Source organism: Nocardioides sp. Z43_10, assembly GCF_059766615.1.
In genome coordinates, this window is the sequence record NZ_JCBAJY010000006.1 from 167,367 (window position 1) to 223,933 (window position 56,567).

General features: G+C 73.0%; 52 protein-coding genes, 1 pseudogene and 1 riboswitch (2 of these 54 cut by a window edge). Of the genes and pseudogenes, 39 read left to right on the forward strand and 14 right to left on the reverse strand.

What is annotated here, in order from left to right; genetic code table 11:
- Window positions 1-190, forward strand: the final stretch of a protein-coding gene (locus AC6EI4_RS12790) for a type 1 glutamine amidotransferase domain-containing protein (protein WP_498451692.1). 347 nt of this gene lie to the left of the window's left edge; the window shows 190 of its 537 coding nt (coding positions 348-537); its start codon lies off the left edge, out of view; the stop codon is at window positions 188-190.
- A gap of 435 nt (window positions 191-625) precedes the next feature.
- Window positions 626-2,185, forward strand: a complete 1,560-nt coding sequence (locus tag AC6EI4_RS12795) for an HNH endonuclease signature motif containing protein (protein ID WP_498451693.1) — start codon at window positions 626-628, stop codon at window positions 2,183-2,185.
- A 118-nt stretch (window positions 2,186-2,303) separates the two neighbouring features.
- Here the strand turns inward: AC6EI4_RS12795 and AC6EI4_RS12800 are convergent, their stop codons facing one another.
- Entirely contained in the window at window positions 2,304-2,945 is a 642-nt protein-coding gene (locus tag AC6EI4_RS12800) for an alpha/beta hydrolase (RefSeq protein ID WP_498451694.1), read from the reverse strand.
- Window positions 2,946-3,008: 63 nt separating this feature from the next.
- Between AC6EI4_RS12800 and ligA the strand changes: the two genes are divergently transcribed.
- Window positions 3,009-5,141, forward strand: coding sequence for an NAD-dependent DNA ligase LigA (ligA, locus tag AC6EI4_RS12805; protein ID WP_498451761.1), 2,133 nt, complete (start codon window positions 3,009-3,011; stop codon window positions 5,139-5,141).
- A gap of 27 nt (window positions 5,142-5,168) precedes the next feature.
- On the opposite strand, the gene AC6EI4_RS12810 is transcribed toward ligA, so the two are convergent.
- Together AC6EI4_RS12810 and AC6EI4_RS12815 are read right to left on the reverse strand one after the other, a co-directional pair.
- On the reverse strand, window positions 5,169-6,182 hold the full coding sequence (locus AC6EI4_RS12810) for a cobalamin B12-binding domain-containing protein (protein WP_498451695.1): 1,014 nt from the start codon (window positions 6,180-6,182) through the stop codon (window positions 5,169-5,171).
- A complete protein-coding gene (locus AC6EI4_RS12815) occupies window positions 6,179-7,549 on the reverse strand; it encodes a PP2C family protein-serine/threonine phosphatase (RefSeq protein ID WP_498451696.1) in 1,371 nt (456 codons plus the stop codon). The genes AC6EI4_RS12810 and AC6EI4_RS12815 overlap by 4 nt, the downstream gene beginning before the upstream one ends.
- Window positions 7,550-7,710: 161 nt before the next feature.
- Between AC6EI4_RS12815 and gatC the strand changes: the two genes are divergently transcribed.
- The 9 genes and pseudogenes from gatC to AC6EI4_RS12860 all read left to right on the forward strand — a co-directional run bounded on the left by gatC (window position 7,711) and on the right by AC6EI4_RS12860 (window position 17,105).
- The gene (gatC, locus tag AC6EI4_RS12820) at window positions 7,711-8,010 is read left to right on the forward strand and encodes an Asp-tRNA(Asn)/Glu-tRNA(Gln) amidotransferase subunit GatC (protein WP_498422182.1); all 300 of its coding nucleotides are present in this window, start codon (window positions 7,711-7,713) and stop codon (window positions 8,008-8,010) included.
- Window positions 8,010-9,533 carry an Asp-tRNA(Asn)/Glu-tRNA(Gln) amidotransferase subunit GatA gene (gene gatA / locus AC6EI4_RS12825; RefSeq protein ID WP_498451697.1) on the forward strand — a complete coding sequence of 508 codons (1,524 nt, stop codon included), beginning with the start codon at window positions 8,010-8,012 and terminating at the stop codon, window positions 9,531-9,533. The genes gatC and gatA overlap by 1 nt, the downstream gene beginning before the upstream one ends.
- Window positions 9,530-11,038, forward strand: a complete 1,509-nt coding sequence (gene gatB, locus AC6EI4_RS12830; protein ID WP_498422178.1) for an Asp-tRNA(Asn)/Glu-tRNA(Gln) amidotransferase subunit GatB — start codon at window positions 9,530-9,532, stop codon at window positions 11,036-11,038. Before gatA ends, gatB begins: the two co-directional genes overlap by 4 nt.
- Window positions 11,039-11,129: 91 nt before the next feature.
- Window positions 11,130-12,362 carry a prenyltransferase/squalene oxidase repeat-containing protein gene (locus AC6EI4_RS12835; RefSeq protein ID WP_498451698.1) on the forward strand — a complete coding sequence of 411 codons (1,233 nt, stop codon included), beginning with the start codon at window positions 11,130-11,132 and terminating at the stop codon, window positions 12,360-12,362.
- Between the two features lie 73 nt (window positions 12,363-12,435).
- A riboswitch (cobalamin riboswitch) is annotated at window positions 12,436-12,506 on the forward strand.
- A gap of 96 nt (window positions 12,507-12,602) precedes the next feature.
- On the forward strand, window positions 12,603-13,385 hold the full coding sequence (locus tag AC6EI4_RS12840; RefSeq protein WP_498451699.1) for a hypothetical protein: 783 nt from the start codon (window positions 12,603-12,605) through the stop codon (window positions 13,383-13,385).
- Window positions 13,382-14,590, forward strand: coding sequence for an energy-coupling factor transporter transmembrane component T (locus AC6EI4_RS12845; protein ID WP_498422171.1), 1,209 nt, complete (start codon window positions 13,382-13,384; stop codon window positions 14,588-14,590). The genes AC6EI4_RS12840 and AC6EI4_RS12845 overlap by 4 nt, the downstream gene beginning before the upstream one ends.
- Window positions 14,591-14,646: 56 nt before the next feature.
- Window positions 14,647-15,036, forward strand: a pseudogene (locus AC6EI4_RS12850) (ABC transporter ATP-binding protein); the annotation flags it as partial.
- Window positions 15,037-15,219: 183 nt separating this feature from the next.
- The gene (locus AC6EI4_RS12855) at window positions 15,220-16,206 is read left to right on the forward strand and encodes an ATP-binding cassette domain-containing protein (RefSeq protein WP_498451762.1); all 987 of its coding nucleotides are present in this window, start codon (window positions 15,220-15,222) and stop codon (window positions 16,204-16,206) included.
- 158 nt (window positions 16,207-16,364) lie between these two features.
- A complete protein-coding gene (locus AC6EI4_RS12860) occupies window positions 16,365-17,105 on the forward strand; it encodes an ECF transporter S component (RefSeq protein WP_498422166.1) in 741 nt (246 codons plus the stop codon).
- A 23-nt stretch (window positions 17,106-17,128) separates the two neighbouring features.
- Here AC6EI4_RS12860 and AC6EI4_RS12865 read toward each other — a convergent pair whose 3' ends face one another.
- From AC6EI4_RS12865 to AC6EI4_RS12880, 4 genes are all read right to left on the reverse strand, one after another.
- A complete protein-coding gene (locus AC6EI4_RS12865; RefSeq protein WP_498451700.1) occupies window positions 17,129-18,259 on the reverse strand; it encodes a PQQ-dependent sugar dehydrogenase in 1,131 nt (376 codons plus the stop codon).
- The gene (locus AC6EI4_RS12870; protein WP_498451701.1) at window positions 18,256-19,197 is read right to left on the reverse strand and encodes an alpha/beta fold hydrolase; all 942 of its coding nucleotides are present in this window, start codon (window positions 19,195-19,197) and stop codon (window positions 18,256-18,258) included. Before AC6EI4_RS12870 ends, AC6EI4_RS12865 begins: the two co-directional genes overlap by 4 nt.
- Window positions 19,198-19,278: 81 nt before the next feature.
- The gene (locus tag AC6EI4_RS12875; protein WP_498422160.1) at window positions 19,279-19,524 is read right to left on the reverse strand and encodes a hypothetical protein; all 246 of its coding nucleotides are present in this window, start codon (window positions 19,522-19,524) and stop codon (window positions 19,279-19,281) included.
- 123 nt (window positions 19,525-19,647) lie between these two features.
- Window positions 19,648-20,499 carry an EamA family transporter gene (locus tag AC6EI4_RS12880; RefSeq protein ID WP_498451702.1) on the reverse strand — a complete coding sequence of 284 codons (852 nt, stop codon included), beginning with the start codon at window positions 20,497-20,499 and terminating at the stop codon, window positions 19,648-19,650.
- 213 nt (window positions 20,500-20,712) lie between these two features.
- On the opposite strand from AC6EI4_RS12880, the gene AC6EI4_RS12885 reads away from it, so the two are divergent.
- Complete coding sequence (locus AC6EI4_RS12885; RefSeq protein ID WP_498451703.1) at window positions 20,713-21,789, forward strand: WD40/YVTN/BNR-like repeat-containing protein; 1,077 nt, start codon at window positions 20,713-20,715, stop codon at window positions 21,787-21,789.
- Window positions 21,790-21,802: 13 nt separating this feature from the next.
- Here the strand turns inward: AC6EI4_RS12885 and AC6EI4_RS12890 are convergent, their stop codons facing one another.
- Window positions 21,803-24,346 carry a glycoside hydrolase family 65 protein gene (locus tag AC6EI4_RS12890; RefSeq protein WP_498451704.1) on the reverse strand — a complete coding sequence of 848 codons (2,544 nt, stop codon included), beginning with the start codon at window positions 24,344-24,346 and terminating at the stop codon, window positions 21,803-21,805.
- A complete protein-coding gene (locus tag AC6EI4_RS12895) occupies window positions 24,343-25,071 on the reverse strand; it encodes an HAD family hydrolase (RefSeq protein WP_498422153.1) in 729 nt (242 codons plus the stop codon). The genes AC6EI4_RS12890 and AC6EI4_RS12895 overlap by 4 nt, the downstream gene beginning before the upstream one ends.
- A gap of 55 nt (window positions 25,072-25,126) precedes the next feature.
- On the opposite strand from AC6EI4_RS12895, the gene ilvD reads away from it, so the two are divergent.
- The 16 genes from ilvD (at window position 25,127) to AC6EI4_RS12975 (ending at window position 41,836) form a co-directional block, all read left to right on the forward strand.
- Window positions 25,127-26,818: a dihydroxy-acid dehydratase gene (gene ilvD, locus AC6EI4_RS12900; protein WP_498422151.1), complete on the forward strand. Its 1,692-nt coding sequence runs from the start codon at window positions 25,127-25,129 to the stop codon at window positions 26,816-26,818.
- A gap of 3 nt (window positions 26,819-26,821) precedes the next feature.
- Window positions 26,822-28,063: a kynureninase gene (locus AC6EI4_RS12905; protein WP_498451705.1), complete on the forward strand. Its 1,242-nt coding sequence runs from the start codon at window positions 26,822-26,824 to the stop codon at window positions 28,061-28,063.
- A gap of 221 nt (window positions 28,064-28,284) precedes the next feature.
- Window positions 28,285-29,304, forward strand: a complete 1,020-nt coding sequence (locus AC6EI4_RS12910) for a S66 family peptidase (protein ID WP_498451706.1) — start codon at window positions 28,285-28,287, stop codon at window positions 29,302-29,304.
- A gap of 10 nt (window positions 29,305-29,314) precedes the next feature.
- Complete coding sequence (locus AC6EI4_RS12915; protein WP_498451707.1) at window positions 29,315-29,731, forward strand: VOC family protein; 417 nt, start codon at window positions 29,315-29,317, stop codon at window positions 29,729-29,731.
- Window positions 29,728-30,414 carry a 4a-hydroxytetrahydrobiopterin dehydratase gene (locus AC6EI4_RS12920; RefSeq protein ID WP_498422145.1) on the forward strand — a complete coding sequence of 229 codons (687 nt, stop codon included), beginning with the start codon at window positions 29,728-29,730 and terminating at the stop codon, window positions 30,412-30,414. Before AC6EI4_RS12915 ends, AC6EI4_RS12920 begins: the two co-directional genes overlap by 4 nt.
- A gap of 278 nt (window positions 30,415-30,692) precedes the next feature.
- A complete protein-coding gene (locus AC6EI4_RS12925) occupies window positions 30,693-32,471 on the forward strand; it encodes an acetolactate synthase large subunit (RefSeq protein ID WP_498422142.1) in 1,779 nt (592 codons plus the stop codon).
- An 11-nt stretch (window positions 32,472-32,482) separates the two neighbouring features.
- Window positions 32,483-33,040, forward strand: coding sequence for an acetolactate synthase small subunit (gene ilvN, locus AC6EI4_RS12930; RefSeq protein WP_498451708.1), 558 nt, complete (start codon window positions 32,483-32,485; stop codon window positions 33,038-33,040).
- A 149-nt stretch (window positions 33,041-33,189) separates the two neighbouring features.
- Window positions 33,190-34,218: a ketol-acid reductoisomerase gene (ilvC, locus tag AC6EI4_RS12935; RefSeq protein WP_498422140.1), complete on the forward strand. Its 1,029-nt coding sequence runs from the start codon at window positions 33,190-33,192 to the stop codon at window positions 34,216-34,218.
- 162 nt (window positions 34,219-34,380) lie between these two features.
- Window positions 34,381-35,274 carry an iron uptake transporter permease EfeU gene (gene efeU / locus AC6EI4_RS12940; RefSeq protein ID WP_498422138.1) on the forward strand — a complete coding sequence of 298 codons (894 nt, stop codon included), beginning with the start codon at window positions 34,381-34,383 and terminating at the stop codon, window positions 35,272-35,274.
- 59 nt (window positions 35,275-35,333) lie between these two features.
- Window positions 35,334-36,476, forward strand: coding sequence for an iron uptake system protein EfeO (gene efeO / locus AC6EI4_RS12945; RefSeq protein ID WP_498451709.1), 1,143 nt, complete (start codon window positions 35,334-35,336; stop codon window positions 36,474-36,476).
- A complete protein-coding gene (gene efeB, locus AC6EI4_RS12950; RefSeq protein ID WP_498451763.1) occupies window positions 36,473-37,792 on the forward strand; it encodes an iron uptake transporter deferrochelatase/peroxidase subunit in 1,320 nt (439 codons plus the stop codon). Before efeO ends, efeB begins: the two co-directional genes overlap by 4 nt.
- Window positions 37,793-37,838: 46 nt before the next feature.
- On the forward strand, window positions 37,839-38,546 hold the full coding sequence (locus tag AC6EI4_RS12955) for a DsbA family oxidoreductase (RefSeq protein ID WP_498451710.1): 708 nt from the start codon (window positions 37,839-37,841) through the stop codon (window positions 38,544-38,546).
- Window positions 38,547-38,609: 63 nt separating this feature from the next.
- Window positions 38,610-40,043 (forward strand): argininosuccinate synthase, encoded by a 1,434-nt coding sequence (gene argG, locus AC6EI4_RS12960; RefSeq protein ID WP_498451711.1) that lies wholly within the window; start codon window positions 38,610-38,612, stop codon window positions 40,041-40,043.
- Window positions 40,044-40,170: 127 nt separating this feature from the next.
- Window positions 40,171-40,623, forward strand: a complete 453-nt coding sequence (locus AC6EI4_RS12965; RefSeq protein ID WP_498451712.1) for a YbaB/EbfC family nucleoid-associated protein — start codon at window positions 40,171-40,173, stop codon at window positions 40,621-40,623.
- Window positions 40,620-40,964 carry a type VII secretion target gene (locus AC6EI4_RS12970; RefSeq protein ID WP_498451713.1) on the forward strand — a complete coding sequence of 115 codons (345 nt, stop codon included), beginning with the start codon at window positions 40,620-40,622 and terminating at the stop codon, window positions 40,962-40,964. Before AC6EI4_RS12965 ends, AC6EI4_RS12970 begins: the two co-directional genes overlap by 4 nt.
- Complete coding sequence (locus tag AC6EI4_RS12975; protein ID WP_498451714.1) at window positions 40,961-41,836, forward strand: hypothetical protein; 876 nt, start codon at window positions 40,961-40,963, stop codon at window positions 41,834-41,836. Before AC6EI4_RS12970 ends, AC6EI4_RS12975 begins: the two co-directional genes overlap by 4 nt.
- On the opposite strand, the gene AC6EI4_RS12980 is transcribed toward AC6EI4_RS12975, so the two are convergent.
- Entirely contained in the window at window positions 41,833-41,970 is a 138-nt protein-coding gene (locus AC6EI4_RS12980; RefSeq protein ID WP_498422125.1) for a hypothetical protein, read from the reverse strand. The two genes, AC6EI4_RS12975 and AC6EI4_RS12980, sit on opposite strands and share 4 nt — an antisense overlap.
- Before the next feature lie 287 nt (window positions 41,971-42,257).
- On the opposite strand from AC6EI4_RS12980, the gene serA reads away from it, so the two are divergent.
- Window positions 42,258-43,844, forward strand: a complete 1,587-nt coding sequence (gene serA, locus AC6EI4_RS12985) for a phosphoglycerate dehydrogenase (RefSeq protein ID WP_498422124.1) — start codon at window positions 42,258-42,260, stop codon at window positions 43,842-43,844.
- Between the two features lie 38 nt (window positions 43,845-43,882).
- On the opposite strand, the gene AC6EI4_RS12990 is transcribed toward serA, so the two are convergent.
- The gene (locus AC6EI4_RS12990) at window positions 43,883-45,151 is read right to left on the reverse strand and encodes a TerC family protein (RefSeq protein ID WP_498451715.1); all 1,269 of its coding nucleotides are present in this window, start codon (window positions 45,149-45,151) and stop codon (window positions 43,883-43,885) included.
- A gap of 120 nt (window positions 45,152-45,271) precedes the next feature.
- Here AC6EI4_RS12990 and yczE point away from each other — a divergent pair, with 120 nt between their 5' ends.
- Window positions 45,272-45,988, forward strand: coding sequence for a membrane protein YczE (yczE, locus tag AC6EI4_RS12995; RefSeq protein WP_498451716.1), 717 nt, complete (start codon window positions 45,272-45,274; stop codon window positions 45,986-45,988).
- Here the strand turns inward: yczE and AC6EI4_RS13000 are convergent.
- Window positions 45,969-46,535: an O-methyltransferase gene (locus tag AC6EI4_RS13000; RefSeq protein ID WP_498451717.1), complete on the reverse strand. Its 567-nt coding sequence runs from the start codon at window positions 46,533-46,535 to the stop codon at window positions 45,969-45,971. The two genes, yczE and AC6EI4_RS13000, sit on opposite strands and share 20 nt — an antisense overlap.
- A gap of 370 nt (window positions 46,536-46,905) precedes the next feature.
- On the opposite strand from AC6EI4_RS13000, the gene AC6EI4_RS13005 reads away from it, so the two are divergent.
- From AC6EI4_RS13005 to AC6EI4_RS13025, 5 genes are all read left to right on the forward strand, one after another.
- Window positions 46,906-47,031, forward strand: a complete 126-nt coding sequence (locus tag AC6EI4_RS13005; protein WP_498422118.1) for a hypothetical protein — start codon at window positions 46,906-46,908, stop codon at window positions 47,029-47,031.
- A 10-nt stretch (window positions 47,032-47,041) separates the two neighbouring features.
- Complete coding sequence (locus tag AC6EI4_RS13010; protein WP_498422116.1) at window positions 47,042-48,142, forward strand: 3-isopropylmalate dehydrogenase; 1,101 nt, start codon at window positions 47,042-47,044, stop codon at window positions 48,140-48,142.
- An 84-nt stretch (window positions 48,143-48,226) separates the two neighbouring features.
- Window positions 48,227-49,303, forward strand: coding sequence for a branched-chain amino acid aminotransferase (locus AC6EI4_RS13015; protein WP_498451718.1), 1,077 nt, complete (start codon window positions 48,227-48,229; stop codon window positions 49,301-49,303).
- A 13-nt stretch (window positions 49,304-49,316) separates the two neighbouring features.
- Window positions 49,317-49,718, forward strand: a complete 402-nt coding sequence (locus tag AC6EI4_RS13020) for an MmcQ/YjbR family DNA-binding protein (protein ID WP_498451719.1) — start codon at window positions 49,317-49,319, stop codon at window positions 49,716-49,718.
- A gap of 51 nt (window positions 49,719-49,769) precedes the next feature.
- On the forward strand, window positions 49,770-51,482 hold the full coding sequence (locus AC6EI4_RS13025; RefSeq protein WP_498451720.1) for a serine/threonine-protein kinase: 1,713 nt from the start codon (window positions 49,770-49,772) through the stop codon (window positions 51,480-51,482).
- A 30-nt stretch (window positions 51,483-51,512) separates the two neighbouring features.
- Here the strand turns inward: AC6EI4_RS13025 and AC6EI4_RS13030 are convergent, their stop codons facing one another.
- Window positions 51,513-52,178: a PaaI family thioesterase gene (locus AC6EI4_RS13030; protein ID WP_498422109.1), complete on the reverse strand. Its 666-nt coding sequence runs from the start codon at window positions 52,176-52,178 to the stop codon at window positions 51,513-51,515.
- A gap of 240 nt (window positions 52,179-52,418) precedes the next feature.
- On the opposite strand from AC6EI4_RS13030, the gene cimA reads away from it, so the two are divergent.
- Window positions 52,419-53,999 (forward strand): citramalate synthase, encoded by a 1,581-nt coding sequence (gene cimA / locus AC6EI4_RS13035; RefSeq protein WP_498451721.1) that lies wholly within the window; start codon window positions 52,419-52,421, stop codon window positions 53,997-53,999.
- Window positions 54,000-54,008: 9 nt separating this feature from the next.
- Here cimA and AC6EI4_RS13040 read toward each other — a convergent pair whose 3' ends face one another.
- A complete protein-coding gene (locus AC6EI4_RS13040; RefSeq protein WP_498422104.1) occupies window positions 54,009-54,605 on the reverse strand; it encodes a TetR/AcrR family transcriptional regulator in 597 nt (198 codons plus the stop codon).
- Between the two features lie 96 nt (window positions 54,606-54,701).
- Between AC6EI4_RS13040 and AC6EI4_RS13045 the strand changes: the two genes are divergently transcribed.
- Both AC6EI4_RS13045 and AC6EI4_RS13050 read left to right on the forward strand, forming a co-directional pair.
- Window positions 54,702-55,247, forward strand: coding sequence for an NADPH-dependent FMN reductase (locus AC6EI4_RS13045; protein WP_498422103.1), 546 nt, complete (start codon window positions 54,702-54,704; stop codon window positions 55,245-55,247).
- A gap of 48 nt (window positions 55,248-55,295) precedes the next feature.
- A protein-coding gene (locus AC6EI4_RS13050; protein WP_498451722.1) for an amidase crosses the window boundary here: on the forward strand, window positions 55,296-56,567 show its 5' portion. Its footprint extends 135 nt past the window's final position; 1,272 of the gene's 1,407 nt are visible here — the first part of the coding sequence; its start codon is at window positions 55,296-55,298; its stop codon lies off the right edge, out of view.

The window sequence follows — 56,567 nt, forward strand, 5'->3', positions numbered from 1 at the left end:
GCTGCTGGTCTCCGCCGGCCTGGCCTCGGGCCGGCGGCTGACCAGCTTCCCCAGCCTCGCCGACGACATCCGCAACGCCGGCGGCACCTGGGTGGATGAGGAGGTGGTGGTGGACGGCAACCTCATCACCAGCCGCAACCCCCGCGACCTGCCCGCGTTCATCAAGGCGCTGGAGGACGCGCTGGGCTGAGCTTTGCGGCCGGGCCTGCCGTGAGTCGGGCAGGCTGTGGACGTTTTCGAGGGCCATCCCGGGTGCCGGGGTGGCCCTCGCCCCTGTCGGCGGGGCGTGGGCAGGGATGCGGGCCTGATGTCTGGGCGTCCTCTGAGGCGCGAGTCTTTGAGGTGCCGGAGCGGGCGGAGTCGATCGGCTGTGACGTCTGTACGGCGGCGCCGGCGTTGGTCGAGCGGCTGAGGAGGGACGGCCCTCGAGGACGAAGAGCGGCTCGAGGTTGCTCGCCGCCGCCTGCGCTGAGGGGCCGCCCGAGTCCCGCGACCGCGACGGATCTGCTCTCGGCAGCCAGTGGCGGGGAGACAAAGGTAAAACTTTCGGTTGTTGTCCACAGAGGCGTGTCCGTGCAGGCCAGCGGAGGCGGGAGTGTCGGTGGTCGCTGATTGAGTGAGTGTCATGGAGATCACACTCGGCCCCGACGGCACCGGTGACGGTGGCGCTGGTGGTGCGGTCGCGGTGGTCTCTCGGGCCGAGGAGGTACTCGCTGGGTTGGACTCGGTGCTGTGGGCGGCGCGGTCCTCTGAGGAGCTGTTGGACGGGGTCGGTGCCCTGGAGGGTTTGCGGGCGCACCTGGCGGCGGTCGAGGTCGAGATGCTGGCCGAGATCCACGCCCGCGCCGCCGCGAAGACCGAACGTGCGTGGGCCTCTACCGGAGATTGGCTGACCCACCTGGGTGGCCTGCGTCGGGCTCAGGGCAAGCGGGCGGTGGACCATGCGGGGCTGCTGTCCGGTGAGCGGCGGGCGACGTTGGCGGCCCTGCGGTCGGGCCGGGTCTCTCCCGAGCAGGCTGGGGTGATCGTGGATGCGATCGAACAACTCCCCAGCAACCCGCGCCTGCGTGCGGAGGCCGAGGCGCTGCTGCTGGGCGAGGCCGGGCGTCTCGACGCCTCGGACCTGGCGAAGGCGGCCCGGCACCTGATCCATGTCGTCGACCCCGAGCGGACCGAGCGGGATCTGGAGAAGGCTCTGGACCGCGCCGAACGGGCCGCGCACCTGGACCGGTTCCTGTCCCTGGTCGACGACGGCGCCGGCGGGGTCCGGCTCAAGGGGCGCGGGTCGGTCGAGGACGCCGCGGTCCTCAAGGCCGCGCTGCTACCGCTGACCAAGCCGCAGCCCGCGTTGAGCGACGACCTCGACCAGGGGTGTGCCGGGGAGGTTCTCGACCCGCGTGATCATGGTGCACGGTTGTGGGACGCGTTGATCCAGACCGCACAGCACGCCCTGGACACTGACCAGGCACCGGAGTCGCACGGCGCTCGACCGCGGGTGACTGTGACACTCGGCTACGGGGCGCTGACCCGGTGCCTGGACCGATGGGCCTCCACGAACGGTCACACCAACACCAACACCAACACCAACACCAACACCAACGCCGGTGCTGGTGCTGGCGCTGGTGACGTCATCGACTGGTCGCTACTCGGGACCGCGTTGCCCGATGACCTGGCCGCTGGCCTCGGAGTCACCGACGAGGGCCTCACCCTGTCCGCGGCCACCGCACGCCGACTGGCCTGCGACGCCGACCTGATCCCGGTCGCGCTCGGCGGACCGAGCGAACAGCTCGACGTGGGCCGCGCGCATCGCCTGGTCACCCCCGCACTGTGGCGGGCACTGGTCGTCCGCGACCGGCACTGCGCCTTCCCGGCCTGCACCAGGCCCCCGGTGATGTGTCACGCCCACCACCTCGTCCACTGGGCCGACGGCGGTCCCACCGCTCTGGACAATCTCGTCCTGGTCTGTGGGCACCACCACCGCGCCCTGCACCACACGCCGTGGCAGGTGCGGCTCAACCCCCACGACCGGCTACCCGAGTTCCAGCCACCCCCGGCTCGCAGGAAGGCGGGTCACCACGGTCAGCACCGCGGCGTGCAGGAGCACGACGCCCGGGACCCCGTCTGCCCGGACCCGGCGGACCTGGCACCACCGGAGTGGACCCGCCACCGACCACGCCGCGAATAGCCCGACGCCCACGGCGTGCCCGCGACGCCCACGGCGACAGTCACGGGAAAGCCCTTCGCCCTGCCACGCGCGGGAAGCTCTCAGCGGTGCCACACGCGATGACCGTGCGGCTCCTGCTTCAGCGGGCTAGGAGATCCAGTGACTGGGTCACCGCAAGCTGGTTCCACGCCCGGACGCCCTTGAACAGGTAGTGCCCCACCGGGCCCATGTCGTGGAACTGCACCGAGGCGGCCACGCCACCGGCCCGCTCCAGGTAGGCGCGGGTCGCAAGCGGCGAGGTGATCTCGTCGACGGTGCCGTGGGCACCCACCAGGTGCCGTCCGGCCAGGGCCCGCACGCTCTCCCCGGGTGGCCACCAGGGAGCCAGCCCCACCACCCCGACGACCGAGGGGTCGTCGGCTACGTGCACTGCTGTGCGACCGCCCATCGAGTGCCCCAGCAGCACGACGGGTACGGCGCCGTGCGCGCGCCGTACCTGCTCCAGCGCCCAGCGGGCGTCGGGGACCGGGTCGCCGGCGTTCCACCCGCGGACCCGGTGCCGCAGCAGCCAGGTGCTCACCCCGGCCGCGCGGACCCGCGACGCGATCGCCCGTTGCATAGCCGCCGTACGCAGGAACGAGGCGCTGCGCAGGTCGACCGGGAGCTCGGAGCGCTCCAGCCCGCCGTGGAGCATCAGCACCAGCCCACGCGGGACATCGGACACGTCGTTGCGCACCAGCGCGGGGGAGAGGCCTGAGGCAGGCAGCGCGAAACGAGCCACGGGGGACAGGATGCCGCATCGCCCCGAGCCTGGGCGTGAGGAGTGTCGGTGCGACACGGCAAGATGGTCCCCATGACTTCACCCGGGGTGTCGGAGGCTTCCGACCAGGCGCGCGACCGGCACAAGGAGCTCAGCGAGCAGGTCGAGGAGGCGCGCTGGCGCTACTACGTCCTGGACACGCCCACCCTCTCCGACGCCGACTTCGACGCCCGGATGCGCGAGCTCGAGGAGCTCGAGGAGCAGTTCCCCGAGCTGCGGACCCCCGACTCGCCCACGCAGAAGGTCGGTGGAGCGGTCTCCACCGAGTTCACCCCGGTGGACCACCTCCAGCGGATGGAGAGCCTGGACAACGCCTTCTCGCTCGAGGAGCTCGCCGAGTGGCACGCGCGGCTGGCCCGCGACGGAGTCGAGGCGCCCGCGCTGCTGTGTGAGCTCAAGGTGGACGGGCTCGCGATCAACCTGCTCTACGAGAACGGGCGGCTGGTCCGTGCGCTCACCCGAGGGGACGGCCGCACCGGTGAGGATGTGACGCCCAACGTCAAGACGATCGACTCCATCCCGCACCGGCTGATCGGGACCGCCGAGCTCCCGGTCCCGGAGCTCCTCGAGGTCCGCGGCGAGGTGTTCCTGCCCGTGGAGGCGTTCGAGCGGCTCAACGTGGCGATGACCGACGCCGGCAAGCCGGTCTTCGCCAACCCGCGCAACGCGGCCGCCGGCTCGCTGCGACAGAAGGACCCGCGCGTCACCGCCACCCGCGCGCTGGGGATGGTCTGCCACGGCATCGGCGCGCGCACCGGCTTCGAGCCGGTCTCGCAGTCCACGGCCTACGACGCGCTCGCCGCCTGGGGGCTGCCGGTCTCCGACCGGGTCCGGGTGCTGCCCGACCTCGAGAGCGTGCGGGAGTTCATCGAGTACTACGGCGAGCACCGCCACGACGTCGAGCACGAGATCGACGGCGTCGTGGTGAAGGTCGACGACGTGCGGCTCCAGCGTCGGTTGGGCTCGACCAGCCGGGCGCCGCGCTGGGCGATCGCCTTCAAGTACCCGCCCGAGGAGGTCAACGCCAAGCTCCTCGCGATCGAGGTCAACACCGGGCGCACCGGCCGCGTCACGCCGTACGGCGTGATGGAGCCGACCCGCGTCGCCGGCTCGACGGTGGAGATGGCGACCCTCCACAACGCCCACGAGGTACGGCGCAAGGACGTGCGCCCCGGTGACACGGTGATCCTGCGCAAGGCCGGCGACGTGATCCCGGAGATCGTCGGGCCGGTCCTCGCGCTGCGGCCCGAGGGGCTCGCCGAGTGGGTGATGCCGACCGAGTGCCCGGCCTGCGGCACGCCGCTGGCCCAGCAGAAGGAGGGCGACAAGGACCTGCGCTGCCCCAACCACCAGAAGTGCCCGGCGCAGGTGCGCGAGCGGGTCTTCCACGTCGCGGGTCGCGGCGCCTTCGACATCGAGGGGCTGGGCTCCGAGGCCGCGACGGCGCTGCTGGAGGCGGGGGTGATCACCGACGAGGGCGACGTGTTCTTCCTCGACGAGGACAAGCTCTCGCGCACCGAGCTGTTCACCCGGGCGGCCAAGAAGTCCGAGGGCGAGGGACGGGTGCTCTCGGCCAACGGCCGGCGGCTGCTCGACAACCTCGACCAGGCCAAGCAGGTGCCGCTGTGGCGGGTGCTGGTCGCGCTGTCGATCCGCCACGTCGGACCGACCGCGGCGCGCGCGCTGGCCCAGGAGTTCGGCTCGATGGACGCCATCCGTGCGGCCACCCTCGACGAGCTCGCGGCCGCCGAGGGAGTCGGCCCCACCATCGCCGAGTCCGTGGTGCGCTGGTTCGAGGTGGACTGGCACGCCGGGATCGTCGACAAGTGGCAGCGCGCCGGCGTGGCGATGGCCGACGAGCGTGACGAGTCGGTCCCGCGCACCCTGGAGGGGCTGAGCATCGTGGTGACCGGCTCCCTGGAGCGGTTCAGCCGCGACCAGGCCAAGGAGGCGATCCTCGCCCGCGGTGGCAAGCCGGCCTCCTCGGTGTCGAAGAAGACCGCCTTCGTGGTGATCGGCGACTCTCCGGGGTCCAAGGCAGACAAGGCCGAGCAGCTCGGGGTGCCGATCCTCGACGAGGACGGGTTCGAGACCCTGCTGGCCCAGGGGCCCGCGGCCGTCGCTGCCGAGGACGGCCAGGAGGGTGAGGGCTCCTAGCCCGCGGCGGGCACGGCGGCGCTGGCGTCAGGCCTCGGTCCCCAGCAGACGCACCGCCTGCGGGTACTCCGGGAGCCGGGCCAGCAGCTGGCTCCAGAGCACGTCGACCGCTCCCTGGGGTGCGCCGCGCCGGCGCATCACCTCCTCGAGCCACCGGCGGGCACCGTCGGGCACCGTGGGGTCCTCGGTGAGCAGGCCGCCCGCGACGCAGTCGACGAGGTGGGGGACGTAGTTGCTCAGGACGGCGCGCCAGTCGTCGGGGGCCACGATCTCCCCGGGTGCGCCGACGAGGCCCAGCACGCCGTCGACCGCGTCGAGGACGTCGCGGACCAGCACATCGGCTCCGGCATGCAGCGTCTGCGCCTCGACCGCGCCGGCGTGGTGGAGCGCCGGCGCGGCCGTGACGTGGCGGGGGATCGTGGCGAGCAGGTCCCGGGCGGCGGCCGGTGAGGTGGCGTACGCCGTGGCGCCCAGGCGGGCGGCCCGCACACCGGCTGGGTCGAACGCCTGGCCGCCGACGACGACCGGGGTCCCGGTGCCGCGCACCGCCTCGATCTGGCGGCGTACCCGGGGGAGCGAACTGGCCATCGAGGCGCTCAGCAGCACGGCGCGCGGCCCGGCGTCGATGATCCTGCCGACGAGTCCTCCCGAGGAGGCGTCGGCGCCGACGAAGACGGCGTCGTGACCCCACGAGCGCAGCGACTCCACGACCACCCGGGCCGCCAGCGCGTGCCACTCGAGCTCGGCACAGCCCACCAGCACGCTGGCCTCGGAGCGGGGCTGGGGAAGGTCCGCGCCGAGGTGGCGCACCACGTACTCGCTCACCGCGGTCGCCGCATGCTCGTCGGAGACCGTCCAATCGTTGACGGCCCAGCGTTCCCCGACGCGCCGCTGGGCGCCCAGGACCACGTGGCGCAGGACGTCGGCCACCGACACCCCGCGCTCGCGCACCGCGACGGCCACGGCGAGGGCTCGCTGCGGGTCGCGGGCCTCGACGGCCGCCCAGTAGTCCGTGAGGTCTCCGGCGACGAGGCCGCTCACCGCGGCCCTGGGCGGTACTGCACGGCGATCAGGGCGATGTCATCGTGCTCGTGGTCGCGGATGTGGGTGCTGACCGCCATCGCGACACCCTCCACGAGGGCCGAGGAGGAGCCGCCCGAGAGCTGGCGCAGCAGCTGGTGCAGCCGGTGGTCGCCGTACATGTCCAGGGAGCCGCGCGCCTCGGTGACCCCGTCGGTGTGCAGGATCAGCGTCTCCTGCGGCGCGAGCACGACCGTGGTCACCTCGAAGGACATGCCGTCGCCGAGTCCGAGCGCCGGACCGAGCGAGGCGACCTGCTCGAGCGCGCCGTCGGCGCGCAGCACGAGCGCGGCCGGGTGGCCGGCGCCGGCCAGGTCGATCACCAGGCGCCCGGGGTCGCCGTCCGTGGGCCCCGCGTCGGCGCGACAGTTGCGCAGCCGGGCGCAGACGGCGGTCGCGAGCGTCTCGGAGTACTCCGTCGACTCCGAGATGAGCACCCGGTTGACGAGCCCCAGGATCCAGTCCGGGGAGCGCTCGACGTGGGAGGCGGTCCGGACGGCGTTGCGGATCCGCTTGGCGGCCACGGCGGCCTCGACGCCCTTGCCGGCGACGTCACCGAGCAGGAGGGTCAGGTCGTCGACGGGGCCGTGTACGTCGAAGAAGTCGCCGCCGACCGCCTCGTGCTCGTGGGCCACCCGGTAGAAGGTGGCGATGTCGAGGTCGGCGATCTCGGGGATGCGCGGCGGGGTGAGCGACTCGCGCAGCACCGAGGCGACGTGGCGGCTCTCCGCGACCACCAGGGTGGCGTCCAGGACCACCGAGATCCGCTGGGCGAGGTCGTCGAGGAAGCCCAGCGAGCCCTCGTCGAAGCCGAACCCGGGCGCCCGTCCGATGCTCAGCACCCCGAACGTGCGTCCGCGCGAGGTCAGCGGCAGCAGCACCAGGATCTCGGTGCCGGCTCGGTCGAGGTCCTCGGCGACCGATGGGTCGGCGACCAGGGAGTCGATCACGACGCGGCGCGCGGGCTGGCGGGTGGACAGGACGATCTGCTCGGTGATGCCCTGGCGGGCCGCCTCGTCGAGGGCCGGCGTGGCGTGATCGGCCCGGTAGCCGTGCATCGAGCGGGTGGTGGAGCCGTGCACGGCGCCGCTGGTGAGCTGGCGGGTGCCGGACCACAGGGTCACCTGCGCGAAGCTCGCCATCTCCTCGACCAGCAGCGAGACCATCGCCTCGGCGGCCCGGCCCGGGTGCTGGACGGCGGAGACGGTGCGCGAGAGCCGGAGCAGGAACTCCGCGCGCGAGGAGGCCTGGGCCAGCCGGGCGCGGGGCTCGGAGGCGCGCGAGTCGGCGAGGAGGCGGGCCTGACGTTCACGGACTGGTGTGGCCACCGCGTCCCCCTTGCTGGTCCGAGAGGGCCGTTGGCAGCGGCCCAGCCGATGGCCGGAGGCCGATGGGTTGTGGGCGATTCTAGCGACGGCAGCCAGCGCGGTGCCACCGCGCCCACGTCCCCGACTTCGGGCCGGTAGGAGCGGGGCCTAGGATTCTCCCTATGCCTGAAATCACCCGAGACGAGGTCGCCCACCTGGCCGACCTTGCCCGGATCGACCTGTCCGACGCCGAGCTCGACCATCTCGCCCCGCAGCTGAGCGTGATCCTCGAGTCGGTCGCCTCGATCAACGGAGTCGCCGGTGACGACGTCCCGCCGACGTCGCACGCCCTGCCGCTGACCAACGTCTTCCGTGAGGACGTGGTGGTGCCGGGCCTGAGCGCCGAGCAGGCGCTGGCGGGCGCTCCCGAGGCGGAGCAGCAGCGCTTCAGCGTGCCGCGGATCCTGGGGGAGGAGGCGTGATGAGCGAGCTGACCCGCAAGACCGCCGCCGAGCTGGCCGACATGCTGGCCTCGGGCGAGACGACCTCGGTCGCGCTCACCCAGGCCCACCTCGACCGCATCGCCGAGGTCGACGGCCCGGTCCACGCCTTCCTGCACGTCGACGCCGAGGGTGCGCTCGCCCAGGCTGCGGCCTCGGACGCGCGTCGCGCCGCCGGCACGCCGGCCGGCCCGCTCGACGGCGTGCCGATCGCGGTCAAGGACGTGCTGACCACGATCGGGCTCCCCACGACCTGCGGCTCGCGGATCCTCGAGGGCTGGGTCCCGCCGTACGACGCCACGGTGGTGGCCCGCCTCAAGGCCGGTGGCCTGCCGATCCTCGGCAAGACCAACATGGACGAGTTCGCGATGGGCTCCTCCACCGAGCACTCGGCGTACGGGCCCACCCGCAACCCGTGGGACCTCGACCGGATCCCCGGCGGGTCCGGCGGCGGCTCCGCCGCGGCCGTGGCCGCCTTCGAGGCGCCGCTGGCACTGGGCACCGACACCGGCGGATCGATCCGCCAGCCGGGCGCCGTCACCGGCACCGTCGGCGTGAAGCCGACCTACGGCGGGATCTCGCGCTACGGGCTGGTCGCGATGGCCAACTCGCTGGACCAGGTCGGCCCGGTCACCCGCACGGTGCTCGACGCGGCGCTGCTGCACGAGGTGATCGGCGGGCACGACCCGCTCGACTCCACCAGCATCGACCAGCCGCTGCCCGCGCTCGTCGAGGCCGCACGCAGCGGGGCCGCCGGCGACATGACCGGCGTGAAGGTCGGGGTGATCACCGAGCTCGGTGGCGAGGGCTACCAGGCCGGTGTCCGTGCCCGCTTCCAGGAGTCGCTCGACCTGCTCGTCGAGGCCGGCGCCGAGGTCGTCGAGGTGTCCTGCCCGAGCTTCGTGCACGCGCTCGCGACGTACTACCTGATCATGCCGTGCGAGGCGTCCAGCAACCTCGCCAAGTTCGACGCGATGCGCTACGGGCTGCGGGTGCTGCCCGAGGGCGTCGACGCCCCCTCGGCGGAGGAGGTGATGCGCGCCTCGCGCGACGCCGGCTTCGGCGACGAGGTGAAGCGCCGGATCATCCTCGGCACCTACGCGCTGTCCAGCGGCTACTACGACGCCTACTACGGGCAGGCGCAGAAGGTCCGCACGCTGATCAAGCGCGACTTCGACGCGGCGTTCGAGAAGGTCGACGTGCTGGTCTCGCCGACCGCGCCGACCACGGCGTTCAAGATCGGCGAGAAGGTCGACGACCCGCTGGCGATGTACCTCAACGACCTCGCCACGATCCCGGCCAACCTCGCCGGCGTGCCCGGCATCTCGGTGCCCGCCGGGCTGGCCGAGGAGGACGGCCTGCCGGTCGGCTTCCAGATCCTCGCCCCCGCGCTCGCCGACGACCGGCTCTACCGCGTCGGTGCCGCGCTGGAGACCCTGTTGGAGAAGTCCTGGGGCGGCCCGCTGCTCGCCCAGGCGCCCGCCCTGGAAGGAGCGGCTCGATGACCACGTCCGTGACCGGCGAGACCCTGCTCTCCTTCGAGGAGGCGCTGGAGAAGTTCGACCCGGCGATGGGCCTGGAGGTCCACGTCGAGCTGAACACGAACTCCAAGATGTTCTGCGGCTGCCCCACCGAGTTCGGCGCCGAGCCCAACACCCAGGTGTGCCCGACCTGCCTGGGCCTGCCCGGCGCGATGCCGGTGGTCAACGCCAAGGCCGTGGAGTCCGCGATCCGGATCGGCCTGGCGCTGAACTGCGAGATCGCCGAGTGGTGCCGCTTCGCGCGGAAGAACTACTTCTACCCGGACATGCCGAAGAACTTCCAGACCTCGCAGTACGACGAGCCGATCGCGTTCGAGGGCTGGACCGACGTCGAGGTCGACGGCGAGACCTTCCGCGTGGAGATCGAGCGCGCGCACATGGAGGAGGACACCGGCAAGACGCTGCACGTCGGCGGCTCCACCGGCCGCATCCACGGCGCCGACTACTCGCTGGTCGACTACAACCGCGCCGGCATCCCCCTGATCGAGATCGTCACCAAGCCGATCATGGGCAGCCGGGAGAAGGCGCCGCTGATCGCCAAGGCGTACGTCGCGCACCTGCGCGAGATGATCCTGGCGCTCGGTGTCTCCGACGCCCGGATGGACCAGGGCTCGATGCGCTGCGACGTGAACCTTTCGCTCTCGCCGAAGGACGACGGCAAGCTCGGCACCCGCACCGAGACCAAGAACGTCAACTCGCTGCGCTCGGTGGAGCGCGCGGTGCGCTACGAGATGCAGCGGCACGCGGCGATCCTCGACGCCGGTGGCTCGATCCTGCAGGAGACCCGGCACTGGCACGAGGACACCGGGGTGACCACGAGCGGGCGCGAGAAGTCCGACGCCGAGGACTACCGGTACTTCCCCGAGCCCGACCTGGTGCCGGTGGCTCCCTCTCGCGAGTGGGTCGAGGAGCTGCGCGCCTCGCTGCCCGAGCCGCCCCGGGAGCGTCGTACCCGGCTGCAGGCCGAGTGGGGCTTCACCGACCTGGAGATGCGCGACACCGTCGGCGCCGGGGCGCTCGCCCTGGTGGAGGCCACGATCGCGGCCGGCGCGACGCCGCAGGCGGCCCGCAAGTGGTGGCTCTCCGACCTGGCCCGGCGGGCCAACGACTCGGGCACCGACATCGCCGCGCTGGGCGTCAGCCCGGCCGAGGTCGCCCGCGTCCAGGCGCTCGTCGACGAGGGCCGGATCAACGACAAGCTCGCCCGGCAGGTCTTCGAGGGCCTGGTCGCCGGGGAGGGCACCCCCGACGAGATCGTCGCCGCCCGCGGGCTCGCCATCGTCTCCGACGACGGCGCGCTCGGCGCGGCCGTCGACAACGCCATCGCCGCCAACCCGGACGTGGCGCAGAAGATCCGCGACGGCAAGGTGGCTGCGGCCGGTGCGCTGATCGGGGCCGTGATGAAGGAGATGCGGGGTCAGGCCGACGCCGCCCGAGTCAGGGAGCTCATCATCGAGAAGCTCACCTGACCCGCCGACCCGTCACCCCCTCGACCAGACACGGCGTGTTTTGCCGAGGCAGTGACGGGTCGCCAGGGGTTTGTTGAGGAAGGGGCTAGCCATGCAGCGCAACGACGAGGATCTGAGGGGCAGCTGGGGACGCGGTCGGCGCCGCCGGCGCTCTCGGCGGACACGGGTGCTCGCGGGGCCCGCGCTGGTCCTGGCCCTGACGGCCGCGCTGGCGGGCTGCGGCGACGACGGTGACGACTCCTCCGGCGACGCGTCCAGCGAGCCGAGCAGCTCCACGGAGCCCAGCGGCGACGCCGCCCCCACCTCGGCCCGCTCGCAGGCCGCGGCCGAGTGGCTGCTCGACCAGCTCGAGGACGACGTGATGGTCGGCGAGTACGGCCCCGACTACGGGATGACCGTGGACACCGCCCTGTCGCTGGCGGCGTTGGAGGGGTACGACGACGAGGTCGGCGAGATCGCCGACACCATGACGCAGCACGTGGCCAGTTACACCACCGGCGTCGACGCCGGCTCGGCCGACGACGTCTACGCCGGGGCGCTCGCCAAGACGACGGTGCTGGCCCAGGTCGCCGGAGCCGATCCGAGCGACTTCGGGGGCGTGGACCTCATCGACCGGCTCGAGCAGCAGGTGGGCGACCAGAACCCCGTGGGCAGGCTCGGCGACAAGGTGACCGACCCGAAGGGCACCGACTACGCCAACGTGATCGGCCAGGCGTACGCCGTGCGCGCGCTCGCCGCGGCCGACTCCCCGGAGGCCGACGCGGCCACCGAGTACCTGCTCGAGCAGCAGTGCGAGGGCGGCTACTTCCGCCTCTACTTCGCCGCCCCCGACGCGGCCGAGCAGGGCTGCGTCGCCGGTGATGCCGAGGCGAGCCCGCCCGACGTCGACGTCACCGCGATCGCGGTGCTCGCGCTCGCCGGACAGGAGAAGGACCCGGTGGTGGGCGCCGCCCTCGACGACGCCACCGCCTGGCTGGGCGAGCAGCAGCGTGAGGACGGCAGCTTCGGCGGGGCCACCTCCACCGAGGCCCCCAACGCGAACAGCACCGGGCTCGCCGGCTGGGCGCTGGGCGGTCGCGGCGAGGAGGGGGCCGCCGCGGACGCGGCCACCTGGCTGTCCTCGCTGCAGATCATCGAGCAGGCCTGCACGGTGCCCGCCCTGGTGGAGGAGGTCGGCGCGGTCGGCTACGACGAGGCCGCGCTCAAGGCCGCCGACAAGGGCCTGAGCAAGGCCTCCCTCACCCAGTGGCGGGCAGCGACCATCCAGGCGACGCCGGCGCTGGGCTGGCTCGAGCCCGACGAGCCGGGCACGCCGAACTGCTGAGGACGACTGCTACATTGCGTGGGCTGGGGCCGCACCGGTCGCAGCACTCACAAGTTCATCACGCCCGTCGCTGGGGGAAGCCGGTCCAAGTCCGGCGCTGACCCGCAACCGTAGGCCCCTCGCGAGGGGCGAGCCGGAGCACCCACGCCGAAGCGTCCTGACGTCACACGCTGTCGAGGAAAGCAGCGGGTGGTGCCCAGCCTGGGTGCTGTCCGCTGCCGCAGCGGAAAGGGCACCCCTATGAAGCTCCACTCGCGAGGCCCCGCCGGGCATCGTCTCGCCCTGCTGGGCGCCTCACTCGGCCTGCTCGTGGGCGGCCTGGTCTCGGTGGCCACGGCGCCCGCCGCCTCCGCGGCCGGCTGCTCGAGCACCGGCGGCGTCACGGTGGTCGTCGACTTCGGCGACCTCGGCGGCGGCGTGCGGCAGGGCTGCGCGCCCTCCGGCGGCGGCCGCCCGGCCAGCGAGGTCGTGCGCGAGGCAGGATTCACCCTGGACCACGTGCAGCGCCAGCCGGGCTTCGTCTGCCGGGTCCAGGGCGCACCCTCGGCGGACCCGTGCGTGAACACCCCGCCGGCGGACGCCTACTGGGCGCTGTACTGGTCCGACGGGGAGTCCGGCACGTGGTCGTACGCGACCGCCGGGGTCGATGCCTTCGAGGTCGCCGACGGTGGCTACGTCGCCCTCGCCTGGCAGGACAGCCTGGCCGAAAGCCTTCCCGGTCTCCGGCCGGCTCCGCGCACGCAGGCCACGGGCGGCTCCGAGGCCGCGCCCTCGCCCAGCGCGTCCGCGGACGCCCCGGCCGCTGAGCAGACCGGTGACGTCCCGAGCGCCCAGAACGGCGATCCCGTCGGCGATCCTGCTGGCGATCCCGTTGGCGATGAGGGCGGCGAGGCGGCCTCGGCGGACGACGCGCCGAGCGGCGGCGTACCCGGCTGGGTCACGCTGACGGTGCTGGCCGTGCTGGTCGTGGCCGCCGCGATCGCGAGCGTCGTACGACGACGGCGGGGGAGCACCTCACCGTGAGCCGTCCACCCCGCGTCACCCGGCTGCCACGCGACCTCCACCCGGTCGCGTGGTGGCTGTGGGCGATCGGCCTGGCCGTGGCCGCGTCGTGCACGACCAACCCGCTGGCCCTGGCGCTCGTCGTCGGGGTCGCGGTGGTGGTCGTCGCGGCGCGGCGCTCGGACCAGCCGTGGGCGCGGGCGTTCCGGCTGTACCTGCTGATCGGCCTGGTGATCGTCGTGCTCCGGGTGCTGTTCCGGATCCTGCTGGGCGGTGGGGACGGGCAGACGGTGCTCTTCACCCTGCCCGAGATCCCGCTGCCCGACTGGGTCCTGGGGATCCGGCTGCTCGGCCCGGTTACCCGCGAGTCCCTGCTCTTCGGGCTCTACGACGGGATGCGGCTGGCCGCGATCGTGATCAGCCTCGGTGCCGCCAACGCGCTGGCCAACCCCAAGCGGCTGCTGCGGTCCGTGCCGGCCGCGCTCTACGAGGTCGGCAGCTCGCTGGTGGTCGCGGTCAGCGTGCTGCCGCAGCTGGCCGACAGCGTGCGCCGGGTCCGGGCGGCCCAGCAGCTGCGTGGGGGACCCAAGGGCCGGATCAAGAGTCTGCGGCGGCTGCTGGTGCCGGTGCTCGAGGACGCGCTGGAGCGGTCGCTGAGCCTGGCCGCCGGGATGGACACCCGCGGGTACGGACGCAGCGGCGGTCTCTCGCCTCGTCGGCGGGCCGGGACCGGCGCGCTGATGCTGCTGGGGCTGGGCGGGCTGTGCGTGGGCGCCTACGCCGTGCTCGACCAGACCGCGCCGCGCTGGCTGGTGGTGGTGATGCTCGGCCTCGGCGTCGCCTGCGCCGCGCTGGGTCTGCTCAGCGCCGGCGGACGGGTGGTGCGCAGCCGCTACCGCCCCGACACCTGGCGCGCCGCCGAGCTGGTGACGGTCGCCTCCGGGGCCGTCGCGGCCGGCGCGCTGTGGTGGGTGGCGCGCGACGACCCGGTGGCGGCGCACCCGGGGGTGACCGCGTGGCCGGTGCTGAGCGTGGTGGCGCTCCTGGGACTGCTCCTCGCCCTCGTCCCGGCGCTCGCCACGCCACCGCCGCGCCTGTCCCCGGGCCGCACTGGGCCCGCTCCGACCCGGCGAGGCCAGCCGGCGAGCACCGCGCCCGGCCCCGGCCCGACCGCGACCTCGAGCCCCACCACGACCAGACCCGACAGCAAGGAGCCGGCGGCATGATCGAGCTGCGCCAGATCACCTTCCGCTACGCCGCCGAGGCGCCGCTGGTGCTGGACGCCGTCGACCTCACCCTCGAGGAGGGCGAGCTGGTGCTGGTCTCCGGGCGCACCGGCGTCGGCAAGTCGACGCTGCTGGGCGTCCTCACCGGGCTGGTGCCCCGCTTCAGCGGCGGCGTGCTCAGCGGCGACGTCCTCCTCGACGGCACAAGCATCATCGACCTCCCCCCACGCGAGCGGGCGCACGCCATCGGGTACGTCGGGCAGGACCCCGCGTCGGGCTTCGTCACCGACACCGTCGAGGAGGAGCTCGCCTACGGCATGGAGCAGCTCGGCCTGGCTCCGGAGACCATGCGCCGTCGCGTCGAGGAGACGCTCGACCTGCTCGGCATCGCCGAGCTGCGCGACCGTGACCTGCGCACCCTCTCCGGTGGGCAGCAGCAGCGCGTCGCGATCGGGTCGGTGCTCACCATGCACCCGCGGATCCTGGTCCTCGACGAGCCCACTTCCGCGCTCGACCCGACCGCCGCCGAGGACGTGCTGGCGATCCTCACCCGGCTGGTGCACGACCTCGGGCTGACCGTGCTGCTGGCCGAGCACCGCCTGGAGCGGGTGGTGCCGTTCGCGGACCGGATGGCGCTCTTCGCCGGCGCCGGGCGGGTGGAGGTGGGGGAGCCCGCGGAGCTGCTGCGCACCTCGCCGGTGGTCCCCCCGATCGTCGAGCTCGGCCGGCTCGCCGAGTGGGAGCCGCTGCCGCTCAGCGTGCGTGACGCGCGGCGCCGGGCCCGCGGGCTGCGCGAGAGGCTCACCACGGCGGGGCAGCCCGCGCCCCCCGAGCCGGTCGCGGGCGAGCGCCGCCCGCTGCTGCGCGCCCGGGGGGTCACCGTGACGCACGGGGCGGACGTCGCCGTGCGCGGGGTGGACCTGGACCTCGACAGCGGACGGGTGACCGCCCTGATGGGGCGCAACGGGTCGGGCAAGTCCTCGCTGATCTGGGCGCTCCAGGGGACCGGGCGCAGGCGTGCCGGCACGGTGAGCGTCCTCGGCGACGACCCGGCCGGTCTCGCGCCGGCGGCGCGCCGCGAACGGGTCGGCCTGGTCCCGCAGACGGCGGCCGACCTGCTCTACCTCGAGACCGTCGAGGAGGAGTGCGCCGCGGCCGACGACTCAGCCGGGTCCGCCGGGGCGCAGCCGGGGACCTGCCGGGGGCTGCTGGACCGCCTGGTGCCGCGGATCCCGGGCGGCGCCCACCCCCGCGACCTCTCCGAGGGACAGCGGCTGGCGCTGGTGCTGGCGATCGTGCTCACCGCGCGCCCCGCCGTACTGCTCCTCGACGAGCCCACCCGCGGCCTGGACTACGCGGCCAAGCGGGTCCTCGGCCGGATCCTCACCGACCTCGCCCAGGAGGGCCGCGCCGTGCTGGTGGCCACCCACGACGTCGAGTTCGTCGCCCAGGTGGCCGACGACGTGGTGGTGCTGGCCGAGGGGGAGGTGGTCTCCTGCGGCCCGGCGGCGCGGGTGATGGCCGAGTCCCCGTCGTTCGCCCCGCAGGTCACCAAGATCCTCGGCCCGCCGTGGTTCTCCGTCGGCCAGGTGGCCCGGTGCCTGGAGGCGGTGTGAGGGGGGCTGGGTGGGCGGCTCGGGGCCGCCGTTGGGGACCAAACGGCGACGAAAAGCCGCCCCGGGACGCCGTCTCTGCCCAATCGGCGACCTCCGCCGTCCCCCTGGGCACCCGGTCGGCGGCCGTGCTCGGAGTGGCCTCGCTGGCGGGACTGGTGATGATCCTGTGGCCCCTGCTGGTCCGGGTGGACGGGGGCCAGCGCGTCGACCCGCCGTTCCTGTTCCTGATGCTGCTGCCGGTGGTCCTGGCCGTCGTACTCGCCGAGCTCAGCGAGGGTGGGATGGACTCCCGGGTGCTGGCGGTGCTGGGCGTGCTCACCGCGGTCAATGCGGTGCTGCGCGGCATCAGCGCGGGTACGGCGGGCGTCGAGCTGGTCTTCTTCCTGCTGATCCTGGCCGGACGGGTGTTCGGTCCGGGCTTCGGGTTCGTGCTCGGCTGCACGTCCCTGTTCGCCTCCGCGTTCGTCACCGCCGGCATGGGGCCGTGGCTGCCGTTCCAGATGCTGGTCGCCGCGTGGGTCGGGATGGGCGCGGGTCTGCTGCCCCGGCGGCTGGGAGCGCGCGCGCTGACCGGGCGCGCCGAGATCGCGCTGCTGGTGGTCTACGGCATCGCCGCCGCCTACCTCTACGGCCTGCTGCTCAACCTGCAGGGCTGGCCCTACGTCCTGGGCATCGCGGTGCCCGGCCACGAGGGCGGGCTCTCCTACGTCCCGGGGGCGCCGCTGCTGGAGAACCTCGAGCGGTTCGGCGTCTACACGCTGCTCACCTCCACCGGCAGCTTCGACACCGGCCGCGCCCTCACCACCGCCCTGGCCATCGTCATCCTGGGCCCGGCCGTGCTGACCACCCTGCGCCGTGCCTCGCGGCGCGTGGTCGTGCACCGCACCACGGCGACCTGAGCCCGCTCCGTCGGCGGACCGGCTCAGGGGCGGACCACCAGGATCCGGTCGTCGGCGGCGGCCGGGTCGCCACGGCCGTCCCGGTTGGACGTGGTGACCCACAGCCGGCCGTCGGGGGCGGAGACGACGGTGCGCAGCCGGCCGTACTCGCCGACGAAGAAGTCCTGCGCGGTGCCGGCGCGGCCACCCTCGACGTCTACGCGCCACAGCCGCTGGCCCATCAGGGCCGCCAGGTAGAGGTGGCCCTCGAGGTAGGCCAGGCCCGAGGGCGACGCCTCCCCGGTCGACCACACCACCTGCGGGTTGGTGAGCCCGCCGCGCTCACCGCGCCCCTCGACCTCGGGCCAGCCGTAGTTGCTGCCCGCCTCGATCAGGTTGAGCTCGTCGAAGCTGGAGTCGCCGAACTCCGAGGCCCACAGCCGACCCTCGTCGTCGAAGGCCAGCCCCTGGACGTTGCGGTGGCCCAGCGACCAGATGGGGGAGTCGGGCACCGGGTTGCCGGGGGCCGGGTCGCCCTCGGGGGTGATCCGCAGGATCTTGCCGGCCAGCGAGTCCGGGTCCTGGGCCAGCTCGCGCTCGCCGGTCTCGCCGGTGGAGACGTAGAGGTGTCCGTCCGGTCCGAACGCCAGCCGGCCGCCGTCGTGGATGAACCCCGCGGGGATGGCGTCGAGCACGACCTCGCTCTCGCCGAGCCGCGTGCCGTCGTACGTCGCGCGCACGACGCGGTTGTCCGAGGCCGTGGTGAGGTAGAAGAACAGGGTCCGGTCCTGGGCGAAGTCCGGGGAGACGGCGACGCCGAGCAGCCCGGCCTCGCCCTGCGGCGCGGCGGCCTCCATCACCCCGATCGGCCGGGCCCGCCCCCCGCGTACGGCGAGGACCCGGCGCGAGTCGCGCTCGGTGACGATCGCGGTGCCGTCGGGCAGGAAGTCCACGCCCCACGGCGTGGCCAGCCCGGTCACGACGGTGTCCACCACGGCAGGGCGCCCCGCAGCGGCGGACGCGGCTCCGCTGGAGGCGGCCCCCGAGGGACTCCGGGTGGGGCTGGACCCGGCCGTCACGGTCGGCGGGTCGAGCTCCGCGTCCTCGCCGCACGCGGCCAGGGACCCGGCGAGCAGCAGCCCGGCCAGCCCGACGGCGGTGTGGCGGCGGTTCACGGCTCCAGCCTCCCCAGGAACTCCAGCAGCAGCTCGTGGATCACCTCCGGCTGCTCGAGCCCGAGGAAGTGGCTGCCGGCCAGCTCGACGTACGTCGCGTCGTCGAGGCGCTCGGCGGCGCTGCGCATGTCCGGGGCGCCGGCCATCAGGTCGTAGCGTCCGGCGACCAGGAAGACCGGCACCTGCACCTGGCTCAACGAGACCCGGTCGTGGCGGTGGGTGTGCAGGGCGAGGTGGCCGTACCAGTCCAGCGGCGTGGTGAAGAACTCGCGGACCGCCCGCGCGGTCAGCTCGGGGTCGGTGACCGGCAGCATGAACCCGGAGTGGGAGAGCACCGCGACGGTGCGCGGGCCGATCGGCAGTCGACGCGCGATCGGGCTGAGGGCCGGACCGGCATAGCGCAGCACCCGGGCCACCGAGACCGCGACCGCGCGGCGTACCGGGCGGGGCAGGTGCAGGGGGCGCAGCATCGTGGAGAACGTCTCGCCGGGCACGCCGGCGACGGCGAAGAGGCCGGTGACGCGCTCGGGGTGGAGGGTCGCCAGCTCGAACATCGTGTTCACGCCGATCGACCAGCCCATCAGCGGAGCCCGGTCGATCCCGGCGTGGTCCATCACCGTCAACGCGTCCTCGACCAGGTGCTCCACGCCCACCCGCCGCGGGTCCAGAGGGCGCTCGGAGCCGCCGGTGCCGCGGTGGAACCACGACACCACCCGCACGCCGCAGTCCGGCCCGAGCAGCGAGGGCCAGACCCAGGGATTGGTGCCCAGGCCGTTGCAGAGCACGACGGTGGGGCCGTCGATGCGCCCGTCCGGGTCGTTGGTCCAGGCCCGCAGCACGGTGCCGTCGGGGCTCTCGACGTCATAGACGTGCACCTCGCGGAGAGGATCGCTCGGCACGAGACCGGAGGCCGACTCGGCGGCGGGGAGTGCGCTCACAGTCGCGATTGTGCCTCACCGGCGGCGCCGGGGTGTGGAAAGGGATCGAGCCCGCCGGCCGGGGGAGGCCGGCCGGCGGGCTCAACCGTGGGCAGCTCGCGCTGCGTCCTCCGGCGAGGTGAGGAGCTGGGAGGTCCCGGCCAGGGTGGCGAGGAACTCCTCGACCTCGTTCTGCTCCGCACGACGTTGGGCGAGAGCGGTGGAGGCGATCATGGCGTTGCGTCGCGATCCCTGCTGGGACTCTGCCGCCCAGGCCGCGGCGCGGTCGTGCGCGAGGCGCAGGGCCGTGCGGGGGATCGCCGTCAACGAGCGGTTCAGAAGGATCATCGTGGGCCCCGATCGCTTGCTGTCCGAGTACGAACCTCGCGGATTCGATGTGATCGAGCCTAGGGGGCCGCTCTTGTCGCGCGCGTCACCGTCAGGTGACATCTGGGTGAACGCGTCCCGTGATCAGTCCGGGACCGGCTCGGTGTGGGTCGGGGCTCCCGCCGAGCGGGTGGCTCCCGCGCTCGCGGCCACCACGCAGGCCAGCGCCAGCCACTGCAGCGGACTGAGGAACTCGTGCAGCAGCACCGCCGCGGCCAGCGCGGCCACCGCCGGCTCGATGCTCATCAGGATGCCGAAGAGCGCCGGGGGCAGGGTCCGCAGCGCCACCAGCTCGCAGCTGTAGGGCAGCACCGAGCTGAGCAGCCCGACCAGGGCGCCGAGCAGCAGCACCCGGGGGTCGAGCAGCGCGCTGCCCTCGCTGGAGAGGACGGCGGGGGTGAGCAGCGCGGTGGCGACGATGCTGGCCACGGCCAGCCCGCTGAAGCCGGGCCAGCGGGCCCCGGTGCTCGCGCTCAACAGGATGTACGACGCCCAGCCGGCGCCGGCGAGCAGGGCGAAGGCGACCCCGACCCAGTCCAGGTCGGCGGGCTGCAGGCCGAGCAGCAGCACGCCCACGGCGGCCAGCGCGACCCAGAGCAGGTCGCGGGCCCGCCGTGAGCCCAGCACCGCCAGGCTCAGCGGCCCGACGAACTCGATGGTGACCGCGATGCCCAGCGGGATCCGGGCGAAGGACTGGTAGATCGACCAGTTCATCAGCGCCAGGCTGGCGCCGAAGCCGCACACGACCAGCCAGTCGTGGCGTGAGCGGCCGCGCAGCGCCGGGCGGGCCAGCACCACGAGCACCACGGTGCTGGTGGCCAGCCGCAGCCAGACCAGCGTGGTGGGGGAGGCCAGGTCGAAGAGGTCCTTGGCGACGGCGGCGCCGAGCTGCACCGAGGCGATCCCGACGAGCACCAGCAGCACCGCTCGCCCCACGTCCCCGCCCCTCCCAGCCACACCCACCAAAGCCCAGCACCCTATCCCCACCCCCTCACCCCACCCCCCCAACCCCGCCGACCCGTCACTGCCTCGACCGACACGCCGCTGGGATCCCGCATCAGTGACGGGTCGGCGATGAATCCTGGCCGCTGGGGGAGTCCACCCTCGCGACCAGGCCCGCCCGGGGCCGGGCTCACCTGTGGAGGCGAGATGACGACGATGCTCCTGGTCGGGACGCGCAAGGGGCTGTGGATCGGGCGCTCCGACGACGCCCGCGAGCGATGGGAGTGGGACGGCCCCCACTTCGACATGATGGAGGTCTACTCCGCTCTGGTGGACACCCGGGGAGAGGCACCGCGGCTGCTGGTGGGTGCGTCCTCGCCGTGGACCGGCCCGCAGGTGTGCCGCTCCGACGACCTGGGCCGCACCTGGCAGGAACCGGGGGGACTGGCGTTCCCCGAGTCGGCCGGCACCTCGGTGGAGCGCGTCTGGCAGCTCCAGCCCGGGGTCGGCGAGCGGACGGTGTGGGCCGGCACGGAGCCCGGCGCGGTGTTCCGCTCCGAGGACGGTGGCGAGACCTTCGCGCTCGAGAAGGCGTTGTGGGACCACCCGCACCGGCCGCAGTGGTCGGCCGGGTTCGGCGGACAGGCCTTCCACACCGTGCTGCCGCACCCCAGCGATCCCGGATCGGTGACCGCGGCGCTGTCGACCGGCGGGGTCTACCGCACCACCGACGGCGGGCGCAGCTGGGAGCCGCGCAACCGCGGCATCCGCGCCGAGTTCCTGCCCGAGGGCGAGCAGTACCCCGAGTTCGGCCAGTGCGTGCACAAGGTCGCGCGCCACCCCGCCCGCCCCGAGCGGCTCTTCGCCCAGAACCACGGCGGGGTCTACCGCTCCGACGACGAGGGCGGCTCGTGGATCTCCATCGCCGAGGGCCTGCCGGCCGACTTCGGCTTCCCGATCGTGGTGCACCCCCACGACCCCGACACCGTCTACGTCTTCCCCCTCGACGGCTCGGTGGGCCGCTACCCACCGAAGGCGCGGGCCTCGGTCTGGCGCTCGCGCGACGCGGGTGAGACCTGGAGCGAGCTGCGCCACGGGCTGCCCGACGGGTTCTTCGTCGGGGTGATGCGCGACGCGATGTGCGTCGACGCCCACCCCACCCCCGGCGTGTACGTCGGGGCGCGCAACGGCAGCGTCTGGGCCTCCGCCGACGCCGGGGAGAGCTGGCGCGAGGTGGTCCGGGACCTGCCCGACGTGATGGTGGTGCGCGCCGGGGTCGTCTAGGTGGGGGCCGGCCTCAGCCCGGGCCGGGCTGCGCGGGCAGGGGCGGGACCCCGTCGATCGAGGACAGGTCCTCGGGAAGCCGGCTGGGGTCGGGCACTCCGGCGGTGATCCGGGACCCGTCCGCGCGCCGCCCGCCCAGCAGCGGCCGGGTGCCGAGCGTGCCGTCCTGGCGTGGGCCGTGGCCGTCGATGGCGATCGACACCGGCTCGCCGGGGCGCACGACGTACTCGGTGCCGCGCAGGCTGAACGGGACCTCCCCGGTGCCCTCGTCGACCTGCGCCGACAGCTGGGTCTGGGTCAGCTCGAAGCGGACCCGGGTGCCGCGCCACATCAGCTTGAAGCTCAGCGAGGGCCACGCCGCAGGCAGCCGCGGGTCGAAGCTGAGCCGGCCGTCGTGGTCGCGCATCCCGCCGAAGCCGTTCACCAGCGCCGTCCACAGACCTCCGGCCGAGGCGATGTGCATCCCGTCCGCGGTGTTGCCGTGCAGGTTGCACAGGTCGACGTAGAGGCACTGACGGAAGTAGTGCATGGCCACCTCGTGGTAGCCTACCTCGGCCGCGATCACCGACTGCACGACCGCCGACAGCGTGGAGTCGCCGGTGGTGATCGGGTCGTAGTACTCGAAGTTCGCCTTCTTCTCCGCCATCGTGAACCGGTCACCCTGCAGGAAGGTGGCCAGCACGACGTCGGCCTGCTTGAGCACCTGGAAGCGGTAGATCACCAGCGGGTGGTAGTGCAGCATCAGCGGGCGCAGGGCGGCGGGGGTGCGGGAGAGGTCCCAGACCTCGCGGTCGAGGAAGTGGTCGTCCTGGGGGTGGATCGCCAGGCCCTCGTCGAAGGGGATGTACATCCCGGCGGCGCACTCGCGCCACTCCTCGAGCTCCTCCTCGCGCAGGCCGAGGCGGGCCACCATCTGCCCGTACGCCTCCGGCCGGAGCCTGTGGACCTCCTCGACCGCGTGGGAGGCGTGCTCGAGGTTGTAGCGCGCCATCACGTTCGTGAACAGGTTGTTGTTCACCACGGTGGTGTACTCGTCGGGCCCGGTGACGCTGTGGATGTGGAACGAGCGGCCGCCGTTGTGACGCCAGAAGCCGAGGTCGGCCCACATCCGGGCGGTCTCCACCAGCACGTCGACGCCGTCGCGGACCAGGAAGTCCAGGTCGCCGGTGGCGTGAATGTACTTGCTCAGGGCGTAGGCGATGTCGGCGTCGATGTGCACCTGGGCGGTCCCGGCGGCGTAGTAGGCCGAGGCCTCCTCGCCGTTGATCGTGCGCCAGGGGAACATCGCCCCGCTGGTGGCCAGCTCGCGGGCCCGCTCACGCGCGGCCGGCAGCATCCGGGTGCGGAAGTGCAGCGTGCCGCGGGCGATCTCGGGCTGGGTGTAGACGAGGAACGGGGTCACGTAGATCTCGGTGTCCCAGAAGTAGTGCCCCTCGTAGCCGGCGCCGCTCACCCCCTTGGCGGGGATGCCCTGCTGGTCGGCCCGGCCGCTGGCCTGGGCGAGCTGGAAGAGCGCGAAGCGGATGGCCTGCTGGGTCTCCCGTCCGGCGTCCACGACGACGTCGGAGCGTTCCCAGAAGCGGTCGTACCAGGCTCGCTGCTCGGCGTGGTAGTGCGCCACGCCGTGGTGGCGGACCCGGTCGAGAGTGCGGTCGCAGCGGTCGGAGAGCTCGCGCACCGGCACCCCACGCGAGGTGTGGTAGGCGACGGTCTTGGTGAGCCGGATGCTGCGGCCCTCGACGGCGTCCACCTCGAAGACCATCTTGCCCAGGTCGTCCTCGCTGGCGACGAGCGCGTCGTAGTGGTTCTCGGTCTCCAGCTGATGGTCGGCGGCGACGGCGATCGTCATCCGCGAGTTGGCGCACTGGTAGCCCAGCAGCATCCGGTCGTCGTGGGCGTAGTCGAGGCGGGGGAACAGCACCCGCTCCTCGAACCCGCCGTGCTTGCGCGGGTCGATGCCCTCGCCCATCGCCGCCGCGGCGACGTGGTACTCGTCCTTGCCGTCCTGGCGGTTGAGGATCTGCGAGGAGATGACGATCGGCGCGCTGCCCTGCAGCATCGTCACCTCGAGGGTGAGCACCGCCAGGTGGCGCTGGGTCATCGACACCATCCGGGTGGAGTCGATGCGCACCAGCTTGCCCGACGGGGTCCGCCAGATCAGGCTGCGGCGCAGCAGCCCGTCGCGGAAGTCCAGGGTGCGCTCGTAGTGCTCGAGGTCGGCGGTGCCGATGATCAGCGGCTCGTCGTCGACGTAGATCTTCATGACCTTGGCGTCCGGGACGTTGACCATGGTCTGACCGGTCCGGGCGAACCCGAAGGCGGACTCGGCGTGGCGGATCGGCCAGGTCTCGTGGAACCCGTTCACGAAGGTTCCGTGGCTGTGGGCGTTGCGTCCCTCCTCGGGGTTGCCGCGCATCCCGAGGTAGCCGTTGGCGACCGTGAACAGGGTCTCGGTGACGCCCAGGTCGCTCGGGTCGTGCGAGGTCTCGACCAGCTGCCACTCATCGGCGGGGAAGCGCCGGCGGTCCAGCAGTTGGTCGGGCCGCTCGGTGCTCACGCGAGGAGCTCCGCCAGGTCGGTGACCACCTGGTCGGCGCCGGCGTCGAGGAGCACCTGCTCGCCGGCTCCGCGGTCGACGCCGACGACCAGCCCGAAGCCGCCGGCCGCGCCGGCGCGCACGCCGGAGACGGCGTCCTCGATCACCACCGCCCGCTCAGGCGGTACGGCGAGCATGCTCGCCGCGTGCAGGAACGTGTCGGGCGCCGGCTTGCCGGCCAGGCCCATCTCGGTGGCCACCCGGCCGTCGACGATGCACGCGAACCGCGAGAGCAGGCCGGCGGCGGCCAGCACCGCGGGGGCGTTCGCCGAGGAGGACACCACGGCCAGGGGCATGCCCTGGTCGCGCAGGTGGTCGAGCAGCTTCACCGAGCCGGGGTAGGCCTCGACGCCCTCCCGCTCGAGCACCTCGTTGAAGGCGACGTTCTTGCGGTTGCCCAGACCGCACACGGTGGCCTCGCGGGGGTCGTCCTCGGGGTCGCCCTCGGGCAGCACGATGGCGCGCGAGGCAAGGAAGTCGCGCACCCCGCTGTAGCGCGGCTTGCCGTCGACGTGGGCGAAGTAGTCGGCGTCGGTGTAGGGGGAGCGATCACCCCCCAGATCGGCCGGCGCGTCGGTGAGGAACTCGTTGAACATGGCGGCCCAGGCGTGCATGTGCACGACCGCGGTCGGGGTGATGACGCCGTCGAGGTCGAACAGGGCTGCGGAATAGTCGTCCCAGGTCACGGACCAAGGCTAGGGCCACGCACACCCTTTGCGCATTCCCCACTAGCCTGGGGCCATGAGCAAGACGCCCGAGACCCCTGACATCAAGCCCCGCTCCCGCGACGTCACCGACGGACTCGAGAAGGCCGCCGCACGCGGGATGCTGCGTGCGGTAGGGATGGGCGACGACGACTTCGCCAAGCCGCAGATCGGCGTCGCCTCGTCGTGGAACGAGATCACCCCCTGCAACCTGTCGCTGGATCGGCTGGCCAAGGCCGTCAAGAACGGCGTGCACGCCGGCGGCGGATACCCGCTGGAGTTCGGCACGATCTCGGTCTCCGACGGCATCTCGATGGGGCACGAGGGGATGCACTTCTCGCTGGTCTCGCGTGAGGTGATCGCCGACTCCGTCGAGGTGGTGATGAGCGCCGAGCGGCTCGACGGCTCGGTGCTGCTGGCCGGCTGCGACAAGTCGCTGCCCGGCATGCTGATGGCCGCGGCCCGCCTCGACCTGGCCTCGGTGTTCCTCTACGCGGGCTCGACGATGCCCGGCCAGGTCGACGGCAAGGACGTCACGATCATCGACGCCTTCGAGGCGGTCGGCGCCTGCCTGGCGGGCAAGATCAGCCGCGAGGAGGTCGACCGCATCGAGCGGGCGATCTGCCCCGGCGAGGGCGCCTGCGGCGGTATGTACACCGCCAACACGATGGCCTCGGTCGCCGAGGCGCTCGGCATGTCGCTGCCCGGTTCGGCGGCGCCGCCGGCGGTGGACCGCCGTCGCGACGGCTTCGCCCACAAGTCCGGCGAGGCCGTGGTCAACCTGCTGCGCAAGGGGATCACCGCGCGCCAGATCCTGACCAAGGAGGCCTTCGAGAACGCCATCACGGTGGCGATGGCGCTGGGCGGCTCCACGAACGTCGTGCTGCACCTGCTGGCGATCGCCCGCGAGGCCGAGGTCGAGCTGACGCTCGACGACTTCAACCGGATCGGCGACAAGGTGCCGCACCTCGGCGACCTCAAGCCCTTCGGCCGCTTCGTGATGAACGACGTCGACAAGGTCGGCGGCATCCCGATGGTGATGAAGGTGCTGCTCGACGCCGGCCTGATGCACGGCGACTGCCTCACCGTCACCGGCAAGACCCTCGCCGAGAACCTCGCCGACATCGCGCCTCCCGGTGTCGACGGCGAGGTGATCCGCGAGATGTCGCGCCCGATCCACAAGACCGGCGGCCTGACCATCCTCAAGGGCTCGCTGGCCCCCGAGGGCGCGGTGGTGAAGACGGCCGGCTTCGACACCGAGGTCTTCCGCGGCACCGCCCGGGTCTTCGACGGGGAGCGGGCCGCGATGGACGCGCTCTCCGAGGGCCGGATCTCCGCCGGGGACGTGGTGGTGATCCGCTACGAGGGCCCCAAGGGCGGTCCGGGGATGCGCGAGATGCTCGCGATCACCGGTGCCATCAAGGGCGCCGGGCTCGGCAAGGACGTGCTGCTGCTCACCGACGGCCGCTTCTCCGGCGGCACCACCGGCCTGTGCGTCGGGCACGTCGCCCCCGAGGCCGTCGACGCCGGTCCGATCGCGTTCGTGCGCGACGGCGACCAGATTATCCTCGACGTGGCCAACCGGCTGCTCGAGCTCGAGGTGGACGCCGACGAGCTCGAGGCGCGCCAGGTCGGCTGGGAGCCGAACCCGCCGAAGTACACCAAGGGCGTGCTGGGCAAGTACGCGCGCACCGTGCAGTCGGCCGCCGTCGGCGCCGTCACCGGCTGAGTCGTGGGGGGGCCCTCGGCCCGGCGCGGGGGGCCCGGCGACCCGTCGTACGCCGCCGCGCTGGACGCCGACGACCCGCTCGCGCCGCTGCGCGCGCGGTTCGTCGGTGCCGGGGGCGACCTGGTCTACCTGGACGGCAACTCGCTGGGCCGCCCGCTCGAGGTCACCGCCGAGCGTCTCGCCGGCTTCGTGCGCGAGGAGTGGGGCGGTCGCCTGATCCGCGGCTGGGACGAGGGCTGGTTCGACCTCCCGCTCACCCTCGGCGACGAGCTCGGGCGGGTCTGCCTGGGGGCCGCACCCGGGCAGTGCGCCATCGGCGACTCGACCACGGTGCTGCTCTACAAGGCCATGCGGGCCGCGGTCGCGGCACGTCCGGGACGCAGCGAGATCGTCGTGGACCGCGACAACTTCCCGACCGACCGCTACGTCGCCGAGGGGGTCGCTCAGGAGTGCGGGCTGCGGCTGCGCTGGATCGACGTCGACGCCACCGCCGGGGTCGGCGCCGAGCAGCTGGCCGAGGCGGTCGGTGCGGACACGGCCCTGGTCGTGCTCAGCCACGTCGCCTACCGCTCGGCCTGGCTCGCCGACCTCTCCGGGCTCACCGCGATCGCCCACGACGCCGGGGCGCTCGTGCTGTGGGACCTCAGCCACTCCGTCGGCTCGGTACCCGTCGAGCTGGACGCGGCCGGGGTGGACCTGGCCGTGGGGTGCAGCTACAAGTACCTCAACGGCGGACCCGGCGCCCCGGCGTTCGTCTACGTCGCCGAGCGCCACCTGGAGAGCCTGACCCAGCCCGTGCGCGGCTGGATGGGGGCGCGCGATCCGTTCCTGATGGGCCCCGACTACGCGCCGGCCGCGGGGATCCGCCGCTTCCTCAGCGGCACCCCGCCGATCGTCGGGATGCTCGCCGTGCAGGACATGCTCGCGCTGCTGGGCGAGGTCGGCATGCCCGCGGTCCGCGCCAAGTCCGTCGCGCTCACCGACTACGCGGTGGAGCTGGCCGACGAGCTGCTGGCGCCCCTCGGCGTCACGCTCGCCTCGCCGCGCGAGGCCCGGCTGCGCGGGGGACACGTGACGCTCAGCCACCCGCGGATGCGCGAGGTCACCGCGGCGCTGTGGCGCCGCGACGTGATCCCCGACTACCGCGACCCCGGCGGCCTGCGCCTGGGCCTCTCCCCGCTGTCCACGTCGTACGACGAGGTGCGGCGCGGGCTGCTGGCGACGCGGGAGGTGCTGGGTGGGTGAGGGTGGCGGCGGCGTCCTAGAGGTCGCCGTTTGGTCCCCAACGGGTGCGTTTCCCGACTTCTGAGCGCCGTCTGTGACCAATCGGCGTACGTCGTGTCCCCGGCGCCGCGGCGTACGGCGCCGCGCGGCGGGGCGGTGGCGCGGCGGGGCGGCGGCCCGGCGTACGGCGCGGCGGCGTCAACCTGGTTGCTTCTGGGGGCCGGGCACGGCAGGGTCTGAGCGTGCTGATCCGCTATCCCCGTCCCCTCGTCCCCGGCGACCGCATCGGCGTCACCGCCTCCTCCTCCGGCGTCCCCGAGGCGCTGCGGGCCCGGCTCGACCACGGTGTGCAGGTGCTCCGCGAGCGCGGCTACGACGTGGTGGTCGGCGACTGCGTGGAGGGTGACGGCCCGGTCAGCGCGCCGGCGCCCGAGCGCGCCGCCGAGCTGCAGGCGATGCTGCTCGACCCGCAGGTGCGCGCGGTGGTCCCGCCGTGGGGAGGCGAGCTGTCCATCGACCTGCTCGACCTGCTCGACTGGGACGCCCTGGCGCAGGCCGAGCCGACCTGGCTGGTGGGCTTCAGCGACCTCTGCACCGTGCTGCTCGCGCTGACCACGCGGCTGGGCTGGGCGACGCTGCACGGCTCGAACCTGATGGACACGCCCTACCGCCCCGCTCCCGGCCTGGTCCACTGGACCGACGTGGCGGGCGCGATGTCGCCGTTCACTCAGGCCAGCCCGGGCCGGTACCGGAGCGCGGGCTGGGACGACTACGAAGGGGAGCCGACCGTCGCGGAGATGACCCTGGACGCGGCGGGTGGATGGCGCCTGGTCGGCGCGGACCGCCTCGACGTCACCGGGCGACTGGTCGGCGGCTGCCTGGAGATCGTCCACCACCTGGCCGCGACGCCATACGGCGACGTGGCCCGGTTCGGGCGCGAGCACGCCGACGAGGGCCTGATCGTCTACCTCGAGGCGGCGGAGGCCGAGGCCTACGACACCGCGCGGAGCCTGCACGGGCTGCGCCTGGCCGGGTGGTTCGAGCACGCCCGGGCGGTGCTGATCGGGCGGACCTCGGCTCCACCCAGCGCCGCGATGAGCCAGCACGACGCGGTCCTCGACGCGCTCGGTGAGCGCGGCGTACCGCTGGTGCTCGACGTGGAGTGCGGGCACGTGCAACCGTTCCTGCCACTGGTCAACGGCGCCCGGGCGCGGGTCGTCGTGGACGGCGATCGACACGAGATCACGCAGACCTTCGACTGAGAGGCGTGGCATGGATCAGCGGATCAGCTTCATCACGCTCGCGGTGGCCGACCTCGACGCCAGCCGGCGATTCTACCTCGACGGCCTGGGCTGGCAGGCGGCGCTGGACGTGCCCGGCGAGGTGCTGATGATCAAGGCGGGGGAGCGGCTGGTGCTCTCGCTGTGGGACGCCGCCGCCTTCGAGGCGGAGGTGGGGCCGATCGCGCGAGGCGACGGGTTGGCACCGTTCACGCTGGCGCACAACGTCGCCACCGACGCCGAGGTCGACGCGGCGCTGAGTACGGCGCGCGCAGCCGGCGCGGCGCCGGTCCACGACGCCGTGCAGCGCGAGTGGGGCGGCTACTCGGGCTACTTCGGCGACCCGGACGGCTACCGCTGGGAGATCGCCCGCAACCCCGGGCCGATCGGACAGGAGGTGCTGCCATGAGCCCCGCGCCCAGCGCCGAGGACAGCGTCCCGCTCAGCTCCGAGGAGGTGATCGCCGAGGAGCTGACCGACTGGCGCCAGCTGCTGCAGTCGCTGCACACCCGGCTGCGCACCGGCGACCACCGGACCGGGACGCGCCTGCTGCGCGCGATCGCCGAGGCGGCCGACGAGGAGGACCACCACCCCGACCTGGACCTGCGCTACGGACACCTCGACGTGCGGCTCACCAGCCACGACGTCCGGGCGGTCACCCTGCGCGACGTACGCCTGGCCCGGCGGATCAGCGAGCTCGCCGCCGAGGCGGGCGTCACCGCCGAGCCCCAGGCCGTGCAGGTCCTCGAGGTGGCCCTCGACACCCCCGACTACCGGCTGGTCAAGCCGTTCTGGCGGGCCGTGCTCGCCCTCGGCGACCACCCGACGTACGACGCGGAGCTGGGCGACCAGGGCGGCCCGCTGCCGGTGCTGTGGTTCCAGGAGGCGGTGACGCCACCGGGCCCCGACGTCGCGGGGCGCCAGCGCTTCCACCTCGACATCCACGTGCCGTACGACCACGCCGAGGAGCGGGTGTCCGCCGCGCTGGCGGCGGGTGGCACGATGGTGGACGAAGCCGAGGCCCCGACCTTCTGGGTCCTGGCGGACGCGGAGGGGAACAAGGCCTGTGTCTGCACCTGCCTAGGGCGCTGACGCGGGTCGGGGCCGGCCGCCGGACGTGTTGAACGACGTGATGCGCCAACATGTGAGATTCGGATACCAACATATGGGACGCGTGACACACTCGCTTGACGCCGGACGGCGCCAACCACGAACGTAGGTGCATGCGCATGGACCTCCTTGTATGCACGCGACGCGTGAGCTGAGACCCCTCGTCTCACCGCACACGCGTCCGCCCCTCGCTGCCGTCAGGCCGAGGGGTTTTTTGTTGGTCCGAGCAGCACCAGATCGCAAGACAGACGGGAACGAACATGGCCGAGCAGGGCAGTCAGAGTCAGGGTCAGATCACCGGCGCCCAGAGCCTGATCAAGTCGCTCGAGTGCGCGGGCGCGGAGAACATCTTCGGCATCCCGGGCGGCGCGATCCTCCCGGCGTACGACCCGCTGATGGACTCCACCCGGATCCGCCACATCCTGGTCCGCCACGAGCAGGGAGCCGGCCACGCCGCCCAGGGGTACGCCTCGGCGACCGGCCGGGTGGGCGTGTGCATGGCGACCTCCGGCCCGGGCGCGACCAACCTGGTCACCCCGATCGCGGATGCCTACATGGACTCCGTGCCGATGGTCGCGGTGACCGGTCAGGTCGGCGCCTCCTCGATCGGCACCGACGCCTTCCAGGAGGCGGACATCCGCGGCATCACCATGCCGATCACCAAGCACAACTTCCTGGTCACCGACCCCGCGGAGATCCCGCGCACCGTCGCGGAGGCCTTCCACATCGCCTCGACCGGCCGGCCCGGCCCGGTGCTGGTCGACGTGGCCAAGTCGGCGCTGCAGGCGATGACCGACTTCCGCTGGCCCGGCGAGCTGCAGCTCCCCGGCTACCGGCCCGTCACCCGTCCGCACAGCAAGCAGATCCGTGAGGCGGCCCGGCTCATCCTGGAGTCGCGCCGCCCGGTGCTCTACGTCGGTGGCGGCACCATCCGCGCCCGTGCCTCCGAGGAGCTGCGCGTGCTCGCCGAGCTGACCGGCATGCCGGTGGTCACCACGCTGATGGCACGCGGCGCGTTCCCCGACAGCCACCCGCAGCACCTGGGCATGCCGGGCATGCACGGGTCGGTGGCGGCCGTGGCCGCCCTGCAGCGCAGCGACCTGATCATCAGCCTGGGCGCCCGCTTCGACGACCGGGTCACCGGCAACCTCGACTCGTTCGCGCCCTCGGCCAAGGTGATCCACGCCGACATCGACCCTGCCGAGATCGGCAAGAACCGCCACGCCGAGGTCCCCATCGTCGGCGACTGCCGCGAGGTCATCGCCGACCTGGTCGCCGCCCTGCGCGTCGAGGCCGACGCCGGCAACACCGGCGACTACGAGTCCTGGGTGCAGTTCCTGGCCGGGGTCAAGGTCAAGTACGCGCCCGGCTACGAGACCCCGCCGGGCGGCGCCCTCGCACCGCAGTACGTGCTGGAGCGTCTCGGCGCCATCGCCGGGCCCGACACGATCTACACCTCCGGGGTGGGTCAGCACCAGATGTGGGCCGCCCAGTTCATCAAGTACGAGCGCCCCAACACCTGGCTCAACTCCGGGGGCCTCGGCACGATGGGCTACTCGGTGCCCGCCGCGATGGGGGCCAAGGTGGGCTGCCCGGACACCACGGTCTGGGCGATCGACGGCGATGGCTGCTTCCAGATGACCAACCAGGAGCTCGCCACCTGTGCCATCGAGGGCATCCCGATCAAGGTCGCGGTGATCAACAACGAGTCCCTCGGCATGGTGCGCCAGTGGCAGACGCTCTTCTACAACGAGCGCTACTCCAACACCAACCTCCAGCGCCACGGCGGGCCCATCCGGATCCCCGACTTCGTGAAGCTCGCCGACGCCTACGGCTGCGTGGGACTCTCCTGCGACAGCCCGGCCGACGTCGACGCGGTGATCAACAAGGCGATGGAGATCGACGACGTGCCCGTGGTGGTGGACTTCCGCGTCCACCGCGATGCGATGGTGTGGCCGATGGTGGCCGCCGGCACCAGCAACGACGACATCAAGTACGCCCGCGACCTGGCCCCCCAGTTCGACGAAGACGACCTCTGAGGAGCAGCGCAATGACCAAGCACACCCTCTCGGTCCTGGTCGAGAACAAGCCGGGCGTCCTGACGCGCATCGCCGGTCTCTTCAGCCGCCGGGGCTTCAACATCGACAGCCTGGCCGTCGGGCCCACCGAGCACCCCGAGGTCTCCCGGATGACGATCGTCGTCAACGTCGAGACCTCGCCGCTCGAGCAGGTCACCAAGCAGCTCAACAAGCTGGTCGAGGTGATCAAGATCGTCGAGCTCGACCCCGGCGCGAGCGTGACCCGCGAGCTGATGCTGGTCAAGGTGCGCGCCGACGCCGAGACCCGCGGTCAGGTGCTGGACACCGTCCAGATCTTCCGGGCCAAGGTCATCGACGTCGCCACCGACGCGGTCACCATCCAGATCACCGGGAACGCCGCCAAGCTGGCCGACTTCCTGCGGGTGCTCGAGGCGTTCGGCATCCGCGAGCTCGTCCAGTCGGGCATGGTCGCCATCGGCCGCGGCTCGCGCTCGATCACCGAGCGCACCCTGCGCCCGGTCCCGGTGCCGGTCCCGGCGCCACCGGTCGGGGCCTCGACCCTCGGCTGAGGCCGGCCTGGGGTTGTCGGTTTCCCCGGCCGGCCGGGGAAACCTGAACCGGGCGGGCGAAACTTCGCCCGACATGTTCAGCGATTGCCCTCTGTTCCTCACTGAGCACCACAATTCACGCATGATCCACACCATGAAGGAGAGCCCCTGTGGCTGAGATGTTCTACGACGACGACGCCGACCTGACCCTGATCCAGGGCAAGAGCGTTGCGGTCCTCGGGTACGGCAGCCAGGGTCACGCCCACTCGCTGTCCCTGCGCGACTCGGGCGTCGACGTCCGCATCGGCCTGCCCGAGGGATCCAAGAGCCGGGCCAAGGCCGAGGCCGAGGGGCTGCGGGTGCTCACCCCGGCCGAGGCGGCCGCCGAGGCCGACGTGATCGTGATCCTGGCCCCCGACCAGGTCCAGCGCGACCTCTACGCCAAGGACGTCGAGCCCAACCTGGTCCCCGGCGACACCCTGGTCTTCGGCCACGGCTTCAACATCCGCTTCGGCTACATCACCCCGCCTGAGGGCGTCGACGTCTTCATGGTCGCCCCCAAGGGCCCCGGCCACCTGGTCCGTCGCGAGTACGTCGACGGGCGCGGCGTGCCGGTGCTCGTCGCGGTCGAGAAGGACCCCTCCGGCAACGCCTGGCCGCTGGCGCTGTCCTACGCCAAGGCCATCGGCGGCCTGCGCGCAGGCGGCATCAAGACCACGTTCACCGAGGAGACCGAGACCGACCTGTTCGGTGAGCAGGCCGTGCTCTGCGGCGGCGCCTCGCAGCTGGTCATGTACGGGTTCGAGGTCCTCACCGAGGCCGGCTACCAGCCCGAGGTCGCCTACTTCGAGTGCCTGCACGAGCTCAAGCTGATCGTCGACCTGATGTACGAGGGCGGCATCGCCAAGCAGCGCTGGTCGGTCTCCGACACCGCCGAGTACGGCGACTACGTCTCCGGCCCGCGCGTGATCGACGAGCGCGTCAAGGAGAACATGAAGGCCGTCCTGGCCGACATCCAGAACGGCGCGTTCGCCAAGCGCTTCATCGACGACCAGGACGCCGGCAGCCCGGAGTTCAAGGAGCTGCGCGCCAAGGGCGAGCAGCACCCGATCGAGGCCACCGGCCGCGAGCTGCGCAAGCTGATGAGCTGGGTGAAGTCACACGACTCCGACTACGTGGAGGGCACCGCGACGCGCTGAGCCCCCTTGCGGCTTTCACGAGTTAACTCGTGAAACCCCCGCTTCCCACACGAAGGAACACGTGGGAAGCGGGGGTTTCGTGTTCCCAGTGCGGCGCGCAGAGACGCCCGCCATGCCGAATAAGGTTAGGCAAACCTAATCTTCTCCGGCTATGCTCAGCGGGTGTTCGCCAACTACCTGATCGGGCTGCGCGAGGGCCTCGAGGCCGCGCTCGTCGTGAGCATCCTGGTCGCCTACCTCGTCAAGTCCGAGCGTCGAGAGCTGCTGCCCCGGATCTGGGCGGGGGTGGCCGTCGCGGTCGCGGTCAGCCTGGGCTTCGGTGCGCTGCTCACCTACGGACCCCGTGGCCTCACCTTCGAGGCCCAGGAGCTGATCGGCGGCACGCTGTCGATCGTCGCGGTGGGCTTCGTGACCTGGATGGTGTTCTGGATGGCGAACGCCGCGCGCACCCTCAGCGGCGAGCTGCGCGGCCAGATCGACCGGGCCGCCGAGGGCAGCCGCTGGTCGCTGGTGCTGGTCGCCATCCTCGCCGTCGGCCGCGAGGGCCTCGAGACCGCGCTGTTCCTCTGGGCGGCCACCCGCGCCGCGACCCGCGACGGCGCCGGCCCGGTCGCCGCCACCTGGGAGCCGCTGCTCGGTGCCGGCCTGGGCATCGCCACCGCCGTCGTGCTGGGCTACCTGATCTACCGCGGCGCGATCTCGATCAACCTGAGCCGCTTCTTCACCTGGACCGGCGGGTTCCTCGTGGTGGTGGCCGCCGGCGTGCTGTCCTACGGCGTGCACGACCTGCAGGAGGCCCGCTTCCTGCCCGGGCTGAACGACCTCGCCTTCGACGTCTCCGACGTCATCGACCCCAGCACCTGGTACGCCGCGCTGCTCAAGGGCATCTTCAACTTCTCCCCGGCCACCACCTGGCTCGAGGCGATCGCCTGGGCGGCCTACCTGGTGCCCACCATGACCCTCTTCCTGTACGCCGTGCACCGCCGCTCGGGCGCCGCGCCGGCACGCCCCTCGGCCCCCGCCGAGAGGTCGACGCCGGCCACGCCGTCGTCCTGATCCCCCCACCCTCCTCTCCTCAGAAGGACACCGCTCCCATGCAGCTACGCAGGATCCCCTTGGCCGCCGCTCTCCTGGTGGCCCTCCCGGCCCTGGCCGCGTGCACCGAGAACACCACGGCCGAGGCCGGCGACGAGCGCGCGCTCACGGTCCGCTCCACCGACGACGCCTGCGAGGTCTCCGCGGTCGAGGCCCCCGCCGGCAACCTGACCTTCGACGTCACCAACGACGGCTCCCAGGTGACCGAGTTCTACCTGCTCGCCGAGGACGGCCTGCGGATCGTCGGCGAGGTCGAGAACGTCGGCCCCAACCTGCAGCGCCAGCTGGTCGTCTCGGTGCCCGCCGGGAAGTACGTCACGGCCTGCAAGCCCGGCATGAAGGGCGAGGGGATCCGCGCCGACTTCACCGCCACCGACTCCGGCGAGGACGTCGAGGTGGCCGGCGACGACGACGAGCTGGTCGCGCAGGCCACCAGCAACTACGCGGCGTACGTGCAGGACCAGTCCGACCAGCTGCTGCTCAAGACCGCGCAGTTCGTGCGCCTGTACAAGAGCGGCCAGGACGAGGAGGCGCGCGCGCTCTACCCGCGGGCCCGCGTCCACTGGGAGCGCATCGAGACGGTGGCGGAGTCCTTCGGCGACCTCGACCCCAAGATGGACGCCCGTGAGGCGGACCTCGAGCCGGGCCAGAAGTGGACCGGCTGGCACCTGATCGAGAAGGACCTGTGGCCGGCCCGCGCCGAGGGCTACCAGCCGCTCACCGACCGCGAGCGCGCGACGTACGCCGACGACCTGCTGGCCAACACCAAGACCCTCGACGAGCGCCTGCAGAAGCTCGAGTTCACCCTCGACCAGATCGCCAACGGCTCGCGCGGCCTGCTCGAGGAGGTCGCCACCGGCAAGGTCACCGGCGAGGAGGAGTACTGGTCGCGCACCGACCTGTACGACTTCCAGGCCAACGTCGACGGCGCCAAGGTCGCCTTCGACGGCGTCCGCCCGGTCCTGGAGAAGAAGGACGACGAGCTCGCCGAGACCCTCTCGACCCGGTTCGAGGAGCTCCAGGTGCTCCTCGACGAGCAGCGCGTCGGCGACGGGTTCCGTGGATACGACGAGCTCAGCCAGGACGAGGTCAAGGAGCTGAAGGTGTCGGTCGACGCCCTCTCCGAGCCTCTGTCGCGCCTCACCGCGGCGGTGCTGTCCTGACCGAGCACGAGACGCACGAGGTCGCCCCGGAGCCCCCGGGGCGGCCCGCGCCGCGCCCGGCCGGCGGGCTCTCGCGGCGCGGACTGGTGGGCGGGGGAGCGGCCGCGGTCGGCGTCGCCGCCGGCGCCTTTGCGGCCGGCCGGGCCACCGCCGCCGCCGAGCCGGCCCCCTCGCCGGGCCGGCGCACCTACGCCTTCCACGGCGAGCACCAGGCGGGCATCGTCACCCCCGCCCAGGACCGGCTGCACTTCGCGGCCTTCGACGTCACCACCGGCTCGCGCAGCCAGCTGATCGCGCTGCTGCAGGCCTGGACCGAGGCCGCCGAGCGGCTGGTCCGCGGTGAGCCGGCCGGGCCGATCGGGCCGGTGGAGGGCGACTTCCGGCTGCCGCCCGACGACACCGGCGAGGCCATCGGCCTGCCCGCGGCGGGCCTGACGATCACCTTCGGGTTCGGGCCGAGCCTGTTCCGCGACGCACAGGGACGCGACCGCTTCGGGCTCGCCGAGCGCCAGCCCGAGGCGCTGCAGCCGATGCCGCACTTCCCGGCCGACCGGCTCGACCCGGCGCGCTCGGACGGCGACCTGTGCGTCCAGGCCTGCGCCGACGACCCGCAGGTGGCTGTCCACGCCATCCGCAACCTCGCCCGGATCGGGTTCGGCACCGTCGCGGTGCGCTGGTCGCAGCTGGGCTACGGGCGGACCTCGACCACCTCGACGGCGCAGGAGACCCCGCGCAACCTCTTCGGGTTCAAGGACGGCACCAAGAACGTGATGGCCGAGGAGACCAAGGCCCTCGAGGAGCACGTCTGGGTCCAGCCCGGCGACGACCCGGCGCAGTGGCTCGCCGGCGGCTCCTACCTCGCCGTACGGCGGGTGAACATGGCCATCGAGGTCTGGGACCGCCAGCCGCTGGGCGACCAGGAGGGGTTCATCGGGCGCACCAAGGGCACCGGCGCCCCGATGTCGGGGGGAGAGGAGCACGACGAGCCCGACTTCGACCTGCCCGGACGGGACGGGCCGATCGTGCCGGTCGACTCCCACGTCGCGGTGGTGCACCCCAGCCGCCACGACGGGGCGCGGATGCTGCGCCGCGGCTACAACTTCGTCGACGGCAGCGACCCGCTGGGCGGGCTCAACGCCGGGCTGTTCTTCCTGGCCTACGTCCGCGACCCCCGCACGCACTTCATCCCGATCCAGATGCGGATGTCGAAGGTCGACACGCTGATGGAGTACCTGGAGTTCACCGGGTCGGCGCTCTTCGCGATCCCGCCCGGGGTGCGCGAGGGCGAGTACGTCGGGCAGTCGCTGTTCGGCTGAGCCCGGCGACGGGAACAGCCGGACCGGCCCCGGCGTTGGCACCCACGTGAGAATCGAGATCTGGTCCGACGTCGTGTGTCCCTGGTGCTACGTCGGCAAGCGCCGCCTGGAGAAGGCGCTGGCCGGCTTCACCAGGCGCGACGAGGTGGAGGTGGTCTACCGCTCCTTCGAGCTCGACCCGTCCGCCCCGGCGCACGGCCACGAGCTCACCGAGGTGTCGCTGTCGCGCAAGTACGGCACCGACCTCGCCACGATGCGCCAGATGCAGCAGCAGCTGAGCGAGACCGCCGCCGAGGAGGGCCTGGCCTTCCGGCTCTCCGAGACCGTGCACACCAAGACCGTCGACGCGCACCGGTTGCTCCACCTCGCCCTGGACGCCGGCGGCCCGGCGCTGCAGGAGTCGCTCAAGGAGGCCCTGCTCGCGGCGTACTTCGTGCGCGCCGAGAACGTCGGCGACCACGGCGTGCTGCGCGCGGTGGCGGTGGGCGCCGGGCTCGACCCCCGCCGCGTCGACGAGGTGCTCGCCGGCAGCGAGTACGGCAACGAGGTGGCCGCCGACGTGGCCCAGGCCCGGGCGTACGGCGCGAGCGGCGTCCCGTTCTTCGTCGTCGACCAGCGCTACGCCATCTCCGGCGCCCAGCCGGTCGAGGTGTTCGCGCGTGCCCTGGACCGGGCCTGGGCGGACTCCCGGCCCGCCCTGGAGACGCTCGGCGACGACGCCGCGGCGTGTGGTCCCGAGGGCTGCGCGATCTGATCCGGACGGCTGGAGGCGCCCCCGATTGTATAAACATGCAAAGGTGCGCATAAACTAGGGGACATGTCCAAGGTCCTCACCAGTCTCCCCGTCGGCGAACGCGTCGGCATCGCCTTCTCCGGAGGTCTCGACACCTCTGTCGCCGTCGCCTGGATGCGCGACAAGGGCGCCGTGCCCTGCACCTACACCGCCGACATCGGCCAGTACGACGAGCCCGACATCGCCTCGGTGCCCGCGCGGGCCGGCGCGTACGGCGCGGAGATCGCCCGCCTCGTGGACTGCCGCACGGCGCTCGTCGAGGAGGGGCTGGCCGCGCTGGCGTGCGGGGCGTTCCACATCCGCTCCGGCGGGCGCAGCTACTTCAACACGACGCCGCTGGGGCGCGCGGTGACCGGCACCCTGCTGGTGCGCGCCATGCACGAGGACGGCGTCGACATCTGGGGCGACGGGTCCACCTTCAAGGGCAACGACATCGAGCGCTTCTACCGCTACGGGCTGCTCGCCAACCCCGAGCTGCGCATCTACAAGCCCTGGCTGGACGCGGAGTTCGTCCACGAGCTCGGCGGCCGCACGGAGATGAGCCAGTGGCTCCTCGCCCACAACCTGCCCTACCGCGACAGCACCGAGAAGGCCTACTCCACCGACGCCAACATCTGGGGCGCCACCCACGAGGCCAAGACCCTGGAGCACCTCGACGTCTCCCTGGAGGTCGTCGAGCCGATCATGGGCGTGAAGTTCTGGGACCCCAGCGTGCGGATCGACTCCGAGGATGTCACCGTCCGCTTCGAGCAGGGTCGCCCGGTGGCGATCAACGGCATCACGTACGCCGACCCGGTGGCGCTGGTGCAGGAGGCCAACGCGATCGGCGGCCGGCACGGCCTGGGCATGTCCGACCAGATCGAGAACCGGATCATCGAGGCCAAGTCGCGCGGCATCTACGAGGCGCCCGGGATGGCGCTGCTGTGGATCGCCTACGAGCGGCTCGTCAACGCGATCCACAACGAGGACACGATCGCCAACTACACCGCCCAGGGCCGCCAGCTCGGCCGGCTGCTCTACGAGGGCCGCTGGCTGGACCCGCAGGCGCTGATGATCCGCGAGTCGATCCAGCGCTGGATCTCCTCCCTGGTCACCGGCGAGGTCACCGTGCGGCTGCGTCGGGGAGAGGACTACACGATCCTGCGCACCGACGGCCCGGCGTTCTCCTACCACCCCGACAAGCTGTCGATGGAGCGCACCGAGAACGCCGCCTTCGGCCCGACCGACCGGATCGGCCAGCTGACGATGCGCAACCTCGACATCGCCGACTCCCGCGCCAAGCTGGAGATGTACGCCAACCAGCCCGTCGAGCAGGGCCAGGTGCTGGTCGAGAACGGCACCCTGTTCGGCGAGCTGCCCGCGGGCGGCGCCGAGCGGATCACCGCGAACCCGCTGGTCGAGGGCGAGCTCAGCGACGAGGCCCTCGACGCCGCGGCGATGGAGTTCGGCACCGACTGACGCCGCGGGCGCCTCGGCGTCGTCCACAGCCTCGACAAGTCGGTGTTTCCTGGCCCTCGCCTCGGGCAGAGGAGTGGTCACCCGGCGCACGGCCGGGGCCACGGCGACCAGGACGCAGGGGGACGCGATGTCGACAGCACCCGGCATGCAGAGTGAGGAGCAGGCCCGGGCCTACGTCGAGGACCTCGTCCTCCGGGCGCGCGAGCAGGCCGAGGGGGCTCGCGCGCTGGCCGATCGGCTCGAGGCCCTGACCTCACGCGGCTCCTCGGCGGACGGCACCTGCCAGGTCACGCTCGGCCACGGCGGCGGCCTCGTCGACCTGTGGCTCTCCCCGGCGCTGGCCCAGGCGCCGCCGCACGCCGTACGCCGCGTGGTCCTGGAGGCCAACGCGGCGGCGCGCCGGACGATGAGCGAGGACGTCGCGGCGCTCGCCGGCGCGCACCACGGCGAGGGCTCCGCGGCGGCCGAGGAGATCACCCGCCCGTTCGCCCGGATGCTGGCGGACCGGAGCCGCGCCGAGGAGGTCGCTCCGCCGCGTGCGGACCGCCCGGCCCCACCGTCCGGCGGAGTGCTGCGATGAGCCTCGCGGTGGACAGCGCCGCCCTGCGCGCGCACGCCGACGAGCTCGACCGGATCGCCGAGGCGGGGCGTGAGGCGGTGGACGCCGGGGCCCACGTGACGGTGCAGGGGGAGGCGTTCGGGCGCATCTGCGCGTTCATCGGCGGCGCCCTCGCTCCGGTCCAGGTGGCCGGCGTAGCCGCCGCCCACGAAGCCAACACGGTCGTCGAGGCGACCGGGCTGGGCGTGCGCGGCGCCGCCGGCGGCTTCGACGGGGCCGAGGACGCGGTCCTCGACGGCCTGGCCAGGATCGCGCGCCGCGTCGGCGAGGCGGCGGGCGAGCGCTGGGGGCTCGAGACATGAACACGCTGGTCGCGCAGGCCGGCGACTCCCGCTCCTGGCACACCGCAGCCGGGCCGCTGGACGCGATGGCCACCTCCGCGGAGGCGCTGGGGCGCGGCGACTGGGTCGAGGCCGGCCTGAACGGCGTCGCCTCGAGCCTGGAGAGCCTGAACGCGGCCGTCGACCCGCTGGGGGCCCTGGTGGCCGCCGGGGTGGGGCTGGCGATGGAGCGCTTCGACCCGCTGCACGCGTGGCTCGACGACCTGGTCGGCGACCCCGACCGGATCCACGGGTTCGCGCTCACCTGGGGCAACGTCGGAGCACGCATCCACGACAACGCCGAGGACTTCGCCCGCGCCGCGCGCGCCGCGTCGGCGCCCTGGGACGGTGTCGCGGCGCAGGCCTACGGCCTGTCCGCGGAGGCGGTCGCCGCGGTCCTGCACGGCTACGGCGCCCTCACCCAGGGCGTCGGGTCGGCCACCGACCTGGCCGGCTCCCTGGTGGCCGGCGTGCGGGCGCTGGTGCGCGAGGCGCTCAGCGAGTGCGTGGCCTACGCGCTCACCAAGATCGGTCGCCTGCTGACGCCGGACGCGCCCCGGGCGATCGCCGAGATCGTGGCCAAGGTGAGCGAGTGGACCGAGCGGGTCTCCACCTTCGTCCGCGCCCTGATCGCGACCATGGGGCGCCTGGGGCGACTGCTCGACGAGGTGATGGACGCGGTCGCCTCCCTGCAGCGCACGCTGCGCCGGGTGCTTGCCGAGCACCGGGCCCGTCCGGTCAGCCAGGGGCTCCGCCTGCGCGGTCCCGATCCGCACGGGCCGGCGCCGGCGAGCCTCGCCTACACCGTCGGCGCGAACGCGGCCAAGAACCAGGCCGGGCTGGACGACCGCTAGGAGCCTTCGCGGCGCGCCGACGCGACGTCGAACGGCGACGTGGTGATCTCCGCCATCGTGTCGCCGCCGGCGTTCGCCCTCGGGGTGTAGCCCCAGCCCGCCACCACAGGGCGTCGTTCGGTCCACGCGCTCATCCAGTGCCCGGTGCTCACGCAGACCGGCCCCGTTCGTCACCGGCCAGCAGCTGGACTACCACTGGTTCGCCTTCGCCGACATCGCGTCGTTCTCCTGGCTCGCGGGCCACGAACTCGACGTGCTCACCCTGAAGGGCTCCGGGGAGGGCGTCGGCTGCGCCGCGGACACCGGCTCGCCGAGCCGGTGGTCGGGTAGGCTGGTAGGGCGCACAGCGTCGTGCACGAGCGCTGACGCATCTGCGCCGGGCGGTCCGACATCCACGAACGAAGCATCGAGGGATCCCGCTGTGAGCAAGCCCGTCGTACTCATCGCCGAAGAGCTCAGCCCCGCCACGGTGGAGGCGCTCGGCCCGGACTTCGACATCCGCAGCTGCAACGGCGCCGACCGGGCTCAGCTGCTCGCCGCCATCGGTGACGCCGACGCGCTCCTGGTCCGCTCGGCCACCAAGGTGGACGCCCAGGCGCTGGCCGCGGCCAAGCGGCTCAAGGTGGTCGCCCGCGCCGGGGTCGGTCTCGACAACATCGACGTGCGCGCCGCCACCCAGGCGGGGGTGATGGTGGTCAACGCGCCCACCTCGAACATCATCTCGGCCGCCGAGCTCGCGGTCGCGCTGATGCTCGCGGCGGCTCGCCACGTCGCGCCGGCCGACGCGGCGCTGCGGGCGGGGGAGTGGAAGCGCTCGCGCTACACCGGGACCGAGCTCTACGAGAAGACCCTCGGCATCGTCGGCCTCGGACGCGTCGGGGTGATGGTGGCCCAGCGGCTCAGCGCCTTCGGGATGCGGGTCATCGCCTACGACCCCTACGTCCAGGCCGGGCGGGCCGCGCAGATGGGGGTGCGCCTGGTCGACCTCGACACGCTGCTGGCCGAAGCCGACTTCATGTCGGTCCACCTCCCGCGCACGCCGGAGACGCTGGGCCTGATCGGCGCCGCCGAGCTCGCCCGGGTCCGCCCGCACCTGGTGCTGGTCAACGCCGCCCGCGGCGGGATCGTCGACGAGACGGCCCTGTACTCGGCGCTCAAGGAGGGCCGCGTCGCCGCGGCCGGCCTCGACGTGTTCGCGCACGAGCCGTGCACCGACAGCCCGCTGTTCGAGCTGGAGAACGTCGTGGCCACCCCGCACCTGGGCGCCTCCACCGTCGAGGCCCAGGAGAACGCCGGCCTCGCCGTCGCCCGGTCCGTGCGGCTGGCGCTGGCCGGCGAGCTGGTCCCCGACGCGGTCAACGTCCAGGGCGGCGTGATCGCCGAGGACGTGCGCCCCGGTGTACCGCTCGCCGAGAAGCTCGGCCGGGTCTTCACCGCGCTCGCCGGCGAGGTCGCCCAGCAGATCGACGTGGAGGTCCGCGGCGAGATCGCCGAGTACGACGTGCGGGTGCTCGAGCTGGCCGCGCTCAAGGGCGTCTTCGCCGACGTGGTGGAGGAGCAGGTCTCCTACGTCAACGCACCTCTGCTCGCCTCCGAGCGCGGCACCGCGGTGCGCCTGGTGACCGACCCGAGCAGCCCCGACCACCGCAGCCTGATCACCATCCGCGGCACCCTGGCGGACGGCTCTCAGGTCTCCGTCAGCGGCACCCTGGTCGGCATCCACCAGAAGGAGCGGCTGGTCGAGGTCAACGGCTTCGACCTCGACATCGAACCCACCGACCACCTTGCCTTCTTGGCCTACCGGGACCGCCCGGGCATGGTCGGGACGGTGGGACGCATCCTCGGCGAGGCGCGGATCAACATCGCGGGCATGCAGGTCGCCCGCGACGTCCGGGGCGGCCGGGCGCTGGTCGCGATCTCGGTCGACACCGCGATCGGTGCCCACATCCTCGAGGAGATCCACACCTCGATGGACGCGCACCTGGTGCGCGCGGTCGATCTGGGCTGACCCGGCCGGACCCGGCGGGTCCGGCCCCTGGGCCCGGCTTACGGCGTGGAGTCGCGCTTGGGGAGGTCGGCCGTCAGCGAGTCCGCCTTCGACGGGTAGCCGGGAGCGGCCGGCTCACGGCCCTGGGAGACCGCTCGCTCGTGCTCGGCGCGGGCCCGCTCCAGCAGCGCCATCAGCTCGTCCTCCTCGCGCACGATCGCGCGGTACTTCGGATCCATCGCACGGATCTGCTCGCCCTCCTCGAGCAGGGCGCGGAAGACCCGCTCGCGCTCGGCGGGATCCGAGGTGTAGTCGAGGTCGAGGTAGTCGGTGGCGTGGCGTCGCGCGTTCATGATCGAGGTCTGGGCCTTGCCGCGCTTGCTGAACAGCGAGGCCAGCACGGTGACCACGAGCGTGCCGACGATCACCGTGAGCGACAGCTCGGTGCTCACCTCGACCACCTTCACGTGCTCGCCGTCGTTGATGAACGGCAGGTTGTTCTCGTGCAGGGCGTGCAGGATCAGCTTCACGCCGATGAACGCCAGGATCGCGGCCAGGCCGTAGGAGAGGTAGATCAGGCGGTCGAGCAGGCCGTCGATGAGGAAGTACAGCTGGCGCAGGCCCAGCAGCGAGAACGCCGTCGCGGTGAAGACGATGAACGTGCTCTGGGTGAGGCCGAAGATCGCCGGGATCGAGTCGAGGGCGAAGAGGATGTCGGTGCCGCCGATGGCCACCATCACCAGCAGCATCGGGGTGAGCGCCCGCTTGCCGTCGTGGATCGTGAACATCTTGTCGCCGTCGTAGTAGTCGGTGGTGTGGAAGACCTTGCGGGCGACGCGGATGATGAAGTTGTCGGCCGAATGCTCCTCCTCGCTCTCCGGCTTGAGCATGTTGCCGGCGGTGAGCAGCAGGATCAGCCCGAAGAGGTAGAACACCCAGGCGAACTGGTTGATCAGCGCGGCGCCGAGGAAGATGAAGCCGGTGCGGGCGATGAGCGCGAAGACGATGCCGAACAGCAGCACCTTCTGCTGGTCCTCGCGCGGGACCCGGAAGCTGGCCATGATGATCAGGAACACGAACAGGTTGTCGACCGAGAGCGCCTTCTCGGTGATGTAGCCGGCGAAGTACTCCGAGCCGGCGGTGCCGCCGGCCAGGACCCATACGCCGAGGCCGAACAACAGCGCTATCCCGACGTAGAGAGCCGACCAGATGGCCGCCTCCTTCAACGTCGGCACGTGCGCCTTGCGCACGTGGAAGACGAAGTCGAAGGCCAGCAAGGCCCCGATGAACGCGATGGTCAGACCCCAGGCGAGGGGAGTGGCTTCCATGACTTTCACGATAGGCAACGCCCGGTAACGCTGCCCCCGCCCACCTCAGGCGGCCTCGCCTCGACGACCCGGCACCAGGGCCGCCGTCACCAGCAGGCGGGGATCTGCTGGACTGGCGGGGTGCCCGCCCCGTCTCCCGGCCGCCGCCCGGTCCGCGCCCCGCTGAGCAGCCTCGGCCCGATCGACCAGCTGCGGGCGGGTCGGCTCGCGCGCCGGCTGCCCCAGCTCTACCTCGGGCTGCTGCTGTACGGCGCGTCCCTGGCGCTGATGGTGCGCGGCGGGCTCGGGCTCTCGCCGTGGGACGTGCTGCACTCCGGGGTGATCCGCCACGTGCCGCTCACCCTCGGCCAGGCGGTCGTGGTGCTCAGCTTCGTGGTGCTGCTGGCCTGGATCCCGCTGCGCGAGGTGCCCGGCCTGGGCACGGTGTCCAACGCGGTGGTCGTGGGCCTGGCGGCGGACGCCACGCTGGTGGTCCTCCAGGCCCCCGACGGGCTCTGGGTCCGCGCGGCGCTGCTCGGCGGCGGGATCGTGCTCAACGCGCTGGCCACCGCGCTCTACATCGGCTCCCAGTTCGGGCGGGGCCCCCGCGACGGGCTGATGACCGGCCTGGCCCGCCGTACCGGGTGGCCCCTGGGGGTGGTGCGCACCGGGATCGAGCTGGCGGTGCTGGTCGTCGGGGTGCTGCTCGGGGGCGTGGCCGGGCTCGGCACGATCCTCTACGCGCTGAGCATCGGCCCGCTGGCCCAGCTGCTGCTGCCCTGGCTCACCGTCGAGCTGCGGGACCCGGCGCCGTCGGCGGGGACGCCGGCCGCACCGCTCAGCGGCGGGTCGCGATGAGGGCCGAGGCGTCGGGGGCGATCATCACCTCGACCGCGGTGAAGCGCTCGTCGGTGAGCCACTGCTCGCGCAGGGTGTCGACCCGGCCGTAGCTCACCGGAGGCCAGCCCTCGCACGGCACGAAGTCGTCGAGCACCACGATGCCGCCGGGCTCGACGAGGTCGGCGATCGAGTCGACGCCCACCTCCGAGGGGGTGCCCGAGTCGAGGAACAGCAGCGAGAACGGCCCCTTGTCGCGCAGCGTCGACCAGTCCGCGGCCAGCACCTCGACCTGCGCGTCGTCGACGAAGATCTCCGCGGCCGCGCCGGCCAGCTTGGCGTCGAGCTCGGCGGTCAGGATGTGGGCCCCCTCGCGCATGCCCGAGCGCAGCCATGCGGTGCCCACGCCGCAGCCGGTGCCGAACTCGGCGAGGGTCCCGCCGCGGGTCGCGGCCAGGGTCGCGAGCAGGCGCCCCGTCTCGTTGCGGCAGAACGAGACGTAGCCCGCCTTGCGGGAGACGTCGAAGGCGCGGGAGACGATGCCGGGCAGCTCGGGCGGGTGACTCATGGGGTCGAGTGTTCCACCCCGCGGCCGCTGTCTCGCATCGTGAGCAGATGCGGGGGAACCTCGGCTGGGCCCGGGAGGCCGGACCTAGACTGTGCTCCATCATGCGGAGCGTCTACGTACTTATCGACTGCCGCGGCGAGGCCTTCTAAGCAAGGCCACCTCGCCGCGGTGTTCGGCGTTGACGGCCTTGCTTCCTTCATCTGAAGACGCCTCCGCGGCGGCTCCGCCAGCAGCACGGCGTGACCCGCTCCCTCCTGGTCCGACGGACCCGGGCTGCCTCACGTGATCCGTGAGCACCTCCTCCTCTCCCTGCCGCGGGGCGTCCTCAGTGCACCCAGCACCCGACGTCCTCAGAGACAGGAGCACGACCATGTACGACATGTATCCCGAGTGGGGCCCGGCCAGCCACAACCCCGAGAACCCGCGCAGCCACGAGGCCGTGCAGTGGGCGCTTGACCTGCGAGACAATGGCGGCGCCCGCCCCGACGACAACTAGGCTCCGGCCCATGACTGACTCCTCGAACCTCCACGCGGCCGGCGCCTCCCACGGCCTCAAGCTCGCTGTCATCCCCGGCGACGGCATCGGCCAGGAGGTGACCGCCGAGGCCCTCAAGGTGCTCGAGGTGGCCGCCCCCGCGAGCGTGAAGTTCGAGCAGACCCGCTACGACCTCGGCGCCGAGCGCTACCTCGCCACCGGCGAGGTCCTGCCCGGCTCGGTGCTCGAGGAGATCCGCGCCCACGACGCGATCCTGCTCGGCGCGGTCGGCGGCAAGCCCAACGACCCGAACCTGCCGCCGGGCATCCTCGAGCGCGGGCTGCTGCTCAAGCTGCGCTTCGAGCTCGACCACTACGTGAACCTGCGCCCCTCGCGGATCTACCCGGGGGTGGCCTCGCCGCTGTCGGAGAGCGTGATCGGCGGGCGCGAGGTCGACTTCGTCGTCGTCCGCGAGGGCACCGAGGGCCCCTACACCGGCAACGGGGGAGCCCTGCGCGTCGGCACGCCGCAGGAGGTGGCCACCGAGGTCAGCGTGAACACCGCCTTCGGCGTCGAGCGGGTCGTGCGCGACGCGTTCGCCCGCGCCCAGCGTCGCCCGCGCCGCAAGCTGACCCTGGTCCACAAGACCAACGTGCTGGTCAACGCCGGCTCGGTGTGGTGGCGCCTGTTCCAGGAGGTGGCCGCGGAGTACCCCGAGGTGACCACCGACTACATGCACATCGACGCCGCGATGATCCACATGACCACCGACCCGGCGCGCTTCGACGTGATCGTCACCGACAACCTGTTCGGCGACATCATCACCGACCTCGCCGCCGCCATCACCGGCGGCATCGGCCTGGCCGCCTCGGGCAACGTCAACCCCGACCGGACCACGCCGTCGATGTTCGAGCCGGTGCACGGCTCCGCACCCGACATCGCCGGACAGCAGAAGGCCGACCCGACCGCCGCGATCCTCTCCGCGTCGCTGCTCCTGGACCACCTCGGCTACGCCGCCGAGTCGGCCGCGATCGAGGCGGCCGTGCTCGCCGACCTGTCCGAGCGGACGCCGGGCAGCACCCGTCGTACCGCCGAGGTCGGCGACGCCATCGCCGCGCGAGTAGCCGGCTGACCCGACCCTCGCGTCCTCGACGCCGGGCACGGGTCTCCCGTGTCCGGCGTCCCCCATTTCCCCCCGATTGGATAGCGTGCCCTCATGCAGATCAGCACCACCTCCGCCACCGAGCGCGTCGACGACGCCAGGCTCGCCGAGATCCTGTCCAACCCCGGTTTCGGCAGGCACTTCACCGACCACATGCTCACTGTCGAGTGGACCCCCGAGCAGGGCTGGCACGACGCGCGGATCACGCCGTACGGGCCGATCTCGCTCGACCCGGCCACCGCGGTGCTGCACTACGCCCAGGAGATCTTCGAGGGCCTCAAGGCCTACCGCCACGCCGACGGATCGGTGTGGACGTTCCGCCCCGAGGCCAACGGTCAGCGGCTCGCCGCCTCCGCCCGGCGCCTGGCGCTGCCCGAGCTCGACGTCGCCGACTTCCTGCAGAGCGTCGACGAGCTGATCCGCGTGGACGAGCGCTGGGTGCCCGACTCCGAGGGCGAGAAGAGCCTCTACCTGCGCCCCTTCATGTTCGCCTCCGAGACGTTCCTCGGGGTGCGGCCCTCCCAGCACGTCACCTACATGGTGATCGCCTCGCCCGCCGGCGCCTACTTCAGCCAGGGCGTCAAGCCGGTCTCGCTGTGGCTCACCGAGGAGTACACCCGCGCCGGGCGCGGCGGGATGGGCGCGGCGAAGACCGGCGGGAACTACGCCAGCTCCCTGGTCGCCCAGCAGCTCGCGTCGGCCCAGGGCTGCGACCAGGTGGTCTTCCTCGACGCCCAGGAGGGCAAGTACGTCGAGGAGCTCGGCGGGATGAACATGTACTTCGTCTACGCCGACGGCCACATCGTGACCCCGGCGACCGGGACCATCCTGGAGGGCATCACCCGCTCCTCGATCATCGAGCTGGCCGGCAAGCTCGGCCACACCGTCGAGGAGCGGCGCTTCACGATCGACGAGTGGCGCGACGGGGTGACCAGCGGGGCGATCACCGAGGTCTTCGCCTGCGGCACCGCGGCGGTGGTCACGCCGGTCGGCTCGCTGAAGTGGGACGGCGGGGAGATCCCCTGCGCCTCCGAGGGCGGCGAGGTCACCATGCGGCTGCGCCAGGCGCTCGTCGACATCCAGTACGGCCGGGCCGAGGACGCCTTCGGCTGGATGCACCGGGTGCTCTGAGGTCGAGGCGGCGATGGCGCACCCGGTGATGTTCGACGAGGACGACCGGGTGCTCGCGCGCCTGCGCGAGGTCTGCCTGGCCCTGCCCGGTACCGAGGAGATCGTCAGCCACGGTCGCCCGACCTTCCGGGTGGGCAAGATGTTCGCGGTGTACGGCGGCGGGGTCAAGGTGCGACCCGGCGAGCACGAGGCGCACCCGCACGCGCTGCTGTTCAAGGCCGACCCGGGCGAGGTGGCGGCGCTCGACGAGGACTCGCGGTTCTTCCTGCCGGCCTACTACGGGCCCTTCGGGTGGCGCGGCATCGACCTGGACGCCGGCCCGGACTGGACCGAGGTCGGCGAGCTCGTCGACGCGTCGTACCGGCTGGTGGCGCCGCGTCGCCGGGTCGCCGAGCTCGACGCCCGCGAGGGCTGACCCCGCGTGGCTGGCGGTCGTCTCGCTGCCTCCGGGCGCTAACCTCGTGCGGTGACCACCTCGCCCTCAGCGCGCCCGCCCGGACCGATCAAGGTCGGCGAGTACACGCTGCTGACCCGCATCGGCGAGGGCGGCATGGGCGTGGTGCACCTGGCCCGCAAGCCCGGCGGCGAGCGCGTCGCCCTCAAGGTGCTGCGCCCGCACGTGGTCGGTGACGACGAGGCGCGCCAGCGGCTGGCCCGCGAGGTCGGCTCGCTGAGCCGGGTCCGCTCGCGGCGGGTGGCCGAGATCGTCGACGCCGACCCCTGGGGCGACATCCCGTTCGTGGCGACGCGCTACGTGCCGGGGCTGTCCCTGCACGACCACGTCCAGGCCGAGGGCACGGTGCACGGCGATGACCTGGTCTGGTTCGCGGGCTGCCTGGCCGAGGCGCTCGAGGCGGTGCACGCGGTCGGGGTGCTGCACCGCGACGTCAAGCCGTCCAACGTGCTGATGGAGGGACGCTCCCCGGTCCTCATCGACTTCGGGCTGGCCCGGCTCGCCGACGATCCCAAGCTCACCCACACCGGCTGGCTGCTGGGCACGCCGGGCTACCTCGCTCCCGAGATCCTGTACGGCGAGGAGGCCACTCCCGCCTCCGACGTGCACTCCTGGGCGGCGACCGTCGTCTACGCCGCGCTCGGCCGCTCGCCGTTCGGTCGCGGGCCGGCGATGGCGATCATGGACCGCGCCCGACGGGGCGAGCACGACCTGCGCGGCTTCCCCGAGGACGCCGGCCGCGAGCTGCGCCAGCTGGTCGAGGCCGCGCTCGATCCCGACCCGCTGCGCCGCCCCACGCTCGACACGCTGCTGGACCGGCTGGGTCCGCGCCTGGACCGGCTGGCGCCGGGGGCCGCGGCGAGCATGGAGCCGGAGCAGCTCACCATGCCCTTCGCCGCGGCGTACCCCCCGCACGGGCCGGCGGCCGACGACCCGGCGGACGCCGCCACCGACGTGATCGAGGAGCCGTGGGCCGGTGCGGAGCCGTGGCCGGTCGAGGACGGCTGGCCGGTCGAGGACGGCTGGGCCGACGAGGAGCCGGCGGCACGGGCCACCGCGTTCCTGCCCCCCGAGCGCGAGCCCTACCAGGCGCCGCCGCCGGTCGACCCCGAGGGGCCCTGGGCCGAGCCGGCGGCGTGGCAGCCCGAGCCGGCGCCGGTCTCGTTCCTGGAGAAGGTGCGCCGGTGGGTGCTGGTGGGCAGCGGTGCCGTGGCCCTCGGTGCTGGCGTCGCCGCCTTCCCCTACCTCGCGGTGACGCTGCTGGCCCTCGCGGTCTGGCTGCTGCGCGGCGGCTCGCTGGCCGCCAGTGCGGTGGGGGAGCGCCGCGCCCAGCGGGGCCGGCGCTGGTACGACGCGGTGGTGGCCTCGGTGGCCGCCCCGTGGCACCTGGTGCGCGCCGTACCGGGCACGCTGCTGCTGTTGTTGTGGGCGCTCGGACTGGCCACCGCGGCGGCGCTGCTCGGCTACGCGGCGTCCCTGGGGGTGGCGCCGACCCTGCTGGGCGCCGGGACGATGCTCGCCCTCGGCCTGTGGGTCGGCCCCGGGAGCGACCGGCTGAGCGGACCGGTCAACCGCGTCGTCCACCCGGTCTGCTCGGGTGCGGTGGGCTGGCTGGTGGCCACCGCGCTGGTCGTGGGGCTCGCCCTGCTCCTGCTCTCGGTGGGGGAGACCCGCGGCGTGGACTGGCTTCCGGCGCGGCAGCCGCCCCTGGACGGGCTGCGCTGAGCGGGCCGGAGCACTGAGCGGCCCGGGGGCTCAGGCGAAGCGGGGCGCGTCCGCGCCCGACTGGTCTTCCAGCTCGCGCACCCACCGGGGCAGCACGAAGACGCCCTCGGCCTCGACCGTCACGCGCCCGTCCGGCTCCGCGATGTGGCCCACCACGTGGGCGGTGGTGCCGTCGAGGCGCTCCACGTGGGCGCGGGCCTGCAGCGCCCCGAGCGGCGTCTTGCGGCGGTAGTGCAGGGTCAGCGTGGTCGTCATCCGCGGGCGGCGGTCGAACCCGGCGGCATGGCCGAGCAGATGGTCGAGCACCAGCGAGGCGACCCCGCCGTGCACCAGACCGGGCGGGCCCTCGTAGGCGGCACCGAGATGGAACCGGGTCCAGGAGACGCCGTCCTCGCCACGGTGGATCTCCAGCGGCGGCGCCATCGGGTTGCGCAGCCCCATCACCGCATTGCCCCAGGCCCGCGCCGTGCCGGAGGTGCTCACCCGCATCCCGTAGGGGCCGGGCAGCTGGCGCTCGCGCAGGGAGGCCACCACGCGCTCGATGTCGGCGCGGGCGGCGGCGACGGTCTCGGCGTCGGCCTCGGTGCGGATCACGGCGTCGATCAGCTCGCGCACGCTCTGCGTCAACGGCGCATGCACCTCGGCCTGGGCGGCCACCTGGTCGTCGGTGAGCTGGTCGTGCACGAACTGGAGCATGCGGGCACTCTGCCACACGCGAGAACGTGTTCTGGTTCGCTCTCCCACCGGGTGGTGAGACGCGGGCTGCCGGTCGACGCGGCGTGCCACAATGGTCGGGTGCTGAGCGCGATCATCATTCGCTAGCGCGTCGCGGCCTCCGGGCCCCCGACGCGCCGACCTCTCGTTGACCGGGAGGTTTTTTTGTTGCCCCGACCAGCCGCCCCGGACCCCCGGCCGTACGAATCGAGATGGACACCGATGGACCTGCAGGGCTCGTTCCACGTCTACGACACGACGCTGCGCGACGGGGCGCAGCAGGAGGGGCTCAACCTCTCCGTGGCCGACAAGCTGGCCATCGCCCGCCAGCTCGACGGGCTCGGGGTCGGCTACATCGAGGGCGGCTGGCCCGGCGCCAACCCCAAGGACACCGAGTTCTTCCGCCGCGCGGCCACCGAGCTGGACCTCAAGCACGCCCGGCTGGCCGCGTTCGGGGCCACCCGCCGCGTCGGCCTGCGGGCGGCCGACGACCCGCAGGTGGCCGCGCTGCGCGAGTCCGGCGCCGGCGTGGTGACGCTGGTGGCCAAGTCCCACGACCGCCACGTCGAGCTCGCGCTGCGCACCACGCTGGCCGAGAACCTCGCCATGGTCCGCGACACCGTCTCGCACCTGCGCGCCGAGGGGAAGCAGGTCTTCCTCGACGCCGAGCACTTCTTCGACGGCTACCGGGCCAACCGCGACTACGCCCTGGAGGTGCTGCGCACCGCCCACGACGCCGGAGCCGAGGTCGCCGCGCTGTGCGACACCAACGGCGGCATGCTGCCGGGGTGGGTGGCCGAGGTGGTGCACGACGTGATCGAGTCCACCGGCGTCCGGGTCGGGATCCACTGCCACAACGACACCGGCTGCGCGGTGGCCAACAGCCTCGCCGCCGTCGAGGCCGGCGCCACGCACGTCCAGGGCACCGTCAACGGGTACGGCGAGCGCACCGGCAACGCCGACCTGGTCACCGTGGTCGCCAACCTCGAGCTCAAGCTGCAGCGCCCGGTGCTGCCGACCGGCCTGCTCGGCGAGGCGACCCGCATCGCGCACGCGGTCGCCGAGGTGACGAACGTCGCGCCCGCCTCGCGCCAGCCCTACGTCGGGACCTCCGCGTTCGCCCACAAGGCGGGGCTGCACGCCAGCGCGATCAAGGTCGACCCGGACCTCTACCAGCACCTCGACCCGGCGGCGGTGGGCAACGACATGCGCCTGCTGGTCTCCGACATGGCCGGGCGCGCCTCGATCGAGCTCAAGGGCAGGGAGCTCGGCTTCGACCTGTCCGGCGATCAGGACCTGGTGGGGCGGGTGACCGCACGGGTCAAGGAGCTGGAGTCGCGCGGGCACACCTTCGAGGCGGCCGACGCGTCGTTCGAGCTGCTGCTCGTCGAGGAGGTCGAGGGAAGCCGGCCCTCCTACTTCGACGTCGAGTCGTGGCGGGTGATCACCGAGAACCGGCCCGCCGGCGAGGCCCTGTCCGAAGCCACCGTGAAAATGCACGCCGGGGGCACTCGCCTGGTGGTGACCGGCGAGGGGAACGGGCCGGTCAACGCGCTCGACCACGCCCTGCGCCAGGCCATCGGCCAGGCCTACCCGCAGGTCGCCCGCTTCGAGCTGATCGACTACAAGGTCCGCATCCTCGACCAGGGCCACGGCACCGACGCGATCACCCGGGTCCTGATCGAGACCTCCGACGGGGAGTCCTCCTGGGTCACCGTCGGGGTCGGCGCCAACGTGATCGAGGCCTCGTGGGCGGCCCTGCTCGACGCCGTCACCTTCGGGCTGCGCCGCCACCACGCCTGAGCCGGCAGGTCAGCCGACGACGCGTCGTACCAGGTCCGACCAGCCGGCGATGATCCGCTCGGGGTCGAGGTGCTCGACCGTCACCTGCTGGCGCAGGATCACCACCTCGAGCGGGGCGAGCAGGGCGGTGGCCAGCACGGGGATGTCGCCGGGCACCTCCAGCGCGGTCAGCAGCAGCCGCACGTGCATCGCGGAGAAGGCGTGGGCCGGGTGCGAGCGCGCGCCCGGCGCCCCGCCGGCGGCCACGATCAGGTCGCCGAGCAGCAGGTTGAGCTCGACCCGCGAGCGCCCGAAGGCCAGCAGCCGCTCCAGCGGCTCCGCGCCGGGACCGAGCGGGGCCGGCCCGGAGATCACCTCGGCCTGCCAGGCCGACTCCGAGCGGTCCAGGAGCGCGGCCATCAGCCCCGCCCGACTGTCGAAGTGCCGGAACAGCGTGCCCTTGCCGACGCCGGCCTCCGCGGCGACCGCGTCCATCGTCACGCAGGACACTCCGTCGCGCTCGACCAGGTGCGCGGCCGCGGCCAGCAGCACGTCCCGGTTGCGCTGCGCATCGCGGCGCTGGGGGGGTGGCTGCCCGTGGATCGGCAGCGGAGCGGACGGGGTCACGCCTGGACTCTAGAGCATGGGAAGATAAACGGACCGCGGTCCGTTTACGCTCGTGCAGACCGCATGCCACACCCGTCGAACCTCCAAGGAGAACCCATGACCCACACCCGCGTCGCCGTCCTGCTCGGCAGCCTCCGCGCCGACTCGCTCAACCGCCGCATCGCCGGCTTCCTGGCGGAGCAGTCCGGCGAGGACGTCACCGTCGAGATCGTGGAGGGTCTCGCCGACGTGCCGTTCTACAACGAGGAGCTCGACGCGGACGCCGTCCCGGAGACTGCGGCACGCCTGCGTGCCCAGATCGCCGAGGCCGACCGGGTGCTGGTGATCACCCCCGAGTACAACGGCACCATGCCCGCGGTGCTGAACAACGCCATCGACTGGCTCTCGCGGCCCTACGGCCAGGGCGCCCTCACCGGCAAGCCCCTGGCCGTCATCGGCGCCACCCCCACCCCCTACGGCGGCAAGTGGTCGCACGAGGACGCCCGTCGCTCGGCCGGGATCGCCGGCGCCGTGGTGCGGGAGGACCTGACGATCTCCCAGCCGGCGCTCGAGGGCGACATCCTGGCCGACCCCGAGGTGACCAAGCGCCTGCTCGACACCCTCGCCTCGCTCGTGGCCCACGAGGACGACGCGGCGGCCTGACGCGCGGCCCTCTGGGCTGCGCGCCCCGGGGCCACTAGCGTCGCCAGCATGGCCGACGCCCCGCAGCACCTGCACGACCTGTCCGCCCTGGCGCAGGGGGACCTCGTCCGACGCGGCGAGGTCTCCGCGCTGGAGCTGGTCGAGCACTACCTCGAACGCCCCGACGCCGTCGGGGCGTTCGTCACGCTCACCCCCGACCTGGCCCGGGAGCGCGCGGCCGCGCTGGGCCGCCCGGGACCCGGGGCCTCCCCGCTGTACGGCGTGCCGACCGCGATCAAGGACCTCAATCTGACCGCGGGCGTGCGCACCACCTTCGGCTCCGCGGCCTACGCCGACCACGTGCCGAAGGTCTCCGACAGCGTCACCACCTCGCTGGAGGCCGCCGGCATGGTGAGCCTCGGCAAGACCAGCACGCCGGAGTTCGGCTCGCCCTGCTACACCGAGCCCGACGGTGCCCCGCCGGCGGTGACCCCGTGGGACCCCACCCGGATGGCGGGCGGCTCCTCGGGCGGCGCCGCGGCGGCGGTGGCGGCCGGTCTGGTGCCGCTCGCCCCCGGCTCCGACGGCGGCGGCTCGATCCGGGTCCCCGCCTCCTGCTGTGGGCTGGTCGGACTGAAGCCGACCCGAGGACGGGTCAGCGGCGCGCCGACGTACGGCGACCCGATCGGGCTGTCGGTGGCCGGTCCGCTGGCCCGCACCGTGCGTGACGCGGCGGCCCTGCTCGACGTGCTGGCCGGGCGTCGCACCGGGGACCCGACCTGGGCGCCCGCCCCCTCGGGGTCGTTCCTCGCCGCCTGCGAGCGTCTCCCGGGGCGGCTGCGGGTCGGCCGGTTCAGCGCCCCGGTGCTCGTCCCGGACGCGCCGGTGGACCCCGAGTGCCTGGCCGCCTGGGAGGACGCGTCGGACCTGCTGGAGTCCCTGGGCCACCGGGTGGAGGACGTGCCCGTGCCGCTGCCGCCGGAGTCGGTGCCGGTCTTCGAGACGTGCTGGGCGGTGCTCAGCGCCCTCTCCAGCGCACCGGCCGGCCGCGAGCACCTGCTGCGGCCGCTGACCCGGTGGCTCAGCGAGCGCGGCGCGCGGGTCTCCGGTCCACAGTTCGGCCTGGCGATCGGTCAGCTGCGGCGCTTCGCGGCGGCGGCGCTGAGCGCCCTCGAGCCGTACGACGTGGTGCTCACGCCGACCCTGGCACAGTTGCCGCTGCCGGTGGGGGCGCTGCGCGACGACGCCGACCCCGCCGCCGACTTCGCCGCCCAGATGGCGTTCACCCCCTGGACGTCGGCCTGGAACGTGACCGGGATGCCGGCGCTCTCGCTGCCGCTG

Excerpts from the sequence above, each read along its gene's own strand:
- AC6EI4_RS12975 (WP_498451714.1), top strand. The coding sequence starts at position 40,961 with ATGAACACGCTGGTCGCGCAGGCCGGCGACTCCCGCTCCTGGCACACC.
- AC6EI4_RS12915 (WP_498451707.1), top strand. The coding sequence starts at position 29,315 with ATGGATCAGCGGATCAGCTTCATCACGCTCGCGGTGGCCGACCTCGAC.
- AC6EI4_RS12970 (WP_498451713.1), top strand. The coding sequence starts at position 40,620 with ATGAGCCTCGCGGTGGACAGCGCCGCCCTGCGCGCGCACGCCGACGAG.
- gatA (WP_498451697.1), top strand. The coding sequence starts at position 8,010 with ATGAGCGAGCTGACCCGCAAGACCGCCGCCGAGCTGGCCGACATGCTG.
- AC6EI4_RS12875 (WP_498422160.1), bottom strand. The coding sequence starts at position 19,524 with ATGATCCTTCTGAACCGCTCGTTGACGGCGATCCCCCGCACGGCCCTG.
- AC6EI4_RS13020 (WP_498451719.1), top strand. The coding sequence starts at position 49,317 with ATGGCGCACCCGGTGATGTTCGACGAGGACGACCGGGTGCTCGCGCGC.
- AC6EI4_RS12990 (WP_498451715.1), bottom strand. The coding sequence starts at position 45,151 with ATGGAAGCCACTCCCCTCGCCTGGGGTCTGACCATCGCGTTCATCGGG.
- gatB (WP_498422178.1), top strand. The coding sequence starts at position 9,530 with ATGACCACGTCCGTGACCGGCGAGACCCTGCTCTCCTTCGAGGAGGCG.
- AC6EI4_RS12885 (WP_498451703.1), top strand. The coding sequence starts at position 20,713 with ATGACGACGATGCTCCTGGTCGGGACGCGCAAGGGGCTGTGGATCGGG.
- AC6EI4_RS12920 (WP_498422145.1), top strand. The coding sequence starts at position 29,728 with ATGAGCCCCGCGCCCAGCGCCGAGGACAGCGTCCCGCTCAGCTCCGAG.
- AC6EI4_RS12795 (WP_498451693.1), top strand. The coding sequence starts at position 626 with ATGGAGATCACACTCGGCCCCGACGGCACCGGTGACGGTGGCGCTGGT.
- AC6EI4_RS12835 (WP_498451698.1), top strand. The coding sequence starts at position 11,130 with ATGCAGCGCAACGACGAGGATCTGAGGGGCAGCTGGGGACGCGGTCGG.
- AC6EI4_RS12980 (WP_498422125.1), bottom strand. The coding sequence starts at position 41,970 with ATGAGCGCGTGGACCGAACGACGCCCTGTGGTGGCGGGCTGGGGCTAC.
- ligA (WP_498451761.1), top strand. The coding sequence starts at position 3,009 with ATGGTCCCCATGACTTCACCCGGGGTGTCGGAGGCTTCCGACCAGGCG.
- AC6EI4_RS12840 (WP_498451699.1), top strand. The coding sequence starts at position 12,603 with ATGAAGCTCCACTCGCGAGGCCCCGCCGGGCATCGTCTCGCCCTGCTG.
- AC6EI4_RS12855 (WP_498451762.1), top strand. The coding sequence starts at position 15,220 with ATGGCGCTCTTCGCCGGCGCCGGGCGGGTGGAGGTGGGGGAGCCCGCG.
- AC6EI4_RS13005 (WP_498422118.1), top strand. The coding sequence starts at position 46,906 with ATGTACGACATGTATCCCGAGTGGGGCCCGGCCAGCCACAACCCCGAG.
- AC6EI4_RS12965 (WP_498451712.1), top strand. The coding sequence starts at position 40,171 with ATGTCGACAGCACCCGGCATGCAGAGTGAGGAGCAGGCCCGGGCCTAC.
- AC6EI4_RS13010 (WP_498422116.1), top strand. The coding sequence starts at position 47,042 with ATGACTGACTCCTCGAACCTCCACGCGGCCGGCGCCTCCCACGGCCTC.
- AC6EI4_RS13045 (WP_498422103.1), top strand. The coding sequence starts at position 54,702 with ATGACCCACACCCGCGTCGCCGTCCTGCTCGGCAGCCTCCGCGCCGAC.
- AC6EI4_RS13000 (WP_498451717.1), bottom strand. The coding sequence starts at position 46,535 with ATGAGTCACCCGCCCGAGCTGCCCGGCATCGTCTCCCGCGCCTTCGAC.
- gatC (WP_498422182.1), top strand. The coding sequence starts at position 7,711 with ATGCCTGAAATCACCCGAGACGAGGTCGCCCACCTGGCCGACCTTGCC.
- ilvD (WP_498422151.1), top strand. The coding sequence starts at position 25,127 with ATGAGCAAGACGCCCGAGACCCCTGACATCAAGCCCCGCTCCCGCGAC.
- AC6EI4_RS12925 (WP_498422142.1), top strand. The coding sequence starts at position 30,693 with ATGGCCGAGCAGGGCAGTCAGAGTCAGGGTCAGATCACCGGCGCCCAG.
- argG (WP_498451711.1), top strand. The coding sequence starts at position 38,610 with ATGTCCAAGGTCCTCACCAGTCTCCCCGTCGGCGAACGCGTCGGCATC.
- ilvN (WP_498451708.1), top strand. The coding sequence starts at position 32,483 with ATGACCAAGCACACCCTCTCGGTCCTGGTCGAGAACAAGCCGGGCGTC.
- cimA (WP_498451721.1), top strand. The coding sequence starts at position 52,419 with ATGGACCTGCAGGGCTCGTTCCACGTCTACGACACGACGCTGCGCGAC.
- AC6EI4_RS13030 (WP_498422109.1), bottom strand. The coding sequence starts at position 52,178 with ATGCTCCAGTTCGTGCACGACCAGCTCACCGACGACCAGGTGGCCGCC.
- AC6EI4_RS13015 (WP_498451718.1), top strand. The coding sequence starts at position 48,227 with ATGCAGATCAGCACCACCTCCGCCACCGAGCGCGTCGACGACGCCAGG.
- AC6EI4_RS12860 (WP_498422166.1), top strand. The coding sequence starts at position 16,365 with ATGATCCTGTGGCCCCTGCTGGTCCGGGTGGACGGGGGCCAGCGCGTC.